Annotated in this window: 44 protein-coding genes and 2 tRNA genes; 43 read left to right on the forward strand and 3 right to left on the reverse strand. The window is 36.5% G+C overall.

What is annotated here, in order from left to right:
• Window positions 1-1,015 precede the first annotated feature (1,015 nt).
• The 11 genes from AB3M96_RS21885 to rsmI all read left to right on the forward strand — a co-directional run bounded on the left by AB3M96_RS21885 (window position 1,016) and on the right by rsmI (window position 8,578).
• A complete protein-coding gene (locus tag AB3M96_RS21885) occupies window positions 1,016-1,234 on the forward strand; it encodes a sigma factor G inhibitor Gin (protein ID WP_412969734.1) in 219 nt (72 codons plus the stop codon).
• A 74-nt stretch (window positions 1,235-1,308) separates the two neighbouring features.
• Complete coding sequence (locus AB3M96_RS21890; RefSeq protein WP_412969735.1) at window positions 1,309-2,739, forward strand: aminotransferase class I/II-fold pyridoxal phosphate-dependent enzyme; 1,431 nt, start codon at window positions 1,309-1,311, stop codon at window positions 2,737-2,739.
• 73 nt (window positions 2,740-2,812) lie between these two features.
• On the forward strand, window positions 2,813-3,445 hold the full coding sequence (tmk, locus tag AB3M96_RS21895; protein ID WP_412969736.1) for a dTMP kinase: 633 nt from the start codon (window positions 2,813-2,815) through the stop codon (window positions 3,443-3,445).
• Window positions 3,446-3,615: 170 nt separating this feature from the next.
• Entirely contained in the window at window positions 3,616-3,945 is a 330-nt protein-coding gene (locus AB3M96_RS21900) for a cyclic di-AMP receptor DarA (protein ID WP_412969737.1), read from the forward strand.
• A gap of 21 nt (window positions 3,946-3,966) precedes the next feature.
• Window positions 3,967-4,407, forward strand: a complete 441-nt coding sequence (locus tag AB3M96_RS21905; protein WP_412969738.1) for a YaaR family protein — start codon at window positions 3,967-3,969, stop codon at window positions 4,405-4,407.
• Window positions 4,408-4,425: 18 nt separating this feature from the next.
• The gene (gene holB / locus AB3M96_RS21910; protein WP_412969739.1) at window positions 4,426-5,430 is read left to right on the forward strand and encodes a DNA polymerase III subunit delta'; all 1,005 of its coding nucleotides are present in this window, start codon (window positions 4,426-4,428) and stop codon (window positions 5,428-5,430) included.
• Entirely contained in the window at window positions 5,423-6,250 is an 828-nt protein-coding gene (gene ricT, locus AB3M96_RS21915; protein ID WP_412969740.1) for a competence/sporulation regulator complex protein RicT, read from the forward strand. The genes holB and ricT overlap by 8 nt, the downstream gene beginning before the upstream one ends.
• A gap of 13 nt (window positions 6,251-6,263) precedes the next feature.
• Entirely contained in the window at window positions 6,264-6,617 is a 354-nt protein-coding gene (gene yabA / locus AB3M96_RS21920; protein ID WP_412969741.1) for a DNA replication initiation control protein YabA, read from the forward strand.
• A gap of 90 nt (window positions 6,618-6,707) precedes the next feature.
• Entirely contained in the window at window positions 6,708-7,451 is a 744-nt protein-coding gene (locus AB3M96_RS21925) for a tRNA1(Val) (adenine(37)-N6)-methyltransferase (protein ID WP_412969742.1), read from the forward strand.
• A complete protein-coding gene (locus tag AB3M96_RS21930) occupies window positions 7,438-7,737 on the forward strand; it encodes a GIY-YIG nuclease family protein (RefSeq protein WP_412969743.1) in 300 nt (99 codons plus the stop codon). Before AB3M96_RS21925 ends, AB3M96_RS21930 begins: the two co-directional genes overlap by 14 nt.
• Complete coding sequence (gene rsmI, locus AB3M96_RS21935; protein WP_412969744.1) at window positions 7,703-8,578, forward strand: 16S rRNA (cytidine(1402)-2'-O)-methyltransferase; 876 nt, start codon at window positions 7,703-7,705, stop codon at window positions 8,576-8,578. The genes AB3M96_RS21930 and rsmI overlap by 35 nt, the downstream gene beginning before the upstream one ends.
• A 32-nt stretch (window positions 8,579-8,610) precedes the next feature.
• Here the strand turns inward: rsmI and abrB are convergent, their stop codons facing one another.
• Window positions 8,611-8,895, reverse strand: a complete 285-nt coding sequence (gene abrB, locus AB3M96_RS21940) for a transition state genes transcriptional regulator AbrB (RefSeq protein WP_412969745.1) — start codon at window positions 8,893-8,895, stop codon at window positions 8,611-8,613.
• A 448-nt stretch (window positions 8,896-9,343) separates the two neighbouring features.
• Here abrB and metG point away from each other — a divergent pair, with 448 nt between their 5' ends.
• The 26 genes from metG to AB3M96_RS22070 all read left to right on the forward strand — a co-directional run bounded on the left by metG (window position 9,344) and on the right by AB3M96_RS22070 (window position 35,024).
• On the forward strand, window positions 9,344-11,293 hold the full coding sequence (gene metG / locus AB3M96_RS21945) for a methionine--tRNA ligase (protein WP_412969746.1): 1,950 nt from the start codon (window positions 9,344-9,346) through the stop codon (window positions 11,291-11,293).
• Window positions 11,294-11,351: 58 nt separating this feature from the next.
• On the forward strand, window positions 11,352-12,119 hold the full coding sequence (locus AB3M96_RS21950) for a TatD family hydrolase (protein WP_412969747.1): 768 nt from the start codon (window positions 11,352-11,354) through the stop codon (window positions 12,117-12,119).
• 227 nt (window positions 12,120-12,346) lie between these two features.
• Window positions 12,347-13,549: a resuscitation-promoting factor gene (locus AB3M96_RS21955; protein ID WP_412969748.1), complete on the forward strand. Its 1,203-nt coding sequence runs from the start codon at window positions 12,347-12,349 to the stop codon at window positions 13,547-13,549.
• A gap of 156 nt (window positions 13,550-13,705) precedes the next feature.
• The gene (rnmV, locus tag AB3M96_RS21960; protein WP_412969749.1) at window positions 13,706-14,272 is read left to right on the forward strand and encodes a ribonuclease M5; all 567 of its coding nucleotides are present in this window, start codon (window positions 13,706-13,708) and stop codon (window positions 14,270-14,272) included.
• Window positions 14,265-15,146, forward strand: a complete 882-nt coding sequence (rsmA, locus tag AB3M96_RS21965) for a 16S rRNA (adenine(1518)-N(6)/adenine(1519)-N(6))-dimethyltransferase RsmA (RefSeq protein WP_412969750.1) — start codon at window positions 14,265-14,267, stop codon at window positions 15,144-15,146. Before rnmV ends, rsmA begins: the two co-directional genes overlap by 8 nt.
• A gap of 684 nt (window positions 15,147-15,830) precedes the next feature.
• Window positions 15,831-16,703 (forward strand): sporulation peptidase YabG, encoded by an 873-nt coding sequence (gene yabG, locus AB3M96_RS21970; protein ID WP_412969751.1) that lies wholly within the window; start codon window positions 15,831-15,833, stop codon window positions 16,701-16,703.
• Window positions 16,704-17,046: 343 nt separating this feature from the next.
• A complete protein-coding gene (gene veg / locus AB3M96_RS21975) occupies window positions 17,047-17,316 on the forward strand; it encodes a biofilm formation stimulator Veg (protein ID WP_412969752.1) in 270 nt (89 codons plus the stop codon).
• A 218-nt stretch (window positions 17,317-17,534) separates the two neighbouring features.
• Window positions 17,535-17,720, forward strand: a complete 186-nt coding sequence (locus AB3M96_RS21980; protein ID WP_412969753.1) for a small, acid-soluble spore protein, alpha/beta type — start codon at window positions 17,535-17,537, stop codon at window positions 17,718-17,720.
• A 193-nt stretch (window positions 17,721-17,913) separates the two neighbouring features.
• Window positions 17,914-18,783 carry a 4-(cytidine 5'-diphospho)-2-C-methyl-D-erythritol kinase gene (gene ispE, locus AB3M96_RS21985; protein WP_412969754.1) on the forward strand — a complete coding sequence of 290 codons (870 nt, stop codon included), beginning with the start codon at window positions 17,914-17,916 and terminating at the stop codon, window positions 18,781-18,783.
• A 55-nt stretch (window positions 18,784-18,838) separates the two neighbouring features.
• A complete protein-coding gene (gene purR / locus AB3M96_RS21990; protein WP_412969755.1) occupies window positions 18,839-19,696 on the forward strand; it encodes a pur operon repressor in 858 nt (285 codons plus the stop codon).
• On the forward strand, window positions 19,696-20,070 hold the full coding sequence (locus AB3M96_RS21995; protein ID WP_412969756.1) for a RidA family protein: 375 nt from the start codon (window positions 19,696-19,698) through the stop codon (window positions 20,068-20,070). Before purR ends, AB3M96_RS21995 begins: the two co-directional genes overlap by 1 nt.
• A 142-nt stretch (window positions 20,071-20,212) precedes the next feature.
• Window positions 20,213-20,503, forward strand: a complete 291-nt coding sequence (spoVG, locus tag AB3M96_RS22000) for a septation regulator SpoVG (protein ID WP_026562422.1) — start codon at window positions 20,213-20,215, stop codon at window positions 20,501-20,503.
• A gap of 360 nt (window positions 20,504-20,863) precedes the next feature.
• Window positions 20,864-22,243, forward strand: coding sequence for a bifunctional UDP-N-acetylglucosamine diphosphorylase/glucosamine-1-phosphate N-acetyltransferase GlmU (glmU, locus tag AB3M96_RS22005; RefSeq protein ID WP_412969757.1), 1,380 nt, complete (start codon window positions 20,864-20,866; stop codon window positions 22,241-22,243).
• Between the two features lie 18 nt (window positions 22,244-22,261).
• Window positions 22,262-23,215, forward strand: coding sequence for a ribose-phosphate diphosphokinase (locus tag AB3M96_RS22010; protein ID WP_412969758.1), 954 nt, complete (start codon window positions 22,262-22,264; stop codon window positions 23,213-23,215).
• A gap of 75 nt (window positions 23,216-23,290) precedes the next feature.
• Window positions 23,291-23,920 (forward strand): 50S ribosomal protein L25/general stress protein Ctc, encoded by a 630-nt coding sequence (locus AB3M96_RS22015; RefSeq protein ID WP_412969759.1) that lies wholly within the window; start codon window positions 23,291-23,293, stop codon window positions 23,918-23,920.
• A gap of 115 nt (window positions 23,921-24,035) precedes the next feature.
• Window positions 24,036-24,599: an aminoacyl-tRNA hydrolase gene (gene pth / locus AB3M96_RS22020; protein ID WP_412969760.1), complete on the forward strand. Its 564-nt coding sequence runs from the start codon at window positions 24,036-24,038 to the stop codon at window positions 24,597-24,599.
• Window positions 24,600-24,694: 95 nt separating this feature from the next.
• Entirely contained in the window at window positions 24,695-24,925 is a 231-nt protein-coding gene (gene fin / locus AB3M96_RS22025) for an anti-sigma-F factor Fin (protein WP_412969761.1), read from the forward strand.
• Between the two features lie 186 nt (window positions 24,926-25,111).
• Window positions 25,112-28,606, forward strand: a complete 3,495-nt coding sequence (mfd, locus tag AB3M96_RS22030) for a transcription-repair coupling factor (protein WP_412969776.1) — start codon at window positions 25,112-25,114, stop codon at window positions 28,604-28,606.
• Window positions 28,607-28,773: 167 nt separating this feature from the next.
• Window positions 28,774-29,310 (forward strand): stage V sporulation protein T, encoded by a 537-nt coding sequence (gene spoVT, locus AB3M96_RS22035; RefSeq protein WP_412969762.1) that lies wholly within the window; start codon window positions 28,774-28,776, stop codon window positions 29,308-29,310.
• A 260-nt stretch (window positions 29,311-29,570) separates the two neighbouring features.
• Window positions 29,571-31,196, forward strand: coding sequence for a putative polysaccharide biosynthesis protein (locus AB3M96_RS22040; RefSeq protein ID WP_412969763.1), 1,626 nt, complete (start codon window positions 29,571-29,573; stop codon window positions 31,194-31,196).
• Window positions 31,193-32,656: a bifunctional methyltransferase/pyrophosphohydrolase YabN gene (gene yabN / locus AB3M96_RS22045; protein WP_412969764.1), complete on the forward strand. Its 1,464-nt coding sequence runs from the start codon at window positions 31,193-31,195 to the stop codon at window positions 32,654-32,656. Before AB3M96_RS22040 ends, yabN begins: the two co-directional genes overlap by 4 nt.
• Window positions 32,657-32,678: 22 nt before the next feature.
• Entirely contained in the window at window positions 32,679-32,939 is a 261-nt protein-coding gene (locus AB3M96_RS22050; protein ID WP_412969765.1) for an RNA-binding S4 domain-containing protein, read from the forward strand.
• A gap of 129 nt (window positions 32,940-33,068) precedes the next feature.
• A complete protein-coding gene (gene yabP / locus AB3M96_RS22055) occupies window positions 33,069-33,374 on the forward strand; it encodes a sporulation protein YabP (RefSeq protein ID WP_412969766.1) in 306 nt (101 codons plus the stop codon).
• Window positions 33,371-34,006 (forward strand): spore cortex biosynthesis protein YabQ, encoded by a 636-nt coding sequence (gene yabQ / locus AB3M96_RS22060; protein ID WP_412969767.1) that lies wholly within the window; start codon window positions 33,371-33,373, stop codon window positions 34,004-34,006. Before yabP ends, yabQ begins: the two co-directional genes overlap by 4 nt.
• A 15-nt stretch (window positions 34,007-34,021) precedes the next feature.
• Window positions 34,022-34,396 (forward strand): FtsB family cell division protein, encoded by a 375-nt coding sequence (locus tag AB3M96_RS22065; protein ID WP_412969768.1) that lies wholly within the window; start codon window positions 34,022-34,024, stop codon window positions 34,394-34,396.
• Window positions 34,397-34,595: 199 nt separating this feature from the next.
• Entirely contained in the window at window positions 34,596-35,024 is a 429-nt protein-coding gene (locus AB3M96_RS22070) for a S1 domain-containing RNA-binding protein (RefSeq protein WP_412969769.1), read from the forward strand.
• Window positions 35,025-35,256: 232 nt separating this feature from the next.
• On the opposite strand, the gene AB3M96_RS22075 is transcribed toward AB3M96_RS22070, so the two are convergent.
• Together AB3M96_RS22075 and AB3M96_RS22080 are read right to left on the reverse strand one after the other, a co-directional pair.
• A tRNA-Glu gene (locus AB3M96_RS22075) sits at window positions 35,257-35,328 on the reverse strand.
• 201 nt (window positions 35,329-35,529) lie between these two features.
• Window positions 35,530-35,603, reverse strand: a tRNA-Met gene (locus AB3M96_RS22080).
• 438 nt (window positions 35,604-36,041) lie between these two features.
• Here AB3M96_RS22080 and spoIIE point away from each other — a divergent pair.
• From spoIIE to ftsH, 6 genes are all read left to right on the forward strand, one after another.
• Complete coding sequence (spoIIE, locus tag AB3M96_RS22085) at window positions 36,042-38,522, forward strand: stage II sporulation protein E (RefSeq protein WP_412969770.1); 2,481 nt, start codon at window positions 36,042-36,044, stop codon at window positions 38,520-38,522.
• A 91-nt stretch (window positions 38,523-38,613) separates the two neighbouring features.
• Window positions 38,614-39,354 (forward strand): vWA domain-containing protein, encoded by a 741-nt coding sequence (locus AB3M96_RS22090; RefSeq protein WP_412969771.1) that lies wholly within the window; start codon window positions 38,614-38,616, stop codon window positions 39,352-39,354.
• Window positions 39,320-40,330, forward strand: coding sequence for a protein kinase domain-containing protein (locus AB3M96_RS22095; RefSeq protein ID WP_412969772.1), 1,011 nt, complete (start codon window positions 39,320-39,322; stop codon window positions 40,328-40,330). Before AB3M96_RS22090 ends, AB3M96_RS22095 begins: the two co-directional genes overlap by 35 nt.
• 88 nt (window positions 40,331-40,418) lie before the next feature.
• Window positions 40,419-41,843, forward strand: a complete 1,425-nt coding sequence (gene tilS / locus AB3M96_RS22100; protein WP_412969773.1) for a tRNA lysidine(34) synthetase TilS — start codon at window positions 40,419-40,421, stop codon at window positions 41,841-41,843.
• A complete protein-coding gene (gene hpt, locus AB3M96_RS22105) occupies window positions 41,840-42,379 on the forward strand; it encodes a hypoxanthine phosphoribosyltransferase (protein WP_412969774.1) in 540 nt (179 codons plus the stop codon). Before tilS ends, hpt begins: the two co-directional genes overlap by 4 nt.
• Window positions 42,380-42,528: 149 nt before the next feature.
• Window positions 42,529-44,475, forward strand: coding sequence for an ATP-dependent zinc metalloprotease FtsH (ftsH, locus tag AB3M96_RS22110; RefSeq protein WP_412969775.1), 1,947 nt, complete (start codon window positions 42,529-42,531; stop codon window positions 44,473-44,475).
• The last annotated feature ends 31 nt before the right edge of the window (window positions 44,476-44,506 follow it).

The following is a 44,506-nucleotide window of genomic DNA, read 5'->3' on the forward strand; positions in this document are numbered from 1 at the left end:
GAAGCCGACCACCGGACACGGAAGTTAAGCTTCGGCGCCGATGGTAGTTGGGGCATTGCCCCTGTGAGAGTAGGACGCGCTAGGCACGAGAGAAAGACCAGTTGGTGACTGGTCTTTTTTGTGTTAATAAAAAGGTTTTAATGTAACTGGTGTTTTCTATTATGTTTTGATTATGTACTATAGCCTGGAAAGATTGTTAAAATGCATAAGTTTTGATTAACGTGCACAAATTTAATATAACGTGCATAAAACCAAAATAAAATCACAAATTTGATTTAACGTGCATAAATTCCAAATAACATGCATAAGTTGTGATCTAAGCGATTTATCTCACCCTTTATTATAACAACTGACGAGGAAGTTACGGAGATCTTCGATACTTGGAGACTAAATTAATTAAAATCACCTTTAGTAATAACGAAAAAGAGTAAAAAGGTAACTTCTCCCCAGTATTTTATGAACCTACGCGTAAGTTATTTTCTTATCGTTAGGAGACCAGCTAAAATTAGGCTGGCCTTTTTAATTTTAACTAGATACCGACCTAAAAATTGCTAAAAACCGTAAATCTCAATTAAAAACCGTAAATCCGAATTAAAAACCGTAAATCCGAATTAAAAACCGTAAATCTCAATTAAAAATCGTAAATCCAAATTAAAAATCGTAATGCTCCCAAAACCAATCATACATAAGCGGAAAACCCCATACAAAAGAATAAAATTAGTTATTTCCAATAAAAATCAATACCAAACCCCCTCAAAGGTATCCCTCAATGCAACTGTGCCTGACTTTTTAGTAAAAAGCCCTTCTCTAAGAAACTCCCTCTCCAAATATCCTGAGAAACCACCCAATAAGTTAGTACAAATTTAAAGTTCAAACCCTGCTATTAATAATCCTCACCCTCACCAAACAAGACATACACAAACTAGCTACTCATATTCATAGATTACTAAAGATGTACTGTTCTTTATTTTTAAAATTGTGTATACATTTTGTGGTATTCGGAAAGAATGTGTGTATGGAGGTGGAGGCAGTGAGTTCACTGGCAAATATAAAGAATATTGGGGAAACGTGTATTATATGTGAGCAAGAGAAACATAGAGGCATACACCTTTATACAAGATTCATATGCTTGGATTGTGAGAAAGATATAATCCATACAGAGACAAATGATCCAAAGTATCAGTATTACTTAACAAAATTAAAAAAGGTGTCAACACCGGAGATATATTCATAGTTTTGTATGGACCTAGTATAGGTCCATCTTTTTGTTTTATAATAAGGAATAAATACAGCGGAAGGTTACCTTATATGAATCAACAAAATACACCTTTATTTAATGCACTCAGCAATCATTCAAAAAGACTGACAATATCGATGCACGTACCAGGGCATAAGTATGGACAAAACTTTCCAAGCTTTGGACTTGATTATTATGAAAAGCTTCTACAGATAGATGCAACAGAAATTTCAGGGTTAGATGATCTTCATGATCCTGAAGGGGTGATATTAGAGGCGGAACAGTTAACCGCAAATTTATATGGGGTTGAGAGAAGTTACTTTCTTGTAAATGGCTCAACAGTTGGCAACCTAGCAATGATTTTATCTGTATGTTCTCAGAATGATATTGTACTTGTCCAACGAAATTCTCATAAATCCATTTTAAACGGGCTAAAGCTATCTGGAGCACGCCCGATTTTTTTAAGCCCTGAGTTTGACGATGAAGCTCAAGTAGCCTCTTTTGTTTCTTATGATACTGTTAAAAGAGCTTTGAGTGAGTATCCGAATGCAAAAGCAATTATTTTAACTAGCCCAAACTATTATGGAATGAGCAATCCTTCAGAACTTGCAGGCATCATCGAACTTGCTCACCTTCATAAAATCCCTGTTCTTATCGATGAAGCTCATGGAGCACATTTTATAGTAGATGGGTTCCCTCCATCTGTTATTACCTTAGGAGCAGATATTGTTGTCCAATCTGCACATAAGACCCTCCCAGCAATGACAATGGGATCTTATTTACACTGGAATAGCAAGTTACTTTCGAAAGAGTCAGTAGAAGTATATTTACGAATGCTGCAGTCGAGTAGCCCATCATATCCAATAATGGCTTCTCTTGATTTGGCTAGATATCATCTTGCTAACTATAAAAAAGAAGGAACTACACAAATTATTGAGAAGATATTACGGTTTAAGGAAGAATTGCTAAAGATTCCTCAAATTACCGTGATTGAATCCCAAAAAACGGGAGTTCACACCGACTCATTAAAAATAACAATACAAAGTCAGTGTAAGTACAACGGGTATCAGTTACAAAGTTTGTTTGAGGAAGTCGGGGTCTTTACGGAATTAGCAGACCCAAACAATGTGTTATTTGTTTTACCATTAACGGAAGCTGTTGACTATGAAGAAGTAGTTAACAAAATTAAAGGACAACTTCAAGGATTTAAGGTAGAAAAGAAACGTTTTAGACAACAAACGAACTTATCAGAAAAAATTACGACTCTTCCTATTTTCTATAATGAGATTAAAGGGTACAATAAGAAGGTTGTTTCCTTTAAGCAAGCCGTAGGAAAAATTTCCGGAGAAATGATTGTGCCATACCCACCAGGAATACCAATTCTTATGGAGGGTGAGCGTATTACAGAAGGGCATATTGAATTACTATCTACATATATAGACTCAGGAGCACGGTTTCAAGGTGGCGACATGGAAAGTAGATTGATTACTATACTAGAATAGTAGACCATGACGACTACAAATTACTTTCTTATGAGTATGCAGCATAAGAGTGAAGTGAAGGAGATTGAGCAGTGTGGCAGGGTATTTTATAACATTTGAAGGACCTGAAGGAGCAGGTAAAACAACTATTTTAGGAATTCTTCAAAAAGAGTTAATAAAAAAAGGGTATGACGTTGTTTCCACAAGAGAACCAGGTGGAATTGATATAGCAGAACAAATTAGATCGGTTATTCTTGATCGAAATAATACAAAGATGGATAGTCGGACCGAAGCGTTACTATACGCAGCTTCAAGAAGACAGCATTTAGTTGAAAAGGTTATCCCAGCTTTGGAAGCAGGAAAAGTTGTTTTATGTGACCGTTTTATAGACAGCTCATTAGCATATCAAGGCCATGCACGAGAGCTAGGTATTGATGAAGTTTTATCTATAAATGAGTTTGCTATTAATGGTCTGATGCCAAGTCTTACTTTATTCTTTGACATAGATCCTGCAAAAGGATTAACAAGAATCGGTAAAAATGATTCTCGTGAAGTAAATCGGTTAGATCTAGAAAATATGAATTTTCATCAGAAGGTATACGAAGGTTATCACCTCTTAGCGGAGCGTTTTAATGAGAGGTTCCGTAAAGTAAATGCTGAAAATTCACTTGAAATAGTTACCAGTGAAGTATTGCAAATTATTGAAGAACATCTTAAAAGTAAATAAGAATGGATTAATTACCTCAAAAGTCTGATGATTTTTGAGGTTTTTGTTTTCGTTCTGTCTATACTTGTTATAGAATAGAAACAACTAAATGGACAAAAGCACAAACAGTTACCAAATTTCGTAATATGAAGTAATGGGTAATTAGTGATAAAATATAAGGAGGCAATATGATGAAGCTAGTTGTTGCAGTTGTACAGGATAAAGACAGCAACCGATTATCACAAGCGTTAGTTGAGCACAATTTTCGTGCAACAAAACTTGCTACTACAGGCGGGTTTCTGAAATCTGGAAACACTACATTCTTAGTGGGTACAGAGGATATACGGGTAAATAAGCTACTGGATATCATTAAGGAAAATTGTAAGCATCGTGATCAACTAATCGCACCTGTTTCACCTATGGGAGGAAATGCTGATTCTTTTGTTCCGTTTCCTGTGAAAGTAGAAGTAGGTGGAGCGACCGTTTTTGTTTTACCAATTGATCAGTTTCATCAATTTTAAACGTCTAAAAGGTGTTCACTCATGAAAATAAATCAAGATGTACGTGTAAATATAGATAAAAACAAAGCGCAACTTACTGGTAAGGTACAAGAAAACACTAAATTTAGTAAGTTGGTTCATCAACAAGAAAATAAGCTTCATATGGAGCAACTTACTAAGCTGTTAGCTGAAATTGACTTTGCCGGTGATCGGTTATCTCGCTCACAAACTTTTAAAGACTTCGCTGCCTATAAATCTCTTGTAAAGAGATTTATACATGAGGCGGTTGAATATGGGATGGATATCAAGCAATCTCATAGCTGGAATTCGAATGGGCAAAGTAGGACACATAAGTTAGTAGAAGAAATTGATAAAGAGTTAACAAGTATAACAAAAAGCATGGTCGAACAAGAAAAGGACTCTATAAATATTCTTGGTAAGGTTGGAATTATAAAAGGCCTTTTAATAAATCTGTATACGTAAGTGAGAGTGTGATATGTGATGGAAAAGACATGGGAGCAGCTTGAGGAATATCAACCAATGGTTTTAAAAATGGTTGGAAATAGTCTAAAAAAGAATCGAGTGGCCCATGCCTATTTATTTGAGGGTAGTCGAGGGACTGGGAAAAAAGAGGTTGGTTATCTCTTAGCTAAAAGCCTTTTTTGCCTCAATCCAATCGACTATAAGCCATGTAATGAATGTGCAAATTGTCGAAGAATATCCTCAGGAAATCACCCTGATGTTCATTTAATTGAACCAGATGGGCTGTCCATAAAAAAATGGCAAATCCAGGCCCTACAAGAGGAATTTTCGAAAACAGGTGTGGAATCAAACCAGAAAATTTATATTATTAAAGATGCTGATAAGATGACTGCTAATGCAGCGAACAGTTTATTGAAATTCCTAGAAGAACCAAATAGCCGAACTGTCGCAATTCTTTTAACTGAGCAACTTCATCGCATATTAAATACAATTCTTTCTAGATGCCAGGTATTATCTTTTAAACCATTAGCACCTAAGGTAATATCCCAACAGCTAATAGAAGAAGGGATTTCACCTGCAGTTTCTTCGCTTGTTGCACATACAACAAACAACCTGGAAGAAGCACGCACATTAAGTACGGACACTTGGTTTGGACAGTCCCGTACGTTAGTGATACAATTATATGAAATACTGAATACAAGACCAACCAATGCATTCTTTTTTGTACAGGATCAGTGGCTTCCTCATTTTAAAGAAAAGGAACAACTTGGATTTGGTTTAGATATATTATTGCTAGTTTATAAAGATTTATTATATATTCAGCTAGGGAATGATCAAAAAGTTGTATTTCATGACCAGATTGATAGCTTTAAACAGTATGCACTACAAACGTCGAGTAGACGAATTAGTGATCAGATAACCGCAGTATTAGAGGCGAAGCGTCGTCTCCACACCAACATGAATCCACATTTGTTAATGGAGCAATTGGTAATAAAGTTACAGGAGGGATTAAAGCTTGTATGATGTAGTTGGTGTACGCTTTAAAAAAGCGGGTAAAATATATTACTTTGACCCAAATGGCTTCACAATTCCTGATGGCGAGTATGTTATTGTCGAGACAGTAAGGGGAATTGAATTTGGAAAAGTTGTTATAAATAAAAAACAGGTTGACGAAAATGATATCGTTCTACCTTTAAAGAAAGTGATTCGCATTGCGGACACGAAAGATAAATTGATAGTTGAAGAAAATAAGTATGCTGCAAAAGAGGCCTATGATGTATGCCTTGAAAAAGTAGTTGAACATAGCCTTGATATGAAGCTAGTCGATGTGGAATATACATTCGACCGAAACAAAGTTATTTTCTATTTTACTGCAGATGGACGAGTTGACTTCCGAGAATTAGTAAAAGATTTAGCCGCTATTTTCCGTACGAGAATTGAGCTTAGACAAATAGGAGTACGTGATGAGGCGAAAATGCTTGGAGGAATAGGTCCTTGTGGAAGAATGCTTTGTTGTTCAACCTTCTTAGGTGATTTCGAGCCTGTTTCAATTAAAATGGCAAAGGATCAAAACCTTTCATTAAATCCTACTAAAATATCAGGTTTATGTGGTCGATTAATGTGCTGTTTAAAATATGAAAATGATGAATATGAAAGTGCTAAAGAACAGCTTCCAGACCTTGGTGATGTAATTGAAACAACAAGTGGCACTGGAAAAGTTGTGGGTCTTAATATTCTAGAACGTGTTTTACAGTTAGAATTAGTCGGTCGCGAACGTGTTGTCGAGTATACGTGGGAGGAACTACTAAAAGAAGGAGCGATTTCGATTCAAGCCACAGAATAACGAGGTGGAGTACGTGGACAAAAAAGATATTTTTGAATCTGTTAGTAGTATGGAGAAACAAATAGGAAATCTATACACTCAACTAGGAGAATTAAAAGAGCATCTTGGACAATTACTTGAAGAGAATCATCATTTGCGAATGGAGAATGACCTTTTACGTCGTCGACTAGACCAATCCATTTCAAAAAAGAAAACTGAGAAAGCTAGTAAAACCACACAAGAAGCAAAGCAACTTGATATTGGTGAAGGATATGATAATTTAGCCAGACTCTATCAAGAAGGCTTCCATATTTGTAATGTGCATTATGGTAGTGTTCGTACAGATGGTGACTGCTTATTCTGTCTATCTTTTTTAAATAAGAAGTAGTGAAGAGAACCTTTCCATCTGGGAGGGTTTTTTCATTTTTTTCAAAAAAGCATTATAATAAGAAGATAATAGTGAGGAAAGGGATAAGGAATGACTGAATTACATAATGATGAACGATTAGACCACTTACTTGCAGAAAACTTACGAATAATCCAAAGTCCATCTGTATTTGCGTTTTCTTTAGATACAGTTTTATTAGCCAGGTTTGTGTATGTCCCAATACAAAAGGGAACTATCATAGATCTTTGTACGGGTAATGGTGTTATTCCTTTATTATTGAGTCAACGAACAAAAGGGACAATAACAGGTGTTGAAATACAAGAACGTATCTATGATATGGCAAAAAGAAGTATAGATTATAATCAACTCCAAGACCGATTATCCATTATACATGGAGATATAAAGGACATGCCTGCCCAACTTGGACATGGAAAGTATGATGTTGTAACCTGTAATCCTCCATATTTTCCAACACCGAAAACCGAAGAGATGAATAAAAATGAACATTTGGCTATTGCCAGACATGAGATATTTTGTACATTAGAAGATGTTGTACGAGTAAGTAGTCAATTGGTGAGGCAAGGAGGAAAGGTTGCGTTTGTTCATCGTCCAGGAAGGTTATTGGATATTGTAACGCTTATGAGGCAATACCGTATTGAACCTAAGCGTCTTCAATTTGTTTATCCAAGAATGGGAAAAGAGGCAAATACGATTTTAATTGAAGGTATAAAAGATGGTAATGCAGATTTAAAGATTCTACCGCCGCTTTATGTATACAATGAAAAAAATGAGTATACCAAAGAATTAAGGAAGATTTTGTATGGAGAAGAATAAACATTATCTTTATGTTGTTGAATGTAGGGATGGTACATATTACGCAGGCTACACTACTGACGTAGAACAACGAGTTAGAAAGCATAATGAAGGTAAAGGGGCTAAGTACACGAGAGGAAGAGGTCCTGTTACAGTACGTTATGTGAGGGAGTATGAAACCAAAGGAGAAGCTCTACGTGCAGAGTATCGTTTTAAGAAGCTAAATCGTCCAGAGAAGGAACGAGTAATGGCTATGGAAGGTGAGGAGCAGTATGTGGCAGCAAAAAAGCTTTCAAGCAAGTTATGAATATGGCACCCTTTATTTAGTGCCAACACCTATCGGTAACTTAGAGGATATGACGTTTCGGGCAATAAAGATATTAAAAGAATCTGCAGTAATTGCTGCTGAAGATACACGGCAAACAAAAAAGCTATGTAATCATTTTGAAATAGATACCCCCGTTATTAGCTACCATGAGCATAATAAGCAAGTTAGTGGAGATAAAATAATTGGAATTCTACAAGAAGGAAAAGATGTAGCATTGGTGAGTGATGCAGGAATGCCAACGATTTCTGATCCTGGCTATGAGCTTGTTGTTGAAGCAGTTCAACGACAATTTTATGTAGTACCTCTACCTGGTGCAAATGCTGCGTTAACATCGCTTATAGCTTCAGGTGTAACAACTCAACCATTTTACTTTTATGGATTTTTAGATCGTCAGAAGAAGGAAAAACGTAAACAATTAGAAAGTGTTAAGCATATACAAGCAACGCTTATCTTTTATGAGGCGCCGCACCGATTAAAAGAAACTTTACAGATTATGCTAGAGGTTTTAGGTAACCGCAAAATTACCGTATCAAGAGAGCTAACGAAGAAGTTTGAAGAGTTTATTCGTGGAGATTTAGAACAGCTTCATACGTGGGCAAATGAAGATACAATACGAGGAGAATTCTGTTTGGTGGTCGAAGGTTCTTTACAAAATGTTGAAATAGAGGCTGAACAGTGGTGGGAAGAATTATCAGTAATTGAACATGTTAACCATTATATCGAAAAAGAGTCAATTTCATCAAAAGATGCTATTAAAAAGGTAGCAAAAGACCGAAATATACAGAAAAGAGAAGTCTATCAAGAATATCATGAGATATAAAAAAAGCTTCTCAATTGAGAAGCTTTTATCTATTACTTTGCAGTAGCAAGGTTAGCTTGAAGTTCTTGAAGAATTTGTTCAGCACCTTCACGGCTTAGAATAATTTTACCATTAGCAAGTGTAAAGTTATTGTCTGAAACTTCACCAGTGATATGGCAAGTCATATTTGGCTTATATTTTTTAAGGATGATTTTATCATCATCAACATAAATTTCTAGTGCATCCTTTTCAGCGATGTCTAATGTACGACGAAGCTCAATAGGAATTACAACTCGACCTAGTTCATCAACCTTACGAACGATACCTGTAGATTTCATATTTATATTTTCTCCTCTCAAAACTCTTATATTTCTCTCTTTATCGTCAATTTTCGACAAAATGCTTACGTGTTTATAATATCAACATTTCCAATAAACGTCAATCGTTTTTCCACACAATTTATATAAAAAATGTATAAACATGTAAATCAATGTCTTATAACAGCAGGGTTTCTACAAAAATACCTGTCTTCGATCTTTGAATTTATTGCCATTTTCTGTACCATAATAGGCAAATGGAATTTTCGTTTTTTCGACAAAATTCTACATTCTCCTTAAAGATTTTGTCGATAATGAAATTTTTAATGATAAATTATCATAGTGGCATATTAGAAGAGTATTTCATAAATTGACATACAACCTGTTTTTTAGGTATATTTTGTTGATATAATAGGAATAGATGGTTAATAATGTCTTGCTCCAGGTATTTATAAGAGGAGGTCTATCAATGACTCAAGAAAATAAAACATTTTACTTAACAACGCCCATTTATTATCCAAGTGGGAAATTACATATTGGACACGCGTATACAACTGTAGCTGGAGATGCTATGGCTCGTTATAAAAGACTACGTGGATATGATGTAATGTTCTTAACAGGAACTGACGAACACGGGCAAAAAATACAGCGCTCTGCTGAAGATAAAGGTGTATCCCCGCAAGCATATGTAGATGAAATTGTAGCGGGAATTCAAGAGTTATGGCAAAAGCTTGAGATATCCTATGATGATTTTATTCGTACAACAGAGACACGCCATAAAGAAGTTGTAGAGAAAATTTTTAAACAGCTTGTTGATCAAGGAGATATTTATTTAGATCAGTATGAAGGATGGTATTGTACACCTTGTGAATCTTTCTATACAGAAAGACAGTTAGTAGATGGAAATTGTCCAGACTGTAACCGCCCTGTAGAGAAAGTGAAAGAAGAGTCTTACTTCTTTAAAATGAGCAAATATGTGGACCGCCTTCTTCAGTATTATGAAGAAAATCCGAGCTTTATCCAACCGGAGTCTAGAAAAAATGAAATGATTAATAACTTCATTAAGCCCGGACTTGAGGATTTAGCAGTATCAAGAACTACTTTTGATTGGGGAGTAAAGGTTCCTGGAGACCCAAAGCATGTTATTTATGTATGGATTGATGCATTATCTAACTATATTACAGCGTTAGGTTATGGGACTAATAATGATAGTAAGTATCTGAAATATTGGCCTGCTGATGTACATTTAGTTGGAAAGGAAATTGTTCGTTTCCATACTATTTATTGGCCGATTATGCTAATGGCACTAGACTTGCCATTACCAAAGAAAGTATTTGCGCACGGTTGGTTATTAATGAAGGATGGAAAAATGTCTAAGTCAAAAGGGAATGTAGTTGACCCTGTTACATTAATTGACAGATATGGACTAGACGCTCTTCGTTATTACTTATTGCGTGAGGTTCCATTTGGAGCGGATGGTGTATTTACTCCTGAGGGCTTTGTAGAAAGAATTAACTTTGATCTTGCGAATGACTTAGGAAATCTTCTTAACCGTACAGTTGCAATGGTACAACGATATTTTGAGGGAACCGTTCCAACATATGATGGCAGTAAATCAGAATTTGATACTCAACTTGTAAATTTTGCTTTTGATACGGTATCAAAATATGAAGAAGCAATGGAGAATATGGAGTTTTCTGTAGCACTAACATCTCTATGGCAATTCATAAGCCGTACAAATAAGTATATTGATGAAACACAGCCATGGGTTGTAGCTAAAGATGAGGCGAAAAAAGATGAACTAGGTTCGATTATGAGCCATTTAGCAGAATCACTACGTTTTTCAGCTGTTATGCTTCAACCGTTTTTAACTAAGACACCTGGTCAGATTTTCGAACAGCTTGGTTTTAATGATGAATCCTTAAAAACATGGGATAGTTTATCTGAGTTTGGCGTAAAACAAGAAGGAATCCAAGTGACGAAAGGGAATCCGATCTTCCCACGCCTTGAGATTGCAGACGAAGTAGAGTATATAAAAAATCAAATGCAGGGCGGAACTAAAAAAGAAGAGCCTGTACAAGAAATAGAGCAAGCTGAAGAAATAACGATTGATGATTTTATGAAGGTTGAACTTCGTGTTGCAGAAGTCTTGCATGCGGAACCTGTTAAAAAAGCAGATAAACTCTTAAAGCTTCAGCTAGACTTAGGGTTTGAAAAACGGCAAGTAGTTTCAGGTATTGCTAAATATTACACTCCAGAGGACTTAGTAGGGAGAAAGGTTATTTGTGTGACAAACCTTAAGCCTGTAAAACTACGCGGTGAATTATCTCAAGGAATGATTTTAGCGGGTTCAGTTGACGGAAAGCTTTCATTAGCAACGATTGACCAAAGCTTACCAAATGGTGCAAAAGTAAAATAAAATGGAGGGGACAGATACCAGTCTGTCCCTTTTACATAGAAATAAAGGGGATTTAACCATGTTGATCGATACACACGCTCATTTAAATGCCATTCAGTACCAGGATGATCTTGAAGAGGTCATTGAAAGAGCCCAGGCAGAAGGGGTTTCTACAATTGTCGTAGTAGGCTTTGATAGAGAAACAATTACGCGAGCTATTGAATTGGCAGACCAATATGAATTTATATATGCCACTGTAGGTTGGCATCCAGTTGATGCAATTGATATGACAGATGAGGATTTGAAATGGATTGAAGAACTATCAGCGCATCCTAAAGTAGTAGCTTTGGGAGAAATGGGCCTAGATTATTACTGGGACAAGTCTCCAAAGGATATACAAAAAGAAGTTTTCCGAAAACAAATAGCTTTAGCGAAAAAAGTAAAATTACCAATAATTATTCACAACCGTGAAGCTACAGCCGACATAGTCGAGATTTTACAAGAAGAAAATGCTAGCGAAGTTGGGGGCATCATGCATTGCTTTACAGGTAGTCTAGAAGTTGCGAAGCAGTGTATGGACATGAACTTTTATATTTCGTTTGGTGGACCGGTTACTTTTAAAAATGCCAAAAAGCCTAAGGAAGTAGCCGCTGAAATTCCATTAGATCGCTTACTAATTGAAACGGATTGCCCTTACCTTACCCCACATCCATTCCGTGGAAAAAGAAATGAACCAAGCTATGTTAAATATGTAGCAGAGCAACTTGCAGAGCTAAAAGGTACTACTTTTGAAGAAATAGCACAAAAAACATCCGACAATGCAAAAAGATTTTTCGGCATAAACTGATAGTAAATTTTGTCAAGAAGTAGGACTACTTGTCCAATAATGAGTGAGTTAGAAAAAGTTCTACAAGTCTCCTTCTCGTCATACTATAGCTTTGTCGATAACTTAATCTTCCTTTTTAAAATTGACTCTTGCATAATATTGAATACGGTCAGGTTGAAAAGGGGTGGGGTTGACAGAATCTTAGTTACTATCATATAATCCACGTGAGAGAAGGAGGCGTTTTTCATTTGTTTAAAAACATGAAAAAACTGTTTTCCGAGTCAAAAAACAAAAAGAGATTAATAGTCTCTATAAGTAGTTTTCTAGTGTTTGCTGTAGCAGGAACAGGCTACGCTGCATATGAGACTACAAAGGATACAGTTACTCTAACATTAAATGGTGAAGAGCAAGTTATTAGGACGCACGCAAAAACTGTTGCCGAGGTCTTACAAGATCTAGAGGTTGAAGTTAGTAAACATGATGAACTAACACCCTCAATGGATACGGTTATTAAGGATGACATGAAAGTGTCATGGATAGCAGCCATTCCAGTTGAAATTGTAATAGATAACCAGTCTCAAAAGGTTTGGACAACAGATAAAACGGTAGACGCCCTATTCAAGAATCAGAATATAGAAGTTTCCGAGCATGATAAAGTCAATCCTGGACTAGATGCCAACTTAAAAAAGAACATGAAAATTGTTGTAGATAAGGCATTTCAGTTGACGTTAAATGACGGCGGTACTGAACAACAGATTTGGTCAACTTCGACTACTGTCGCTGACTTTTTAAAGAGTCAAAAGGTAACACTAAATGAATTGGATCGAGTAGAACCAGGAATGGAAGAGACGATTACAGCTGATAGTGTTGTAAACGTGGTGCGCGTAGAAAAAGTCACCGATGTAGTGGAAGAATCAGTTGCCTATGCGGTTGTTAAGAAGAAAGATAGCAACATCGATAAAGGCAAAGAAAAAGTTGTAAGTGCCGGTGAAGAAGGTAAAGTAGCTAAGCACTATGAAGTTGTTCTTGAAAATGGTAAAGAAGTCTCGAGAAATCTAATTAAAACTGAGACATTAAAGGATAGCAAAGAGCGTGTTGTTGCTGTTGGTACAAGAGAAATAGTACAACAAGTATCTCGTGGTACAGGGAACGGAAACGTAGTAAAAGAGTTCTATGTATCTTCAACTGCGTATACTGCATATTGCAATGGCTGTTCAGGTTATACTGCAACTGGTATTAATCTAAGAGCAAATCCAAATGTAAAAGTTATTGCTGTTGATCCAAGTGTCATTCCTTTAGGAACAAAGGTATATGTTGAAGGATATGGCTATGCGATTGCTGCTGATAAGGGTACAAATATCAAAGGTAACAAAATTGATGTATTTTTCCCTGAAAAGTCGCAAGCATACCGTTGGGGTCAACGAAAGGTTAAAATTCAAATACTCGATTAATGCAGAGGATACATATCCTCTGTTTTTTTGTTCATTATGAGTAAGAGTGGTAAAGCAGATGGATCGATTTTTATGTAAGAAACATTTTTGTTATAATAATGTAATATTTGTATCTATATTGTTAGACGTAGAAAATCATGAAAGGTTTCATAAAAAATGAAAAAAATTAAGGAAATAATTGTAGTTGAAGGTAAGGATGATACAGTAGCCATTAAACGGGCTGTTGATGCTGATACAATTGAAACAAATGGTTCAGCTGTAAATAAAGAAGTACTAGAACGAATAAAGCATGCTCAAGAGGTTCGCGGAGTCATTGTATTTACAGATCCCGACTACCCTGGTGAAAGAATTCGTAAGATAGTTGCGAATGCAGTTCCAGGATGTAAGCACGCCTTTCTACCTAAAACTGAAGCAATTGCAAAATCAGGTAGAAAGATTGGGGTTGAACACGCTTCCCCAGAATCGATACGCCGAGCGTTAGAATCAGTTAAGCAGGAAATGGAGGATGTAACAACTGAAATTGAATATGATTCATTGTTGCATGCTGGTTTAATTGGAGGAAGTAAGGCGAGAGAACGCAGAGAAAAGCTAGGAGTCATCTTGAAAATTGGTTATACTAACGGAAAACAATTATATAAGCGACTGCAGATGTTTCAAATTTCAAAGGAAGCCTTTGATAAAGCCGTCGCGGACGTGTTACAGGGGGAAAAACAAAGTGAATAAAGATATAGCAACGCCAATTAGAACCCGTACAATACTTGAAAAACATGGATTTTCCTTTAAAAAAAGCTTAGGGCAAAACTTTCTAATTGATACGAACATCCTACATAGAATTGTTGATCATGCAGGAGTGTCGGAAGTAACAGGAGCAATAGAAATAGGCCCTGGTATTGGTGCATTAACTGAACAACTAGCTAAAAGAGCAAAGAAGGTAGTTGCTTTTGAAATTGATGGTCGTCTCTTACCAATCCTTGCAGATACATTATCTCCCTATCCAAATGTAGAGGTTATCCATCAAGATGTGTTAAAGGCAGATGTACAATCAGTTATTAATGAAAAAATGAATGATGTAGAAGAAATAATGGTTGTTGCTAATCTCCCATATTACGTAACAACTCCAATCATCATGAAGCTGTTAACAGAGAAACTCCCGCTTCGAGGTATAGTTGTAATGCTTCAGAAAGAGGTTGCAGACCGCATATCCGCCGAGCCGGGGACAAAGGATTACGGATCACTATCTATCGCCATACAGTACTATACGACGGCAGAGACGGTCATGACAGTCCCTAGAACTGTGTTTGTACCACAACCGAATGTCGACTCAGCGGTTATTCGATTGCTTAAAAGAGAAAAGCCTGCGGTAGAGGTTGAAAATGAACAATTCTTTTTTGATGTTGTTCGTGCAGCTTTTGGACAGAGACGGAAAACAATCTTAAATAACCTTACAACGAACCTTCCAAACGGCAAGGAACAAAAAGCTGTTATTGAAGACTGCTTACAAACTGCAGAAATTGATTCAAAACGACGTGGGGAAACATTATCGATTGCAGAGTTTGGAAGACTAAGTGATATTTTATATAAAACGTTAAAAATGTAGAGGCCGTCAGTGGCCTTTTTTTAATGCAATAAAATATGGCCTGGAATTGCTAAAAACCATAAATCTGGTTTAAAAATCATAAATCCGAATTAAAAACCGTAAATCTGGATTAAAAATCATAAATCCGAATTAAAATCCGTAAATCTGGATTAAAAATCATAAATCGGAATTAAAAACCGTAAATCTGGATTAAAAATCATAAATCCGAATTAAAAACCGTAAATTTAGATTAAAAATTATAAATCCAATTTAAAAATCGTAAATCCAAAATAAAAAACATAAATCCATTTGTAATCCCACCACTGAGTTTAAACAATGTTCGGCCATAAAATCAGCGAATAGGGCTAAGGTAAGAGATTTTTGATAAAATGAAGCAAGGCTAAAGCCCATATACCGGTTTTTAAGCATCAAGACTACTAAACCTACCACTTATATGTGAATGACAGTCTAAAGCAGCTAACTAACCTTATAATCACATCTCTACGCATGGAGATATGAGTTTGTAGTTTCTCTTTTCAACTATAAGCATTCTATTTGTCATTTATTAGTGGCAAATACACAAACTTCAGCGCCTGACACTCAAATACCATTACTTAATCCACTCACCACTTCCAGAATATCTGCATAGGCTAGGAAGTAGGCATCTAATGTAGGGATTTCACCTCGAATTTGGAGTGGGTACGGATGGAAATAAAAGTAGGCGACATAGTAGCCCGTAAATCGTATAATTATGATCTATTATTTAAAGTTATTGAGGTACAAGATAAACAAATTGTCTATTTATATGGTGAGGAAGTAAGGCTTATTGCTGATGCTCCTTATGATGATGTAGTAATCATTGATGAAAGAGAAAAACAGAAAAGACAGTTAGTTGAACGAGAAAGAGTTGATAATTCGTATAGACTTTTTCGCCAAGATTACCAATTAATTAGGCAGAAAAATGAATATCATGCTACAAACGGCTATACAAATGAACAGGAATTCTTTCAAATTCCAGGTAGGGTATTGCATATTGATGGAGATCCAAATTATTTAAAAAAGTGTTTGGATTTATATGAGAAAATCGGTATACCTGTTTATGGGGTGCATTGTCATGAAAAAGAAATGCCTGAGAGAATAGATGAATTATTAAATAAATATAGACCAGACATACTGGTTATTACGGGCCATGATGCATATTCAAAATCAAAAGGAAAAGTAACAGATTTGAAAGCATATCGACATTCTAGGCATTTTGTTCAAACTGTTCGACAGGCACGAAGGAAAGTTCCTCATTTAGATCAACTAGTCATTTTCGCTGGAGCTTGTCAATCACATTTTGAGTCATTAATCCGCGCAGGTGCCAACTATGCTAGCTCTCCGTCAAGAGTCAATATTCATGCACTTGATCCGGTGTATATTGTAGCAAAAATTAGTTTTACTCCTTTTGATGAGAGGATTAATGTGTGGGATGTATTGCGCAATACGTTAACTGGAGAAAAGGGTCTTGGAGGAATTGAGACAAAAGGGGTACTACGAACAGGTATGCCATATCAAAAACATAGCGAGATAGAATAGAGAGATACTGTCGGAGATCCGGTAGTATCTCTTTTGCTTTATAGTTGCTAGTGGTGTCTATAAACGTAATTACCGATTAGACATTTACCAGATGATTAAGGAGGTTACTGAAAAAGAACTAAATTTTTTTAGAAAAAAAGATATATGAGAAAAGTGTCGACTTGAACAAATCGTAATTTATATACATAAAAGTAAAAAAAATGTACAAAATATTGTTTGTGAAGTGAAAAATTTGTAGGAAAAAATACATTGACAAGTATTTTGTATCATTGTTATAATTTTAGTTTTATGTTTGACTAATAGTTGTTTATTTGGTATACTAGGAATAGTGAGGTGGAGTAATATGGCAAAAACTTTGCACGATATTAAAAGGTCTTTAGATACTAATTTAGGTAAGCGACTTACGTTAAAAGCAAATGGTGGTCGAAGAAAGACGATTGAGCGCTCGGGTGTGCTCGCAGAAACGTACCCCTCTGTATTTGTGATTGAATTAGATCAGGATGAAAACTCCTTCGAACGTGTTTCGTATAGTTATGCAGATATTTTAACTGAAACCGTTCAATTAACCTTCTTTGATGAAACAACTGGGAGAATTGCGATAAGTGGGCAGTAGACATTGGTTTGCTGCTTTTTTATTTTGTCCAAAAAGAGTAGTCCACAAGCAACTTTTGATATAAAAGTATACAAAAGGTACCCTTCAAATAAAATTTCACAAAAATTCACAGCCTATTTGTTTAAAATAGGGTGATTAGGATAAAACTTGATTATATAACTACTCACTTTCTTTCAAATACTAATATTGTCGTAGGTATATGAAAGGGGTTGTCTCTATTGGGAAGACGTCGAGGTATCATGTCTGAAGGCTTCAAAGAGGAGCTTGCAAAAGAGTTAGGTTTTTACGATACTGTAAAAAGTGAAGGCTGGGGTGCAATTCGGTCACGCGATGCCGGAAATATGGTGAAGCGGGCAATTGAACTTGGACAGCAACAGCTTGCCAATAAGATGAAAAACCAATAAATGAATTTCTTCTACGGCGCCGAAGCATTTTTGCTTCGGCTTTCTCTATATATAGAAGCTGATAAATGGTCTTCTTACCGACATGTTTGATTAGTAAAAAAAATACATTTTGTAGGGGTGGGACGACTACTGGTTAAACTTTCACTTTATGGTACAATGTCAATATTGAACTACGTTAAAAGCAGGTGTTTTCATGAAATTATTAGTAAAAGCCCCAGCAAAGATTAACTTGGCACTTGATGTGTTACATAAGCGACCAGATGGTTATCATGAGGTTCGTATGGTCATGACAACAATTGATCTTGCAGATAGGCTAGAGTTATCGGAGTATGAAGGGGATGAAATCAAGGTTATCTCTCATAACCGTTTTGTACCGGATGACAGTCGTAATTTAGCCTACCAGGCAGCAAATTTATTGAAGAAACGATATGGCGTAAAAAAAGGTGTGGTCATTTCAATTACGAAGACTATTCCTGTTGCAGCAGGTCTAGCAGGTGGAAGCAGTGATGCAGCAGCAACTCTTCGAGGTTTAAACAAGTTTTGGGGATTAGGCCTTAGTTTAGATGACCTTGCTACCTTAGGAGCAGAAATTGGCTCAGATGTATCATTTTGTGTGTACGGTGGCACTGCATTGGCAACAGGTAGAGGTGAAAAAATTACACATATCGAAGCACCTCCGCATTGTTGGGTAATACTCGCAAAACCAACAATAGGTGTTTCAACAGCTGATGTATATCGAAACTTATCGCTAGATCATATAAAACATCCTGATGTAGATGGTATGATTCAAGCGATTGAGAGTAAGGATTTTGAGGGTATTTGTAACCGGGTAGGAAATGTCCTGGAAGATGTTACATTGAAGCTTCATCCGGAAGTAGCTCACATAAAGGAACAAATGAAGCGATTTGGGGCAGATGCGGTACTAATGAGTGGAAGTGGTCCAACTGTGTTTGCACTTGTACAAAGAGAGTCTAGAATGCAGCGTATTTATAATGGGTTACGTGGATTCACAGACCAGGTTTATGCTGTTCGCTTGCTAGGTGAGCGAAATACGGTTGAATAAATACGTATATTAGTGGTATATTATCAGTAAAATATTCGGATTTTGGAGGTATACCATGAAGTTTCGAAGAAGTAGTAGGCTTGTTGATATGACAAATCATTTACTTTTGCATCCTCAACATCTTGTGTCACTATCCTTTTTTGCTGAAAAGTATGATTCTGCTAAATCCTCCATTAGTGAGGATTTAACCATTATTAAACAAACGTTTGAACAGCAAGGGATCGGAACCTTAGTTACAGTAGCGGGTGCAGCAGGTGGTGTCAAATTTATTCCTTTAGTGGGAGAAGACGAGGCCAAAGAAGTAGTAAACGGACTTTGTGATGTTATTGCAAATCCTGATCGACTTCTACCAGGGGGATATTTATATCTTACAGATATCCTTGGGGATCCAAGGGTTGTAAATAAGATAGGGAAAATTTTCGCGTCTATTTATGCAAATCGTGAAATAGATATTGTTATGACTGTAGCTACTAAAGGAATACCTTTAGCCTATGCTGTTGCCTCCTTTTTAGATGTTCCTGTAGTAATTGTAAGGCACGATAGTCGGGTTACCGAGGGTTCTACAGTGAGTATTAATTATGTGTCCGGATCAACCAAACGAATTCAAACAATGGTTTTAGCTAAGAGAAGCTTAAAGCAAGGAGCAAATGTACTCATCATAGATGACTTCATGAAAGCTGGCGGAACGATTAATGGGATGGTTAACATCCTCGAGGAATTCAACGCTAACCTAAAAGGAATTGGTGTGTTGGTAGAGTCTGAAGGTGTTGAAGAACGACTAGTTGATGAGTACATTTCGTTGGTGAAGTTAACGGATGTAGATGTAAAAGAAAAACAAATAAAGGTCACAGAGGGGAATTACTTTTCATATTTACATAATATTAAAATTGAAGACGAGGTGGAGGAAGAATAATGAAAACTGTTCAAACAAATCTTGCGCCACAGGCAATTGGTCCTTATTCACAAGGAATTGTAGTAAATAATATGTTTTTTAGTTCTGGACAAATACCATTAACACCTGAGGGTGAATTAGTTGGTGGGGGAATTAAAGAGCAGACAGAACAAGTATTTAAGAATCTTCAAGGTGTTTTATATGAAGCGGGTGCATCTTTAGAAACAGTAGTAAAGGCTACTGTGTTTATTAAAAACATGGATGACTTTGCTGAATTGAACGAAGTATATGCTAAGCACTTCCCTGTACATAAACCAGCACGTTCGACTGTAGAAGTAGCAAGACTTCCAAAGGATGTACTTGTCGAAATAGAGGTTATTGCCTTAGTAAAATAAGACGTATTTTTACCAATATTCTGTTCATTCACAAAAAAGTATGAATTTTTTTAAAAAATTATTTAATATTTAGCAGGAAATTAGGATTTTCCGTTGAATATGAATAACTAAGTTTTTATCTTGGGAAAAGGTGGTGAACAGAATGGAAGTAACAGACGTGAGATTACGCCGCGTAAATACCGAAGGCAGAATGAGAGCGATTGCATCAATCACTTTAGACCATGAATTTGTGGTTCATGATATTCGTGTAATTGATGGAAATAATGGCTTATTTGTTGCAATGCCAAGCAAACGCACTCCAGACGGTGAATTCCGCGATATCGCTCATCCAATTAACTCTAGCACACGCGGGAAGATTCAAGATGCCGTTTTAGCTGAATATCACCGTTTAGGCGAGTTAGAGGTTGAGTTTGAAGAAGCAGGAGCATCCTAAAAAGTAAATACATCAAAGAGCCTACGTCAAAGTTTAGGCTCTTTTTATTTTCTCCGAATTAAAAATTCTGCAAAAATTCCTCTATTAAAAAACATCATTTTTTAAAATTCCAAGAAAAATATTGAGTACTTCTATTAGTTTCCTTGAAATAGGTCTCTTTTTAAGATATATTCGTAATGGATAAAAAGGTTAACTTTATTGCTTGAGTCTCTCACTTTTAAAAGTGGTGGATCATGCAAAAAAATAATACATGTGACTTGATAAAGTTAACGCCTCGTGTAAGAGTCTCGATTTTTAAATATTATATTTCGGAAAACGGGCATACCTTCACTGAGGTGAATTTGATTTGGAGGCTTGGAAATGACAAATCGATACGGCATAATTTTAGCCGCAGGACAAGGAACACGTATGAAATCAAAGCTATACAAGGTCCTACATCCTGTTTGTGGTAAACCGATGGTACAGCATGTAGTTGATCAAATTTCTATGCTTTCTTTGTCGAAGCTAGTTACGATCGTTGGACATGGAGCGGAAAAAGTACAAACACAAATTGGCGATAAAAGTGAGTATGCGCTACAAGAAGAACAACTTGGCACTGCACATGCTGTTATGCAAGCAGCTTCGGTTTTAGAAAATGATAAAGGTGTAACACTAGTCGTCTGTGGAGATACCCCACTTATAACTGCTGAAACAATGGAAGCTTTAGTGATACAGCACGAAAAAGTAGGCGCAAAAGCAACCATTCTTACTGCAATTGCAGAAGATCCTACAGGATATGGAAGAGTTGTTCGTGATTCTAGTGGACATGTAGAACGTATCGTTGAACATAAAGATGCAAGTGACGAGGAACGTACAATTACTGAAATAAATACTGGCACTTACTGCTTTGATAATGAGGCATTATTTGAAGCACTAAAGCATGTTGATAATGAAAATGTACAAGGTGAGTATTATTTGCCGGATGTTATTGAGATACTTAAAAATAAAGGTGAAGTAGTATCAGCTTTCATAACAGTTTCATTTGATGAAACTCTAGGAGTAAATGACCGAGTTGCTCTATCTCAAGCAGAAAAGCTTATGAAACAACGAATTAATAAAAGACATATGGTGAATGGTGTAACAATTATCGACCCGGAAAATACATACATCTCCCCTGATGCACTAATTGGACAAGATACAATACTTCATCCTGGTACTGTACTCCTTGGCGAAGTAGAAATTGGTTCAGACTGTGAGATTGGACCACATACAGAGATAAAGAATTGTAAAATTGGAGAAAGAACGGTAATTCGTCATTCTGTTGCACATGATAGTAATATTGGAAATGATGTAGCAATTGGACCGTTTGCTCATATTCGTCCTGCTTCTATGATTAGTGATGAAGTGAAAATAGGTAACTTCGTTGAGTTGAAAAAAGTTACCTTTGGTAAAGGAAGTAAAGCCTCTCACTTAAGTTATATCGGCGATGCAGAAGTGGGCTCTGATGTAAATATCGGATGTGGCTCCATAACAGTAAACTATGACGGTAAAAATAAATTCTTAACTAAAATTGAAGATGGCGCATTTATTGGCTGTAATTCAAATTTAGTTGCACCTGTTACAGTTGGAAAAGGTGCATATGTAGCAGCGGGATCTACGATTACAAACGAGGTACCAAGTAACGCTCTTTCTATTGCTCGCGCACGTCAAGTAAATAAAGAGAACTATGTTGAACGTATAAATCAAAAGAATAATTCCTAATTGGAGGTCAAAAAGATAATGCCTAATCAATACCGTGATTCAAATTTAAAGGTTTTTTCGCTAAACTCGAATGCGCCATTAGCACAAGAAATTGCGAAATCAGTTGGTGTCGAACTTGGTAAGTGCTCTGTAACTAGTTTTAGTGATGGTGAAATTCAAATTAATATTGAAGAGAGTATTCGTGGGTGTGATGTATATGTAATTCAATCTACTAGCGCACCAGTGAATGAGCACATCATGGAAGTATTAATTATGATTGATGCTTTAAGACGTGCTTCAGCAAAAACAATCAATATCGTTATGCCTTATTACGGTTATGCTAGACAAGACCGTAAAGCACGTGCTCGTGAGCCGATTACTGCAAAGTTAGTGGCAAATCTACTGGAAACAGCAGGTGCAGACCGTGTAATTACATTAGACCTTCATGCTCCTCAAATACAAGGTTTCTTTGATATCTTGATTGATCATTTAATGGGCGTGCCAATTTTGGCAGATTACTTTAAAACCAAAAATCTTGAGGATATTGTTATCGTATCTCCAGATCACGGTGGTGTTACACGTGCTCGTAAAATGGCAGATCGTCTTAAGGCACCAATTGCTATTATTGATAAGCGTAGACCTCGTCCTAATGTGGCGGAAATTATGAATATCGTTGGTAATATCGAAGGGAAGACTGCAATTTTAATTGATGATATTATTGATACTGCTGGTACAATTACGCTGGCTGCTAATGCTCTTGTTGAAAATGGCGCATCTGAAGTTTATGCATGTTGTACACATCCTGTTTTATCAGGACCAGCAATTGAAAGAATCCAAAATTCTAAAATCAAAGAGCTAGTAGTAACAAATACAATACTTTTACCAGAAGAAAAGAAAATTGATAAAATTAAAGAACTCTCTGTCGCGGCATTAATCGGGGAAGCAATTATCCGTGTTCACGAGGAACAGTCAGTTAGTACGTTATTTGATTAAAAAATAGGTTTAGACACACCAATTTAAGGGAAATTTAGAGATATGACTAAAAATCCTAAGGATGGTGTGTAAGTAATGTCTGCAATATTACAAGCAACTGAAAGAGTAAAGGATAAAAACTCAACAATACGAAAAATCAGAGAAGCTGGAAATATACCGGCTGTTCTGAATGGAACAAATCAAAGTAAACCAATCTATGTAAATAGTGCTGATTTTATTAAAACGATACGCACTACTGGAAGAAACGGTATTATTAAGCTTGCACTTGAAAATGAACAGCATTCTGTTATGTTACATGAAATACAAACAGATCCAATCAAAAGTGAAATTATTCATGCTGATTTTAAAGTGGTTAATATGTCTAACGAAGTAAATGTTGATGTAAATATTAATTTAGTTGGAGAAGCGCCAGGGGTAAAAGATGGAGGAGTTTTACAACAATCGATTCACCAAGTATCGATAAGTGCACTCCCGATGGATATCCCGCAAACAATTGACATTGATATTTCTCAACTAGAGGTTGGACAAGTTATCAAGCTTGAAGACATTAATTCACATGGCAAGTATACGATTAATCAAGATACATCTCAGGTTGTTGCTTCTATACTACCTCCTAAGCAAGAGGAGGAAATAAGTACTGGTGAAGAACAAGAGCCAGGAGAGCCTGAATCACTTGAAGGTCGAGAAACAAACGAAGCGGAATAACCTTTTCGTTACAGGTAAGGATTTTTAAAATATAGTATACTTAAATAAGCTAAGGTTGGACGTAACCAAGTAGGTTACGTCCTTTTGTCGATATAGTAAGATGGGGGGAAGTATGATGAAGTTAATTGTGGGATTAGGGAACCCTGGAAGACAGTATGAAGAAACAAGGCATAATGTCGGGTTCAAAGTGATTGATGAATTATCAACAAGGCTTCAAATTCCTTTAGATAAGGCAAAGTTTAATGGGGTATTTGGACAAGGGTCAATCATGGGGGAGAAGGTTCTAATTTTAAAACCTCTTACATATATGAATTTATCAGGAGAAAGTGTTAGGCCTGTTATGGATTACTTTGATATAGAAGCGGATGATATTCTTGTTATCTATGACGAACTTGACATACCAGTTGGTAAGATTCGTTTAAGGGAAAAAGGCAGTGCTGGTGGACATAATGGAATGAAGTCAATTATTAACCACCTGGGAACACAAGAATTTAAACGAATTCGAATAGGTGTTGATCGTCCAACAAATGGTATGAAGATATCTGATTACGTGTTGGGTCGTTTCATAGAGGAAGAAGTGCAGGATATAAAAGAAGCTATTCAAAAATCAGCAGATGCTGCTGAAAGGTGGCTTACTACACCTTTTCTACAAGTCATGAATGAGTACAATTCTAAATAGATTGTAATGATAGACAATGAATAAGGAATCTTTTCTCGGTTTATACTAGAAAGTGTATATCATTGAGTTAAGTCCATCAGTGAGGGAGGATTCAGATGTCATTACACTATCATTGTAGACATTGTGGTGTTAAGGTAGGCAGCATTGATAATATGTCTATTCATAGTGAAAGTTTAGGCTTTCATCAACTAACTGACCAAGAGCGGCAGGAAATGATATCATATAATAATAATGGTGAAATACATGTTAAGACAATTTGTGAAGATTGTCAGGAAGCACTAAACCGGAATCCGGAATTGCACCAATACGAAACATTCATTCAATAAGAGGAAAAGCTTTGGCCTATACAAACCAAAGCATTTTTCTGTTTGTTAGTAATATATAATAAATCACAATTAAGAGAAGTTGGCAAAGGGATGTGAGTTTCAGGTAAAATCACCTAACTTACATGTTTGAGAGGAGGTTCAAAGTTGTTAAACGGATTACGGCATTATGTTAGTCAAAATGATGAATTGAAATCAATTTTAAATGGAATAGATGAAGGGCTCCGGGAACAGCTCATTGCAGGATTATCTGGTTCGTCCCGTACGGTAGTCGCTGCCGCTTTATATAGACAAACAAACAAGCCGATATTAATGGTTACTCACAATCTTTACCAAGCTCAGAAAATATATGAAGACCTTACTGGTCTTTTACACGAAGATGAAGTATTTCTATATCCTGTGAACGAACTTATTGCTTCTGAAATAGGAATTGCTAGTCCTGAGTTAAAAGGTCAAAGGATTGAGGCTTTAAATTATTGGAGCCAACATGCAAAGGGGATAATAGTCGCTCCAATAGCTGGACTTAAAAGGCTAATTCCCCCAAAAGAACTTTGGATGAGTAGTCAATTAGTATTTACGGTAGGGGAAGATATCGAGGTTTCTGAGACACTAGAAAAGTTAGTAGCTATAGGATATGAACGAGTTTCAATGGTTTCTGCCCCTGGTGAGTATAGTGTTAGGGGAGGCATTCTTGATATTTATCCATTAACAGAAGAAAATCCTGTCAGGATTGAACTCTTTGATACAGAAATCGATTCGATACGTACCTTTTCACTAGAAGATCAGCGGTCCCAAGGAAAACTTAATTCAATTTTGATTGGTCCTGCAACTGAAATATTACTTAATCCAGAGCAACTCACTAAAGGTATCCAAGCGCTAGAAGCGGGGCTTGCGAAAAGCTTAAAGAAGGTTAAGGATGAGAAGGCAAAAGAGCTTTTAATCGAAAATATCTCATATGAACTCGAGCAGTTAAAAAATGGTCAGATGCTACAACAAATGTTCAAATATCTTTCGCTAGTATATGAACAACCTGCTAGTTTACTAGAATATCTGCCTTCAAATGGCCTTGTAATTTTAGACGAAATTAGTAGAATTCAGGAAATGTCAGAAAGTCTCGATAAAGAAGAAGCAGAATGGGTGACGAGTCTGTTATCTCAAGGAGAGATTATTCATGATGTTACGCTCTCACATAAGTTCGCGAAACTGATTCAAAAGTCAAAGCATCCAATGATCTATTTATCTCTATTCTTACGACATGTACCTCATACTAGTCCGCAGAATATACTTAATATGTCATGCAAACAAATGCAGAACTTTCATGGCCAAATGCACGTTTTAAAAGCAGAGCTTGAAAGATGGCAAAAAGGGAATTACTCTGTTATATTCCTTGGTTCAAATGAGGAGCGGGTTAAAAAGTTACAACAAGTGCTATCAGATTATGAGATAGACGCCATACCTGTTAAAGGTGATGGCGATGTTCTACATGGGAAAGCACAAATTTTCGTAGGAGATCTGCAAGCAGGATTCGAATTACCTTTACAACGACTGGCTGTAATTACAGAAGAAGAGCTATTTAAGAAAAAGATGCAAAAATCAAAGAGGAAACAAAAGCTCTCAAATGCAGAGCGGATAAAAAGCTACTCTGAATTACAAGTTGGGGATCATGTAGTACACGTAAACCATGGTATTGGAAAATATTTAGGAATCGAAACACTTGAGATAAATGGAATCCATAAGGACTATCTACATATCCGTTATCAAGGAAACGACAAGCTATATGTACCAGTCGAACAAATAGAACAAGTTCAAAAATATGTAGGTTCTGAAGGTAAAGAGCCGAAGATCTATAAACTTGGTGGAACTGATTGGAAGCGTGTAAAGAAAAAGGTAGAATCCTCCGTCCAAGATATAGCGGATGATCTAATAAAACTATATGCAGAACGTGAAGCAAGTAAAGGTTATGCATATTCACCAGATGGAGAGATGCAAAGAGAGTTTGAGGCATCCTTCCCTTATCAGGAAACAGAGGATCAATTACGGTCCATACTCGAAATTAAAAAAGATATGGAAAGAGAACGGCCGATGGATCGCCTACTTTGTGGAGATGTTGGATACGGGAAAACCGAAGTTGCAATACGCGCAGCATTTAAAGCAATTATGGATGGAAAGCAGGTTGCGCTTTTAGTACCAACAACAATCCTTGCACAGCAACATTATGAGACAGTGAGAGAGAGATTCCAGGACTTCCCTATAACTATAGGGTTGTTAAGTCGTTTCCGTTCAAAAAAGCAACAAACAGAGGTTAACAAAGGTTTAAAGGCAGGAACTGTTGATATTGTAATTGGTACACATCGTTTACTTTCAAAGGACATTGTGTATAAAGATTTAGGTCTCTTAATCATAGATGAAGAACAGCGTTTTGGAGTAACACATAAAGAGAAAATTAAACAATTGAAAGCCAACATTGATGTCTTAACATTAACAGCAACTCCAATCCCACGTACCTTGCATATGTCTATGCTTGGGGTTCGTGATTTGTCTGTAATTGAAACACCACCGGAAAACCGTTTTCCAGTCCAAACGTATGTTGTCGAATACAATGGCGAGTTAATTAGAGAGGCGATTGAGCGAGAAATGGCCAGAGATGGTCAAGTATACTTTCTATATAACAGAGTAGAGGATATTGAACGAAAAGCCGAAGAAATCTCAATGCTCGTTCCAGATGCCCGAATTGCATATGCACATGGAAGAATGACAGAAAATGAACTAGAAGCCGTTATATTAAACTTTTTAGATGGTCAATATGATGTTCTTGTTACAACTACTATTATTGAGACTGGTGTAGATATACCAAATGTGAATACATTAATTGTCCATGATGCAGATCGTATGGGACTTTCTCAGCTGTATCAACTCCGTGGACGAGTAGGTCGTTCAAATCGAGTTGCATATGCGTACTTTACTTATAGAAAAGATAAAGTCCTTAATGAAGTAGCAGAGAAGAGGCTACAAGCTATAAAAGAGTTTACCGAACTTGGATCTGGATTTAAAATAGCAATGCGAGATTTGTCGATAAGAGGAGCTGGAAATATATTAGGTGCTCAACAACATGGATTTATCGACTCTGTAGGATTTGACCTGTACTCTCAAATGCTGAAAGAGGCGATTGAGGAGAGAAGAGGAGACCCAACACAGGTAAAACAAGTGAATGTTGAAATTGATTTAGAGGTAGACGCTTATATTCCGGACTCCTATATCTCTGATGGTCGTCAAAAAATAGATATGTACAAGAGATTTAGAGGTATTACAACTGTGGATGACATTGAGGAACTACAAGAAGAAATGATTGACCGTTTCGGTGAGTACCCTGAAGAAGTAGCATATTTATTTAAAATTGCTACCATAAAAGTCCATGCAATTAACGAACAAATACTTTCCATTAAGCAAGTAAAACAAGACGTAACAATTCTCTTATCCGAGGAATCGAGTAATCAAATTGATGGACAAAAGATCTTTCAATTAGGTAATACGTTCGGTAGAATGATTAGTCTTGGTATGGAAGGTAGTAAGTTGAAAATAGTAATTCAGACAAAAGGTTTGAATGTTGATAAATGGCTTGGTATTTTGTATGAAATGGTAAAAGGACTAGAAGGTGTAAAAAAGGAAAATGTAAATGTCATGTAGTTGGTTTTTTTTTCCTTATATGAAAAATCACTCTCATCGTGAATATGAATTTAGCAGGTGATAGATACTAATCTCAACAACAAATGGTGATATATTCAAATGCAGACAAATTGTACAATAATCACCACAATTCTTTAATCATCAGATGAAAGTGAGGCATCATAAGAATGAAGGCAACTGGAATTGTTCGTCGAATTGATGATTTAGGTCGAGTAGTTATCCCGAAAGAAATCCGTAGAACATTACGTATTAGAGAGGGAGACCCACTAGAAATTTTTGTTGATCGAGATGGGGAAGTAATCCTAAAAAAATACTCTCCAATTAGTGAACTTAGCGATTTTGCTAAGGAATATGCTGAGGCTCTTTTCGATAGTTTAGGACATCAAGTTCTAATATGTGACCGTGATGCATTTATAGCGGTTGCGGGTGGTTCAAAAAAAGAATACCTAAATAAAAACATTAGTGAATTAATAGAAAGAGCCATGGAGGACCGGACATCTGTTCTTGAAACGGATGAACGTCAAGTATCGATTGTTGAAGGAGCAGAAGAAACCATTACTTCTTATACAGTTGGGCCAATCATTGCAAATGGAGACCCGATTGGTGCTGTCGTAATCCTTTCCAAAGAAAAAACTCTAGGTGAAGTTGAACAAAAGGCAGTAGAAACAGCTGCTGGATTCTTAGCTCGACAAATGGAACAATAATATGACTGAAGAAAAGGTAGCTATTGAAGCTACCTTTTCTTCAATTTAGGCCTCTCCATTGGCAACTATCTCAGACTTTTCAAAAGGGAAGTATGTTATAATACACTGGAAATTAGTTACCTTTATCCAGAGGGACTGAATAAAGATAAGCATCTAACGGGTGTCACGACTTTTTTTAAAAAAGGATATTCTTCTAGCACAGCTTTAAAAATTGGGGTGCTAATACGATTAGGCGCATTTGATTAGGAAGGAGATGGGCGATGAGCGTCCAATCCGAAGTAAGTACAAAGAAAATATGGGAAGGTGCATTTATCCTCACTATTGCGGGATTATTTACAAAAATACTGAGTGCTGGATACCGTATTCCCTATCAAAATATTGCTGGTGACATAGGTTTTTATATATATCAACAAGCGTATCCTATTTATGGAGTGGTATTAGTATTTTCTACATATGGTTTTCCGGTAATTATATCTAAACTTCTGGCAGAACGGTATGAACAGAAGGATGAAGAATCTGTTTATAAGATTCTATATGTATCGTTTATTTCACTTCTCTTACTTGGATTATTTCAATTTAGTATTTTATACTGGGGTGCAGAGGCTATAGCAGGTTTAATGGGAGATATAGAATTAAGTAATTTAATTCGAGTAATTTCCTTCTCCTTTTTATTGCTCCCACCTATTTCAGTTTTACGTGGTTTTTTTCAAGGTCAAAAAAATATGATACCTACCGCTGTCTCACAAGTTGCAGAGCAATCAATAAGAGTAATAACGATTCTACTAATGTCGTTTATTCTTTTAGAATCTGGCTATGGCGTGTATGATGCAGGGGCAGGAGCCATATTTGGGTCGATAACAGGCGGATTTGCTGCAATTCTTGCGTTAGTCTATTTTGTGTTTAGAGGTAAAATGAAGTTCAAGAAGCAACTGATGTTTAGAGCAAAGGTAAAGGCAGTAGAAATTGTAAAGGTTCTGTTCACTCAAGGACTAACAATTTGCATCAGTGCCCTTCTTCTTATTTTGTTTCAATTAATAGACTCCTTTACAGTATATTCTCTATTAGTTTCTGGAGGAGTAGAAGAAGAGGTGGCTAAACAAGCGAAAGGAATTTATGATCGTGGGCAACCGCTTATTCAATTGGGAACAATAGTTGCTACTTCTTTATCATTATCCCTCGTTCCACTTATTGCGAGTGCAAAGGCAAGGAATGATTATGCATTTATTCAAAAAAAGGTTGATCTAGCTTTACGTTTAGGTGTTGTTGTAGGGGTAGGCGCATCAATTGGTTTAGCATGTGTGTTGGAACCTACAAATATCATGTTGTTCAGAAATAACTTAGGAACAATCGTGTTAGTAATAATTGGATTTTCTATTCTCTTTACCACTCTATCCCAAACGATTACCGCAATATTACAAGGACTAGGTAATCCATATATGCCGGCGATTTCTGTTTTAATTGGAATGGGCATTAAGTGGTTGTTAAATGTAATACTCATTCCACAGTACCAAACAATAGGAGCTGCAATTGCGACAGTAATTGCATTTACTGTGATAGCATTTCTTCATTTTATAATTTTAAAAATGAAATTACCTACTCCTGTAATGAACTGGAATTTTATTATTCAGGTTGTTATTGCAGCAGCGGTAATGGCTGTTGTGATACTAATTTATACCTATTTACTTAACTTATTAGACGTTGCTTTTATATCAACTAGATTCTTTGCAAGCTTTCAAGCATTATCATCGGTTATAATAGGTGGATTTATCTTCTTATTCTTTATTATTAGAGGAAATGTTTTTACAGAAGATGAACTTTCACTCATTCCATTGGGTTCAAAAGGTGAATTGTTGATTAGTTTGCTAAAAGGGGGAAAAAAGGTATGACACATTCAATTGTGGTCGTTGGTCTAGGGGCGGGTGACCTTTCACAGCTGCCACTTGGAATTTATAAAAGAATTACATCTACTGATCATCTGTATCTACGAACAAAGGAGCATCCTGTTATAAAAGAATTAGAAAGTGAAGGATTGTCCTATCACTCTTTTGATAACATATATGAGAGTAATGAGCAGTTTGAAGCAGTTTATGAAGAAATTGTATCTATTTTAGTAAAAGAGGCTGCCTCAAAAGATATTATCTATGCAGTTCCAGGTCATCCAATGGTTGCTGAAAAAACAGTACAGCTATTACTTGATAATAAGGAAGGTATTTCTGTAACGATTGAGGGAGGACAAAGCTTTATTGATCCCTTGTTAGCAGCTCTTAAAATTGATCCGATTGAAGGGTTTCAGTTTGTCGATGCCCTTTCATTTGAAAAGGATGAAATTCAGCTTTCACAACATGTGATAATATGCCAAGTATATGATCAATTTATTGCTTCAAATGTTAAACTAACATTAATGGAGCAGTTACCAGATGACTATGAAGTATATGTTGTAACAGCTGCAGGAAGTCGAGACGAAAGCATACGAAAGATCCCACTTTTCGAATTAGATCGTGGTATCGAAGTGAATAATCTAACGAGTATATATGTACCACCCATAAAGGATAATGAATTCGTCTATCATGATTTTCGTACATTCAGACGCATCATTGCAGCATTGAGAGGTCCGGGCGGTTGTCCTTGGGACCAACAGCAAACCCATGAGTCACTAAAAAAATATTTGTTAGAAGAGACATATGAAGTTCTTGATGCAATTGACAATCAGGATGATGAACATATTGCCGAAGAACTAGGTGATGTTCTACTCCAAGTGGTTCTCCATGCTCAAATTGGGGAAGACGAGGGTATGTTTACAATTGATGATGTAATTAGGGGCATATCCGAAAAAATGGTTAGAAGGCACCCGCATGTTTTTGGTACTGTTACAGCAGATACAGCAGAGGATGTAGTATCGAATTGGGAGCAAATAAAACGTCTAGAAAAAGGAGACCAAAAGGGCAGCTCTTCTATTCTGGATGATGTTACTAAAGGATTGCCAGGATTAATGAAGGCATACCAATATCAGAAAAGTGCTGCAAAGGTAGGTTTTGATTGGGAAACCGTTGAACCAATGTGGAACAAGGTTTTTGAAGAAATTAGTGAATTTAAAGAAGCTGTATCAAATAATGTAAGTGAAAGGGAAATTATTTCTGAGTTTGGTGATATTTTATTTGCGCTTACGAATGTTGCAAGGTTCTATAAGCTTGACCCAGAAGAAGCTATTTCAATGACAAATCAAAAGTTTTACAAGCGATTTTATTTTATAGAAGAAGAAGTAAATAAACAAAATCTTTCTATGGAAAATTTATCATTAGAAGAATTAGACGCAATATGGGAGAAGGCAAAGAAACAAGGTCTATAAGAAAAGTGAAAGTAGTGATAATATGCGTTTAGATAAATTTTTAAAGGTTTCACGTATTATTAAAAGAAGAACATTGGCAAAGGAAGTAGCAGACCAAGGAAGAATTCTCATTAATGGGATTGCTGCAAAAGCAAGTTCAACTGTTAAAGTAGGAGACGAACTTACTATCCGATTTGGACAAAAGGTTGTTACAGTTCAAGTAGACGACCTACAAGAAACAACTAAAAAAGAGGATGCAAGCAGCTTATATACAGTTATTAAGGAAGAAAAGGTAGAACAATAAGCCTACTATTTTTAACTTATAAAACATAAGGCTTGTTCTAAAATCCACCCCTAAATCATACATTTTACTAACAAAGACCGAATGGTTTTAAGATACTGCCATTCAAGTATGAATGTGGGGGAATAAGCTATGAATCAATATTACGACGGTAACACACCAAATAAGGGAACTATACAAGAGCACGATGTCATTATGAGAAGTCGTAAGCTTCTTGATATAACAGGGGTAAAACAAGTAGAAAGCTTTGATAATGAAGAGTTTTTACTTGAAACTGTAATGGGTTTCCTAGCTATTCGTGGACAAAATCTACAAATGAAGAACCTGGATGTTGAAAAAGGGATTGTATCAATAAAAGGTCGGGTATATGATATTAGTTATTTGGACGACCATCAAACGGAGAAGGCTAAAGGATTCTTTAGCAAGTTATTTAGATGACACTCTCGACTCAGTTTTTCACTATGATTGCGATGATATTTATGGGAGGTTGGCTAGGAGCTTCTCTAGATACGTATCATCGCTTTTTACAACGATCAAAACGCAAGTACTTTGTGGTTTTTATAAATGATATACTATTCTGGATTGTTCAAGGCTTATCAATATTTTATACTCTATTGCTAGTAAATGAAGGTGAATTGCGCTTTTATGTATTTGTTGCGATGCTTTGTGGATTTGCAGCATATCAGAGTCTTCTAAAATCACTATACCTAAGGACATTAGAGTATCTCATACAAACTGCAATATCAGTGTATCGGTTTTTCCTGCGTACGGCAGAATTACTTATTGTGAAACCACTAAAATTGCTTTATCAGCTATTAGTAGTAATAATACTTGGAATTTTGAACTTTTTAATGGTTTTTGGACAACTTCTACTGAAAATTTGTTTAATGATCTTAAAAATATGCTTTGCGCCTATTAAATGGATTGGAATGTTAACCTGGAAAATACTACCTTCCACCTTCACAAATTATATAGAAAATATTTTTTATAAATGTGCAGGATTTTTGCGAAAAGTAGAGAATATCAAACCTATACTGCTAAAATGGTGGAAAAAGATTCGCAAATTATAGGAGGCATTCTGAAGTATGAGTGCAGTTCGAAAGAAAAATGTTACCCAATTACAATCAACTTATATAGAAAAATATCAGCAAGAAGAACAAATGCTTTCAGTTAAACGACGTGGATTAATAAGAAGACTTATCGCATTTTCGATAATAGCAGCTCTCATTTCATATGTTGTGATTTCAACAATGGTATCACAACACAAAGCAATGAATGAAAAACAAGAGCAAAAGGAAAAATTACAAGAGCAGCTAACGACACTAAAAGATGAGCAAGTAATTCTTGAAGAGGAAATTGTAAAATTAAATAACGATGAGTATATTGAAAAAATAATTAGACGGGATTATTTTTTATCGAAAGAAGGAGAAATTATCTTTAAAGTGGGGGATGGGTCTTAGTCTTATTGACACCCGTTTTTCGTATTATGTATAATATAGTAAAATGATTTATATACCATTACTCGTTTTAACAGAATAATGGGAAAGCCCCCAGCGGATTGCCTCAGGTTTTTACAATGAAGTTATAAAACTAAAATGTTAAAATCTGAACGAAATACGTTAAGGCGCATTTGATAATTTAAGGAGGAGCATTTTTTTTATGTCAATCGAAGTAGGCAGCAAGTTACAAGGTAAGGTAACAGGAATTACTAATTTCGGAGCGTTTGTGGAGCTGCCAGAAGGCTCAACTGGACTTGTTCATATCAGTGAGGTTGCTGACAATTATGTAAAAGATATTAATGAGCATTTAAAAGTTGGCGATCAAGTTGAGGTTAAAGTTATTAATGTTGAGAAGGATGGAAAAATTGGCCTATCTATTAAGAAGGCTAAGGAGCAACCACCTGCACAACAACAACAACGCCCGCGTAACAATGGTCCGCGAAATAATAGAAATGACCATCGAAACAACAAACCTGAAAATTTCGAGCAAAAAATGAGTCGCTTCCTAAAGGACAGCGAAGATCGTTTATCTTCTTTAAAGCGTCACACAGAATCGAAACGTGGTGGCCGTGGAGCGAGAAGAGGTTAACTTGCTGCTTTAATTTATATATAGATAATAAGCACCCAGATTGGGTGCTTTTTTGTTTTTTAAGAAAAAAGACAAAAATAAAAAAGCTAGTGAGGTACTAGCTTTTTAACAGGTGTCTAGCTTCAGTGCCTAGCTACTCGAGGTCATAAGCCAAATCACTCCAGAAATCAGGATTTCCTGCGTGATTCGTCTTATGCTTGTCGTGGCTAAACAGGCACTTCAGCATTTCGTATGACCCGTACGGGATTCGAACCCGTGTTACCGCCGTGAAAGGGCGGTGTCTTAACCGCTTGACCAACGGGCCGTAAATATAAAGTGTGTATATTTGTCTAGCTTCAGCGACTAGAAACTCGAGAAACTTCAACTCCTCCGTCAGAGGCAAAAAACGCCTCTTTTGTCGGAGTCTCCGACGTACAGGATGTACTAGTGCTGCCTAAGCCACAGGACGTGGCGTTATAGGCAGCCAGTTTTCTCGTTTCTGTTCAAGTCGCTTCAGCATTTCTGATAGCGGCGGAGGGGATCGAACCCCCGACCTCACGGGTATGAACCGTACGCTCTAGCCAGCTGAGCTACACCGCCATGTTTAAAGGACAATAATTTAATATCTTACTGATGTCAGTCTTGTTACTGGCTACGCCTGCTCTTAACTTCGTTCTTCGTCGCATATCCGCAAGGAAGATGAATCAAAGAAGTACGGACAAGCTGAGCTACACCGCCATATTTTTAAAACCAAGGTGCTTAGTAATTAAGCACAAGTTATATAATACCTTCTGTCTATTCGTTCGTCAATATATTTTGTATTGAAATAAAATAATACAAAAATTCGTATAATACTAATCAAATTTCTTGATATTCTACAAGGATATGCTAATAACCTTCTTCTCATGTCATTCTTTTTGTAGGAAAACTGGACATGCAGTCGAATGTTTTTCAAATTCGCCCTCTCTGTTTTGACAAATTATGAAAACGTTCCTCTGTATAATAACAGACAACTATCAAAAACGGGGAGTGTTAAAAATGGAAAGAATAGAAAGGAATCTGATTGAGCCAATTGCAGAAGTGTCGATCGAAAAAACTCAATATACGTTGACTCGCTGGTTTCACCGTTTTCAAGTTAAACTGGAAAACCTTTTTCTACACAAGGGGTTATTACTTGTTTTTGTCGGTTTTTTATTAGGACGAGCTTTAATCCTTAGTGAATTAACACCCTTCGCTTTACCATTCTTTGCTTCTGTCTTTATGATGAAGAAAGGAAAAGCAGGTCTCGCGATGTTAGCATTGATTGCAGGATCAATGACCCTATCAGTGAATGTCTCTATATTCACGTTCCTAGCAATATCTATATTCTTAGTAAGTTATAAGCTTATCCAAAAATTAAAAATTGATTTAGTTAAAGCGTTACCATCGCTAGTATTAATAGCTTCCATTCTATCAAAAAGTTTCATTGTTTATGTAACGACAGGAAGCATAACGGCACATGATGGAATGATGATGGGGGTCGAGTCGGGGCTAGGCTTTATTTTGACACTTATCTTTTTGCAAAGTGTGCCTTTTCTGACGGAAAAGAGGCGAAAGCAATCATTCAAAACCGAAGAGGTCATTTGCTTAATTATTTTAATAGCTTCTGTGCTTACCGGAACAATTGGGTGGTCCCTATATGATTTATCCATTTCAAATGTGCTTTCTAGATATGTAGTCTTGTTGTTTGCGTTTGTAGCTGGTGCAACAATCGGTTCAACTGTAGGTGTTGTAACGGGTCTGATTCTTAGCCTGGCGAATGTAACAAGTCTGTATCAAATGAGCCTACTTGCATTTTCAGGTCTATTAGGAGGTCTATTAAAAGACGGTAAAAAATTCGGTGTGGCAATTGGATTAGTGATAGGTACACTCCTGATTGGTCTGTACGGTGAAGGAGCAGAGAATATATTACCTACACTATATGAATCTATTGCAGCCATTTTGTTATTTCTAGTAACACCCAAAAATTTAATAGGAAAATTAGCTAGATTTATACCAGGTACACCAGAGCATACAGCCGAACAACAGCAATATCTTCGGAAGGTAAGGGATGTAACTGCTAATCGTGTAGCACAATTTTCTTCAGTCTTTCAAGCGCTATCTAATAGTTTTTCTGAATACGGATATCCTGCTGATGAGGAAGATAAAGACCGTGAAACAGATTACTTTTTAAGCAATGTAACGGAAAAAACATGTCAGACCTGTTTTAAGAAAGAAGTATGTTGGGCAAAGAACTTTACTAAAACATATGACTATATGAAGGAAATTATGCATGAGGTTGATACAAATTCTCTAGCATATAATCATAAGTTAACGAGAGAGTGGGAAAAGCATTGTGTAAGGCCGAAAAAAGTAATTGACGCGATTGAGCAAGAATTAACACATTACCAGGCAAATCTAAAGTTAAAAAAACAAGTACAAGAAAGTAGAAAGTTAGTTGCTGACCAACTTCTTGGTGTATCGCAGGTAATGAGTGATTTTGCAAAAGAGATTCAGCGCGAAGGTGAGAATCATCATGTTCTTGAAGAGCAAATCTTAGACGCATTGCAAGCCTTTGGTATCCAAATTGGTCATGTTGATATTTATAGTGTGGAACAAGGTAATGTAGATATTGAGTTAAGTATTCCATATTGTAATGGAAGTGGTGAATGCGAAAAATTAGTTGCGCCTATGCTTTCAGATATTTTAGAAGAGAACATTGTTGTTAAAAAAGAAGAGTGTGCAGCATATCCGAATGGATTCTGTCACGTATCACTAGGATCTGCAAAGGCATTTGTAATTGAAACAGGAATAGCCCATGCTGCGAAAGGTGGAGGCTTAGTATCTGGTGATAGTTACTCCACAATTGAACTGGGTGTAGGGAAGCATGCAGTTGCAATTAGTGATGGAATGGGTAATGGGGAGAGAGCACACTATGAAAGCAATGAAACCTTACAGTTACTTAAAAAGATACTTCAGTCAGGAATAGAAGAAAAAGTAGCAATTAAATCTGTTAATTCGATTTTATCGTTACGTACCACCGATGAAATTTTCTCAACTCTTGATTTAGCAGTTATTGATTTACAGGATGCGAGTGCAAAGTTCCTGAAAATCGGTTCTACACCAAGCTATGTAAAGAGAGGAGATAAGGTTAGCAAAATCCAAGCGAGCAATCTACCGATGGGAATTATCGAGGATTTTGAGGTTGAAGTCGTGGACGAGCAATTAAAAGCGGGTGATCTTTTAATAATGATGAGTGACGGCATTTTTGAAGGTCCAAAGCATGTTGAGAACTATGATATGTGGATGAAACGAAAAATAAAAGAGATTGAAACAAGTGATCCTCAAGAGGTGGCAGACTTAATTATGGAGGAGGTTATTCGCACTAGATCAGGACAAATTGAAGATGATATGACAATAGTTGTTACTAAGATCATGCATAATACACCAAAATGGGCAGCGATACCAGCGTATGTTTATCAGAATAGCAAAGTAATATAGAATGATAGTAGGTTTAAAATTCTAGTAATTCGTCCATCCTTATACTAACTTTATTCAGCAGAATATTGATTTTGAGTAGGAGGGGATGAATGTGCAAAAAGGCACGTTAAAGCAAATTCTATTAATTACAGACGGGTGTTCCAATCAAGGAGAGGACCCAATTGCAATGGCAGCACTTGCGAGAGAGCAAGGAGTAACGATTAACGTTATTGGAGTAGTCGAACAAGATACTATAGATGAACAAGGCATGCAGGAAATTGAGGGAATTGCCGCTGCGGGTGGTGGAGTGAGCCAAGTAGTTTATTCGACTCAGCTATCTCATACTGTTCAAATGGTAACGAGACAAGCAATGACTCAGACATTACAAGGTGTTGTTAATAAGGAACTTCAACAAATTCTGGGCTCGAAAACATCTATGGAGGATTTACCACCAGAGAAACGCGGAGAGGTCATGGAAGTTGTTGATGAACTGGGTGAAACTGTAGATTTAGAGGTTTTGGTGTTAGTTGATACAAGTGCGAGCATGAAACATAAACTTCCAACTGTAAAAGAAGCATTGCTAGATTTATCAATTAGCTTGAATGCAAGAATGGGAGACAATAGCTTCTCTGTTTTCGTATTTCCTGGGAAAAAGGTGGAGGTTGAAAAGGTTCTAGATTGGAACCCGAGACTAGAATCTTTATCTAGTATTTTTCCGAAATTAACAACAGGTGGAATAACGCCTACAGGTCCGGCTATAAGAGAAGCATTAACGTACTTTAAGAAAAAACGCTCATTAAGGAGTTTGTTATCTCGTGATGATGAACAATACTTTGAAGAATCAGGCATGTAAAGTATCTCCAGGAACCGTAATTACTGGCAAATGGCATAAAAAATCATATCGTATTGTGAGACCTTTAGGGCAAGGGGCAAACGGTATTGTATACTTAGCAGAAAGTATGGATGGTCCTGTTGCACTTAAAATAAGTCAAAATGGGGTAACAGTTACTTCAGAGGTTAATGTGTTAAAACATTTTTCAAAGGTCCAGGGTTCTGCCCTTGGGCCTTCTTTAATAGATGTTGATGATTGGATTCGTCCGGGTTTCTCTAGTCCTATATCATTTTATGTAATGGAATATATCAGAGGAGAGAGTTTTTTATCTTTTATTCAAAAACGAGGTAAAGAATGGACAGGTATACTTACATTACAGCTCTTATCTGACTTAGAACGATTACATCAGGAGGGATGGGTTTTCGGAGATTTAAAGCCGGATAATCTACTTGTTACAGGAAGTCCCCCTAAAATTCGTTGTATTGATGTAGGAGGAACAACTGTTAAAGGGAGAGCAATTAAGGAGTTTACGGAGTTTTTTGATCGGGGTTATTGGGGTGCTGGGTCGAGGAAGGCAGAGCCTTCTTATGACTTATTTGCCGTTGCAATGATTATTGTTAATACAGCATACCCGAGCCGCTTTTCTAAATCAGATCAGCCAGTTAAACAATTAAAAAATGCAATTGCTACTAATGATACTCTTCAAAAATTTGATACAGTCCTCTATAAAGCAATTGATGGGACGTATCAAAGTGCAGCTGAAATGCGAAGAGAACTGGTTGTAAAAATGAGCCAGACGAAGAAAGTATCAACTGCTCAGGCAACCAAAAAGAGACCGGTTGCTTCTCAAACTCAACAAACAACTGTAAGAGCAGCACGTAAACAAAAGAAGAAACCAAGGCACACTAAGCAAAAAGGTGGAATGTTAGAGACGGTTCTATTGTTATTGTTTGTATCTCTCGGGTACCTGCTCTATTTATATGGACAAATTTTATAACAAGGTTAGTAATGCCTTTGTGTACTTTGTTATAATGGTAGGATGTAATATTGAAGTTTTATATGTTAAAAAAGGAAAGGTCAGCCCAATGAAAGAAAAAGTATATCAGTTCATTCAAAAGCATAACTTAATTTCTGACCAAGCGAAAATAGTTGTTGGAGTATCAGGTGGACCAGATTCATTAGCCTTGCTCCATTTCTTACTTCATTATAAGAAGGATTCTAAGCTAAAGATTATTGTCGCCCATGTTGACCATATGTTTAGAGGTAAAGAATCGGAAGAAGATCTAAAGTTTGTAAAGGTTTTTTGTGATAAAAACGAAATTACGTTTGAGTCCATTCAAGTAAATGCAACTGCATATAAGAAAGAAAAAGGAGTAAGTTCTCAAGTTGCGGCCAGGGATGTCAGATATGCATTTTTTGATCAAATAATGAAAAAATATAATGCAGACTATTTGGCACTTGCACACCATGGTGACGACCAAATTGAAACAATTCTAATGAGATTGGTACGCGGGAGCAAAGGAATTGGATATGCAGGGATGCAAGTCAAACGTCCCTTTTCTGTTGGGCATTTAATACGCCCTTTTCTAGCAGTTACAAAGGATGAGATTGAAGGGTATTGTAACGAACATTACTTAACACCTAGACTTGACCCTTCTAATGAAAAAGATGATTATACGAGAAATAGATTTAGACATCATATACTTCCTTTTTTAAAAAGTGAAAATCCTGCAGTTCATGAGAGATTTCTGCAATTTAATCAATATATGACAGAGGATAATTACGTATTAAATGAATTAACGGTCGAAAAAATGAATACAGTAATGAAAAGGAAAGAGGACAATCAAGTTGAATTAGAGATAACTCCCTTTTTGTCAATGCCAAAATCTTTACAAAGAAGGGGGATTCAACTAATATTAAACTATCTCTATAAAGAACTTCCTCCTTCTCTTTCAACCGTACATATCGACAATTTGCTTTCGTTTTTGGCAAGCAAGCATCCATCGGGAGAGTTGCATTTTCCAAATGACCTGCGAATAGTACGATCGTACGATAGTTGTATTTTTTTATTTACATATACATATCTTGAAAGTAAGGCTAGTCCTTATCGGTATCGGATTGACTTGCCGGGTGTTTATAAAGTCGGTAATGGTAGTGAATTAAGTAGTCAAGAGTATAAGAGTTATCCTGAAGCTGCCAAAGGAAATAACTGTTTCGTAATTGATCCTGATAAAGTCAGCTTACCGGTTTATGTTCGGACAAGAAAAAGTGGAGATAAAATGAGACTAAAAGGAATGAATGGTACAAAAAAGGTGAAGGATATTTTCATCGACCAAAAAATTCCGATTCAGCAACGAGATACATGGCCAGTGGTAGAGGACTCAAAAGGCGAAATTTTGTGGCTTCCGGGCCTGAAAAAGTCATCATTTGAAGCTGAATGTAAAACAAAATCAAGTTATATTGTGTTTGAATACAAGCAAAGATCTACTTTAGGGGGCATTATTAAATGAAGCAGGATATCGAGAAGGTTTTATTTTCAGAGGAAGAAATACAAGGAAAAATTAAAGAATTAGGACATACTTTAAGTGAGGAATACAAAGATCGTTTTCCTTTAGCAATTGGAATCCTTAAAGGTGCAATGCCATTTATGGGTGACTTACTAAAGAGGGTAGATACATATTTAGAAATGGATTTTATGGATGTATCAAGTTATGGAAACTCTACAGTTTCCTCAGGAGAGGTTAAAATTCTGAAGGATCTTGATACTTCTGTTGAAGGAAGAGATATTCTTATAATTGAGGATATTATTGATAGTGGTCTTACATTAAGCTATATTGTGGAATTACTCCGTTATCGTAAAGCAAAATCAGTTAAAATTGTGACACTTTTAGATAAGCCTACTGGACGTAAGGCAGATATTTCAGCTGATCTTGTTGGATTTATTGTCCCAGATGAGTTTGTAGTAGGTTATGGTCTTGATTATGCTGAAAAGTACAGAAACTTACCATATATCGGAGTACTAAAGCCAGAAGTTTATACAAAATAAAAAGCGTGTGAGCTTGAGTCGGGTAGTCAAATTAGAAAGTGTATTCTTTTTTGAAACGTATTGACAATTTGTACGTATATCATTTGTATAGCTTTTGTTATCTATGATACTATTTACTATAGTGTATTCACCGCGGGAGGAGGTAAGGGATGAATCGAATTTTTCGTAATGTGATATTTTATTTACTCATCTTTTTAGTCATTATAGGTGTGGTCAGTTTTTTCCAAGGGAATAATGGTCAACCTGAAGTTATAAAGTATGGGAAATTTATTCAGCATCTTGATGCAGGAGATGTAAAAAATATTACAATTCAACCAGAAAGAGGAGTCTTCGAGGTTAGAGGTCAATTAAAAGGCTATAAGGAAGATCAATATTTTGTAACTAATATTATCGGTAGCCAAAATGAAGTAGATCGTATTACAGAAGCAGCAACAGCTGCAGATGTAGATGTCCTTAAGGCTAAAGAAACAAGTGGCTGGGTAACCTTCTTTACATCGATTATTCCTTTTGTAATTATCTTTATTTTATTCTTCTTCCTACTTAACCAAGCACAAGGTGGCGGTAGTAGGGTAATGAATTTCGGTAAGAGTAAGGCTAAGCTTTATAGTGAAGAAAAGAAAAAAGTAAAGTTCAAGGATGTTGCAGGTGCTGATGAAGAGAAGCAAGAGCTTGTAGAAGTTGTTGAGTTTCTTAAGGATCCTCGTAAGTTTGCAGAGCTAGGAGCAAGAATACCAAAAGGTATTCTACTTGTAGGACCTCCTGGTACAGGTAAAACATTACTTGCGCGTGCTTGTGCTGGTGAGGCAGGAGTACCGTTCTTCTCCATCAGTGGATCAGACTTCGTAGAGATGTTTGTCGGTGTGGGTGCTTCTCGTGTACGTGACTTATTTGAAAATGCAAAGAAAAATGCACCTTGTATTATCTTTATAGATGAAATTGACGCTGTTGGTCGTCAACGTGGTGCGGGTCTAGGTGGCGGTCACGATGAACGTGAACAAACTCTAAACCAATTGCTTGTTGAAATGGATGGGTTTGGAGCAAACGAAGGAATCATTATCGTTGCAGCAACAAACCGCCCTGACATTTTAGATCCAGCGTTATTACGTCCAGGTCGTTTTGATCGACAAATAACAGTGGATCGTCCAGATGTGAAGGGAAGAGAAGCTGTATTAAAGGTTCATGCTCACAACAAACCGCTTGATGAATCTGTTGATTTAAAAGCGATTGCTATGAGAACACCAGGTTTCTCAGGTGCTGACCTTGAAAACTTACTTAATGAAGCTGCTCTAGTAGCTGCTAGACGAAATAAGAAAAAGATTGATATGACAGATTTAGATGAAGCGAGTGACCGTGTAATTGCAGGTCCTGCTAAGAAAAATCGTGTGATATCTAAAAAAGAAAGAAATATAGTTGCATATCATGAAGCGGGTCATACTGTTATTGGTATGGTGCTTGATGAGGCTGATATGGTACATAAGGTAACTATTGTTCCCCGTGGTCAAGCTGGCGGTTACGCTGTAATGCTTCCTAAGGAAGACCGTTATTTTATGACGAAGCCTGAGTTATTAGATAAAATTACTGGTCTATTAGGTGGACGTGTAGCTGAGGAAATTACCTTTGGTGAAGTAAGCACAGGTGCTCATAATGACTTCCAACGTGCAACGGGGATTGCTCGTAAAATGGTCACTGAATACGGTATGAGTGAAAAACTAGGTCCATTGCAATTTGGTCAGCAACAAGGTGGTCAGGTCTTCTTAGGACGTGACATTCATAATGAGCAGAACTACAGTGATGCTATCGCACATGAAATTGACCTGGAAATTCAACGTTTTATCAAAGAAAGCTATGCGAAAGCGAAGCAAATTCTGACTGATAAACGTGATAAGTTAGAGCTTATTGCACAAACCTTGTTAGAAGTTGAAACTCTTGATGCAGCTCAAATTAAGAGTCTTTTTGAACAAGGAGTATTACCTGAACGCCCGGTTTCAGAAGAAGAGACTTCGAAATCAGGATCTGAAGATATGAAAGTAACAATAAACCCTAAAAAAGAAGGTTCTATAATATTTGTTGGGGTTCCTACACAATTAAAGGCATAAAAAATGCACGACATCAGCCAGTCTTTTATAC

Origin of the sequence: Ferdinandcohnia jepli, assembly GCF_047246645.1 — a bacterium.
Taxonomy (GTDB): Bacteria; Bacillota; Bacilli; order Bacillales; family Bacillaceae_L; genus Ferdinandcohnia.

Excerpts from the sequence above, each read along its gene's own strand:
- abrB (WP_412969745.1), bottom strand. The coding sequence starts at position 8,895 with ATGAAATCTACAGGTATCGTTCGTAAGGTTGATGAACTAGGTCGAGTT.
- ftsH (WP_412969775.1), top strand. The coding sequence starts at position 42,529 with ATGAATCGAATTTTTCGTAATGTGATATTTTATTTACTCATCTTTTTA.
- AB3M96_RS22010 (WP_412969758.1), top strand. The coding sequence starts at position 22,262 with ATGCCTAATCAATACCGTGATTCAAATTTAAAGGTTTTTTCGCTAAAC.
- AB3M96_RS21950 (WP_412969747.1), top strand. The coding sequence starts at position 11,352 with ATGTTGATCGATACACACGCTCATTTAAATGCCATTCAGTACCAGGAT.
- fin (WP_412969761.1), top strand. The coding sequence starts at position 24,695 with ATGTCATTACACTATCATTGTAGACATTGTGGTGTTAAGGTAGGCAGC.
- AB3M96_RS21900 (WP_412969737.1), top strand. The coding sequence starts at position 3,616 with ATGAAGCTAGTTGTTGCAGTTGTACAGGATAAAGACAGCAACCGATTA.
- holB (WP_412969739.1), top strand. The coding sequence starts at position 4,426 with ATGGAAAAGACATGGGAGCAGCTTGAGGAATATCAACCAATGGTTTTA.
- AB3M96_RS22070 (WP_412969769.1), top strand. The coding sequence starts at position 34,596 with ATGTCAATCGAAGTAGGCAGCAAGTTACAAGGTAAGGTAACAGGAATT.
- rnmV (WP_412969749.1), top strand. The coding sequence starts at position 13,706 with ATGAAAAAAATTAAGGAAATAATTGTAGTTGAAGGTAAGGATGATACA.
- spoVG (WP_026562422.1), top strand. The coding sequence starts at position 20,213 with ATGGAAGTAACAGACGTGAGATTACGCCGCGTAAATACCGAAGGCAGA.
- hpt (WP_412969774.1), top strand. The coding sequence starts at position 41,840 with ATGAAGCAGGATATCGAGAAGGTTTTATTTTCAGAGGAAGAAATACAA.
- spoVT (WP_412969762.1), top strand. The coding sequence starts at position 28,774 with ATGAAGGCAACTGGAATTGTTCGTCGAATTGATGATTTAGGTCGAGTA.
- pth (WP_412969760.1), top strand. The coding sequence starts at position 24,036 with ATGAAGTTAATTGTGGGATTAGGGAACCCTGGAAGACAGTATGAAGAA.
- AB3M96_RS21885 (WP_412969734.1), top strand. The coding sequence starts at position 1,016 with ATGGAGGTGGAGGCAGTGAGTTCACTGGCAAATATAAAGAATATTGGG.
- AB3M96_RS22040 (WP_412969763.1), top strand. The coding sequence starts at position 29,571 with ATGAGCGTCCAATCCGAAGTAAGTACAAAGAAAATATGGGAAGGTGCA.
- glmU (WP_412969757.1), top strand. The coding sequence starts at position 20,864 with ATGACAAATCGATACGGCATAATTTTAGCCGCAGGACAAGGAACACGT.
- spoIIE (WP_412969770.1), top strand. The coding sequence starts at position 36,042 with ATGGAAAGAATAGAAAGGAATCTGATTGAGCCAATTGCAGAAGTGTCG.
- ispE (WP_412969754.1), top strand. The coding sequence starts at position 17,914 with ATGAAATTATTAGTAAAAGCCCCAGCAAAGATTAACTTGGCACTTGAT.
- tilS (WP_412969773.1), top strand. The coding sequence starts at position 40,419 with ATGAAAGAAAAAGTATATCAGTTCATTCAAAAGCATAACTTAATTTCT.
- veg (WP_412969752.1), top strand. The coding sequence starts at position 17,047 with ATGGCAAAAACTTTGCACGATATTAAAAGGTCTTTAGATACTAATTTA.
- AB3M96_RS21905 (WP_412969738.1), top strand. The coding sequence starts at position 3,967 with ATGAAAATAAATCAAGATGTACGTGTAAATATAGATAAAAACAAAGCG.
- AB3M96_RS21930 (WP_412969743.1), top strand. The coding sequence starts at position 7,438 with ATGGAGAAGAATAAACATTATCTTTATGTTGTTGAATGTAGGGATGGT.
- AB3M96_RS22065 (WP_412969768.1), top strand. The coding sequence starts at position 34,022 with ATGAGTGCAGTTCGAAAGAAAAATGTTACCCAATTACAATCAACTTAT.
- yabQ (WP_412969767.1), top strand. The coding sequence starts at position 33,371 with ATGACACTCTCGACTCAGTTTTTCACTATGATTGCGATGATATTTATG.
- rsmI (WP_412969744.1), top strand. The coding sequence starts at position 7,703 with ATGTGGCAGCAAAAAAGCTTTCAAGCAAGTTATGAATATGGCACCCTT.
- metG (WP_412969746.1), top strand. The coding sequence starts at position 9,344 with ATGACTCAAGAAAATAAAACATTTTACTTAACAACGCCCATTTATTAT.
- AB3M96_RS21890 (WP_412969735.1), top strand. The coding sequence starts at position 1,309 with ATGAATCAACAAAATACACCTTTATTTAATGCACTCAGCAATCATTCA.
- AB3M96_RS22050 (WP_412969765.1), top strand. The coding sequence starts at position 32,679 with ATGCGTTTAGATAAATTTTTAAAGGTTTCACGTATTATTAAAAGAAGA.
- yabG (WP_412969751.1), top strand. The coding sequence starts at position 15,831 with ATGGAAATAAAAGTAGGCGACATAGTAGCCCGTAAATCGTATAATTAT.
- AB3M96_RS22095 (WP_412969772.1), top strand. The coding sequence starts at position 39,320 with ATGATGAACAATACTTTGAAGAATCAGGCATGTAAAGTATCTCCAGGA.
- yabP (WP_412969766.1), top strand. The coding sequence starts at position 33,069 with ATGAATCAATATTACGACGGTAACACACCAAATAAGGGAACTATACAA.
- AB3M96_RS21995 (WP_412969756.1), top strand. The coding sequence starts at position 19,696 with ATGAAAACTGTTCAAACAAATCTTGCGCCACAGGCAATTGGTCCTTAT.
- AB3M96_RS21925 (WP_412969742.1), top strand. The coding sequence starts at position 6,708 with ATGACTGAATTACATAATGATGAACGATTAGACCACTTACTTGCAGAA.
- AB3M96_RS22015 (WP_412969759.1), top strand. The coding sequence starts at position 23,291 with ATGTCTGCAATATTACAAGCAACTGAAAGAGTAAAGGATAAAAACTCA.
- yabN (WP_412969764.1), top strand. The coding sequence starts at position 31,193 with ATGACACATTCAATTGTGGTCGTTGGTCTAGGGGCGGGTGACCTTTCA.
- purR (WP_412969755.1), top strand. The coding sequence starts at position 18,839 with ATGAAGTTTCGAAGAAGTAGTAGGCTTGTTGATATGACAAATCATTTA.